The organism is Micromonospora sp. SD12, assembly GCF_052068495.1.
GTDB lineage: Bacteria > Actinomycetota > Actinomycetes > Mycobacteriales > Micromonosporaceae > Micromonospora > Micromonospora echinofusca.
Genome location: NZ_JBQHDF010000007.1, coordinates 1 through 55,970 on the forward strand (window position 1 = coordinate 1; position 55,970 = coordinate 55,970).

Annotated in this window: 52 protein-coding genes and 1 tRNA gene; 21 read left to right on the top strand and 32 right to left on the bottom strand. The window is 74.3% G+C overall.

All coding sequences use genetic code 11. The features are described 5' to 3' along the window. Positions 1-150 precede the first annotated feature (150 nt). Positions 151-504 (top strand): hypothetical protein, encoded by a 354-nt coding sequence (locus ACTMS2_RS15665; protein WP_441176257.1) that lies wholly within the window; start codon positions 151-153, stop codon positions 502-504. 313 nt (positions 505-817) lie between these two features. Here the strand turns inward: ACTMS2_RS15665 and ACTMS2_RS15670 are convergent, their stop codons facing one another. Together ACTMS2_RS15670 and ACTMS2_RS15675 are read right to left on the bottom strand one after the other, a co-directional pair. Continuing rightward, a complete protein-coding gene (locus tag ACTMS2_RS15670; RefSeq protein ID WP_441176027.1) occupies positions 818-3,550 on the bottom strand; it encodes a hypothetical protein in 2,733 nt (910 codons plus the stop codon). 348 nt (positions 3,551-3,898) lie between these two features. Then, positions 3,899-3,982: transfer RNA gene (locus ACTMS2_RS15675), tRNA-Tyr, on the bottom strand. 148 nt (positions 3,983-4,130) lie between these two features. On the opposite strand from ACTMS2_RS15675, the gene ACTMS2_RS15680 reads away from it, so the two are divergent. Continuing rightward, positions 4,131-4,625: a YajQ family cyclic di-GMP-binding protein gene (locus ACTMS2_RS15680; RefSeq protein ID WP_089003198.1), complete on the top strand. Its 495-nt coding sequence runs from the start codon at positions 4,131-4,133 to the stop codon at positions 4,623-4,625. A gap of 239 nt (positions 4,626-4,864) precedes the next feature. On the opposite strand, the gene ACTMS2_RS15685 is transcribed toward ACTMS2_RS15680, so the two are convergent. The 8 genes from ACTMS2_RS15685 to ACTMS2_RS15720 all read right to left on the bottom strand — a co-directional run bounded on the left by ACTMS2_RS15685 (position 4,865) and on the right by ACTMS2_RS15720 (position 14,093). Next, on the bottom strand, positions 4,865-6,124 hold the full coding sequence (locus ACTMS2_RS15685) for an MFS transporter (protein ID WP_441176028.1): 1,260 nt from the start codon (positions 6,122-6,124) through the stop codon (positions 4,865-4,867). A 142-nt stretch (positions 6,125-6,266) separates the two neighbouring features. Beyond that, positions 6,267-7,142 carry a zinc metalloprotease HtpX gene (htpX, locus tag ACTMS2_RS15690; protein ID WP_441176029.1) on the bottom strand — a complete coding sequence of 292 codons (876 nt, stop codon included), beginning with the start codon at positions 7,140-7,142 and terminating at the stop codon, positions 6,267-6,269. A gap of 169 nt (positions 7,143-7,311) precedes the next feature. Further along, positions 7,312-8,877, bottom strand: a complete 1,566-nt coding sequence (locus tag ACTMS2_RS15695) for an NADH-quinone oxidoreductase subunit N (RefSeq protein WP_441176030.1) — start codon at positions 8,875-8,877, stop codon at positions 7,312-7,314. Between the two features lie 43 nt (positions 8,878-8,920). After that, positions 8,921-10,435: a complex I subunit 4 family protein gene (locus tag ACTMS2_RS15700; protein WP_441176031.1), complete on the bottom strand. Its 1,515-nt coding sequence runs from the start codon at positions 10,433-10,435 to the stop codon at positions 8,921-8,923. Positions 10,436-10,490: 55 nt separating this feature from the next. Beyond that, positions 10,491-12,431: an NADH-quinone oxidoreductase subunit 5 family protein gene (locus tag ACTMS2_RS15705; protein ID WP_441176032.1), complete on the bottom strand. Its 1,941-nt coding sequence runs from the start codon at positions 12,429-12,431 to the stop codon at positions 10,491-10,493. Next, positions 12,428-12,892, bottom strand: coding sequence for an NADH-quinone oxidoreductase subunit NuoK (gene nuoK / locus ACTMS2_RS15710; RefSeq protein WP_441176033.1), 465 nt, complete (start codon positions 12,890-12,892; stop codon positions 12,428-12,430). Before nuoK ends, ACTMS2_RS15705 begins: the two co-directional genes overlap by 4 nt. Beyond that, positions 12,889-13,470 carry an NADH-quinone oxidoreductase subunit J family protein gene (locus tag ACTMS2_RS15715; protein WP_441176034.1) on the bottom strand — a complete coding sequence of 194 codons (582 nt, stop codon included), beginning with the start codon at positions 13,468-13,470 and terminating at the stop codon, positions 12,889-12,891. Before ACTMS2_RS15715 ends, nuoK begins: the two co-directional genes overlap by 4 nt. Continuing rightward, a complete protein-coding gene (locus tag ACTMS2_RS15720; protein ID WP_334607456.1) occupies positions 13,467-14,093 on the bottom strand; it encodes a NuoI/complex I 23 kDa subunit family protein in 627 nt (208 codons plus the stop codon). Before ACTMS2_RS15720 ends, ACTMS2_RS15715 begins: the two co-directional genes overlap by 4 nt. Positions 14,094-14,186: 93 nt before the next feature. Between ACTMS2_RS15720 and ACTMS2_RS15725 the strand changes: the two genes are divergently transcribed. Next, complete coding sequence (locus ACTMS2_RS15725) at positions 14,187-14,762, top strand: Uma2 family endonuclease (protein ID WP_441176035.1); 576 nt, start codon at positions 14,187-14,189, stop codon at positions 14,760-14,762. Here ACTMS2_RS15725 and ACTMS2_RS15730 read toward each other — a convergent pair. Next, a complete protein-coding gene (locus ACTMS2_RS15730) occupies positions 14,743-15,177 on the bottom strand; it encodes an ester cyclase (RefSeq protein ID WP_357972676.1) in 435 nt (144 codons plus the stop codon). The genes ACTMS2_RS15725 and ACTMS2_RS15730 overlap by 20 nt on opposite strands. A gap of 135 nt (positions 15,178-15,312) precedes the next feature. Here ACTMS2_RS15730 and ACTMS2_RS15735 point away from each other — a divergent pair, with 135 nt between their 5' ends. Next, on the top strand, positions 15,313-16,404 hold the full coding sequence (locus tag ACTMS2_RS15735) for a glutathione S-transferase family protein (RefSeq protein WP_441176036.1): 1,092 nt from the start codon (positions 15,313-15,315) through the stop codon (positions 16,402-16,404). A gap of 90 nt (positions 16,405-16,494) precedes the next feature. Here ACTMS2_RS15735 and ACTMS2_RS15740 read toward each other — a convergent pair whose 3' ends face one another. Together ACTMS2_RS15740 and ACTMS2_RS15745 are read right to left on the bottom strand one after the other, a co-directional pair. Next, the gene (locus ACTMS2_RS15740; protein WP_357883232.1) at positions 16,495-17,457 is read right to left on the bottom strand and encodes a complex I subunit 1/NuoH family protein; all 963 of its coding nucleotides are present in this window, start codon (positions 17,455-17,457) and stop codon (positions 16,495-16,497) included. Then, positions 17,457-18,272 carry an NADH-quinone oxidoreductase subunit C gene (locus tag ACTMS2_RS15745; protein ID WP_441176037.1) on the bottom strand — a complete coding sequence of 272 codons (816 nt, stop codon included), beginning with the start codon at positions 18,270-18,272 and terminating at the stop codon, positions 17,457-17,459. The genes ACTMS2_RS15740 and ACTMS2_RS15745 overlap by 1 nt, the downstream gene beginning before the upstream one ends. Positions 18,273-18,454: 182 nt before the next feature. Here ACTMS2_RS15745 and ACTMS2_RS15750 point away from each other — a divergent pair, with 182 nt between their 5' ends. After that, complete coding sequence (locus ACTMS2_RS15750; RefSeq protein WP_441176038.1) at positions 18,455-19,501, top strand: glucose 1-dehydrogenase; 1,047 nt, start codon at positions 18,455-18,457, stop codon at positions 19,499-19,501. Between the two features lie 5 nt (positions 19,502-19,506). Here ACTMS2_RS15750 and ACTMS2_RS15755 read toward each other — a convergent pair whose 3' ends face one another. Then, positions 19,507-20,823, bottom strand: coding sequence for a DUF2252 domain-containing protein (locus ACTMS2_RS15755; RefSeq protein ID WP_363896811.1), 1,317 nt, complete (start codon positions 20,821-20,823; stop codon positions 19,507-19,509). Between the two features lie 59 nt (positions 20,824-20,882). Further along, positions 20,883-21,464: an NADH-quinone oxidoreductase subunit B gene (locus ACTMS2_RS15760; protein WP_357714716.1), complete on the bottom strand. Its 582-nt coding sequence runs from the start codon at positions 21,462-21,464 to the stop codon at positions 20,883-20,885. Positions 21,465-21,653: 189 nt separating this feature from the next. On the opposite strand from ACTMS2_RS15760, the gene ACTMS2_RS15765 reads away from it, so the two are divergent. Together ACTMS2_RS15765 and ACTMS2_RS15770 are read left to right on the top strand one after the other, a co-directional pair. After that, complete coding sequence (locus ACTMS2_RS15765; RefSeq protein ID WP_441176258.1) at positions 21,654-22,208, top strand: SigE family RNA polymerase sigma factor; 555 nt, start codon at positions 21,654-21,656, stop codon at positions 22,206-22,208. Further along, a complete protein-coding gene (locus ACTMS2_RS15770) occupies positions 22,201-23,397 on the top strand; it encodes a hypothetical protein (RefSeq protein WP_441176039.1) in 1,197 nt (398 codons plus the stop codon). The genes ACTMS2_RS15765 and ACTMS2_RS15770 overlap by 8 nt, the downstream gene beginning before the upstream one ends. Before the next feature lie 40 nt (positions 23,398-23,437). Here ACTMS2_RS15770 and ACTMS2_RS15775 read toward each other — a convergent pair whose 3' ends face one another. From ACTMS2_RS15775 to ACTMS2_RS15785, 3 genes are read right to left on the bottom strand one after another with little or no spacing between them, the layout of a single operon-like run. After that, complete coding sequence (locus tag ACTMS2_RS15775; RefSeq protein ID WP_441176040.1) at positions 23,438-25,018, bottom strand: pyridoxal phosphate-dependent decarboxylase family protein; 1,581 nt, start codon at positions 25,016-25,018, stop codon at positions 23,438-23,440. Then, positions 25,015-26,442, bottom strand: coding sequence for an MFS transporter (locus ACTMS2_RS15780; RefSeq protein ID WP_441176041.1), 1,428 nt, complete (start codon positions 26,440-26,442; stop codon positions 25,015-25,017). Before ACTMS2_RS15780 ends, ACTMS2_RS15775 begins: the two co-directional genes overlap by 4 nt. Positions 26,443-26,474: 32 nt before the next feature. After that, positions 26,475-26,786, bottom strand: a complete 312-nt coding sequence (locus ACTMS2_RS15785) for an MGMT family protein (protein WP_101412829.1) — start codon at positions 26,784-26,786, stop codon at positions 26,475-26,477. Positions 26,787-26,847: 61 nt separating this feature from the next. Here ACTMS2_RS15785 and proB point away from each other — a divergent pair, with 61 nt between their 5' ends. From proB to ACTMS2_RS15825, 8 genes are all read left to right on the top strand, one after another. Next, the gene (gene proB / locus ACTMS2_RS15790; protein ID WP_441176043.1) at positions 26,848-27,957 is read left to right on the top strand and encodes a glutamate 5-kinase; all 1,110 of its coding nucleotides are present in this window, start codon (positions 26,848-26,850) and stop codon (positions 27,955-27,957) included. Between the two features lie 11 nt (positions 27,958-27,968). Continuing rightward, positions 27,969-29,213: a glutamate-5-semialdehyde dehydrogenase gene (locus tag ACTMS2_RS15795; RefSeq protein ID WP_441176044.1), complete on the top strand. Its 1,245-nt coding sequence runs from the start codon at positions 27,969-27,971 to the stop codon at positions 29,211-29,213. A gap of 86 nt (positions 29,214-29,299) precedes the next feature. Further along, complete coding sequence (locus ACTMS2_RS15800) at positions 29,300-29,698, top strand: YbaB/EbfC family nucleoid-associated protein (RefSeq protein WP_441176045.1); 399 nt, start codon at positions 29,300-29,302, stop codon at positions 29,696-29,698. Positions 29,699-29,700: 2 nt separating this feature from the next. Further along, positions 29,701-30,027 carry a WXG100 family type VII secretion target gene (locus ACTMS2_RS15805; protein WP_101412833.1) on the top strand — a complete coding sequence of 109 codons (327 nt, stop codon included), beginning with the start codon at positions 29,701-29,703 and terminating at the stop codon, positions 30,025-30,027. A 27-nt stretch (positions 30,028-30,054) separates the two neighbouring features. Next, complete coding sequence (locus ACTMS2_RS15810; protein ID WP_441176046.1) at positions 30,055-30,549, top strand: hypothetical protein; 495 nt, start codon at positions 30,055-30,057, stop codon at positions 30,547-30,549. Then, positions 30,542-31,159, top strand: a complete 618-nt coding sequence (locus ACTMS2_RS15815) for a hypothetical protein (RefSeq protein ID WP_441176047.1) — start codon at positions 30,542-30,544, stop codon at positions 31,157-31,159. The genes ACTMS2_RS15810 and ACTMS2_RS15815 overlap by 8 nt, the downstream gene beginning before the upstream one ends. Continuing rightward, entirely contained in the window at positions 31,156-31,776 is a 621-nt protein-coding gene (locus ACTMS2_RS15820) for a hypothetical protein (protein ID WP_441176048.1), read from the top strand. The genes ACTMS2_RS15815 and ACTMS2_RS15820 overlap by 4 nt, the downstream gene beginning before the upstream one ends. Before the next feature lie 80 nt (positions 31,777-31,856). After that, positions 31,857-32,372 (top strand): SUKH-4 family immunity protein, encoded by a 516-nt coding sequence (locus ACTMS2_RS15825; RefSeq protein ID WP_441176049.1) that lies wholly within the window; start codon positions 31,857-31,859, stop codon positions 32,370-32,372. Positions 32,373-32,457: 85 nt separating this feature from the next. On the opposite strand, the gene ACTMS2_RS15830 is transcribed toward ACTMS2_RS15825, so the two are convergent. The 6 genes from ACTMS2_RS15830 to ACTMS2_RS15855 form a co-directional block, all read right to left on the bottom strand. Further along, positions 32,458-33,342 (bottom strand): squalene--hopene cyclase, encoded by an 885-nt coding sequence (locus ACTMS2_RS15830; RefSeq protein WP_441176259.1) that lies wholly within the window; start codon positions 33,340-33,342, stop codon positions 32,458-32,460. A gap of 34 nt (positions 33,343-33,376) precedes the next feature. Next, positions 33,377-34,558, bottom strand: coding sequence for an adenylyltransferase/sulfurtransferase MoeZ (moeZ, locus tag ACTMS2_RS15835; RefSeq protein ID WP_088998301.1), 1,182 nt, complete (start codon positions 34,556-34,558; stop codon positions 33,377-33,379). A gap of 110 nt (positions 34,559-34,668) precedes the next feature. After that, positions 34,669-35,394: a DUF3152 domain-containing protein gene (locus tag ACTMS2_RS15840; RefSeq protein WP_441176050.1), complete on the bottom strand. Its 726-nt coding sequence runs from the start codon at positions 35,392-35,394 to the stop codon at positions 34,669-34,671. Positions 35,395-35,662: 268 nt separating this feature from the next. After that, the gene (locus ACTMS2_RS15845) at positions 35,663-36,610 is read right to left on the bottom strand and encodes a DUF3152 domain-containing protein (protein WP_441176051.1); all 948 of its coding nucleotides are present in this window, start codon (positions 36,608-36,610) and stop codon (positions 35,663-35,665) included. A gap of 5 nt (positions 36,611-36,615) precedes the next feature. Further along, on the bottom strand, positions 36,616-37,590 hold the full coding sequence (locus ACTMS2_RS15850) for an alpha/beta fold hydrolase (protein WP_441176052.1): 975 nt from the start codon (positions 37,588-37,590) through the stop codon (positions 36,616-36,618). A gap of 34 nt (positions 37,591-37,624) precedes the next feature. Then, positions 37,625-40,729 (bottom strand): hypothetical protein, encoded by a 3,105-nt coding sequence (locus ACTMS2_RS15855; RefSeq protein WP_441176053.1) that lies wholly within the window; start codon positions 40,727-40,729, stop codon positions 37,625-37,627. Between the two features lie 145 nt (positions 40,730-40,874). Between ACTMS2_RS15855 and ACTMS2_RS15860 the strand changes: the two genes are divergently transcribed. Continuing rightward, positions 40,875-41,513, top strand: a complete 639-nt coding sequence (locus ACTMS2_RS15860) for a TetR/AcrR family transcriptional regulator (protein ID WP_088998297.1) — start codon at positions 40,875-40,877, stop codon at positions 41,511-41,513. Positions 41,514-41,578: 65 nt separating this feature from the next. Next, complete coding sequence (locus ACTMS2_RS15865) at positions 41,579-41,806, top strand: DUF3107 domain-containing protein (protein ID WP_441176055.1); 228 nt, start codon at positions 41,579-41,581, stop codon at positions 41,804-41,806. Positions 41,807-41,867: 61 nt separating this feature from the next. Here the strand turns inward: ACTMS2_RS15865 and ACTMS2_RS15870 are convergent, their stop codons facing one another. Beyond that, on the bottom strand, positions 41,868-42,521 hold the full coding sequence (locus tag ACTMS2_RS15870; protein ID WP_441176056.1) for a ferritin-like fold-containing protein: 654 nt from the start codon (positions 42,519-42,521) through the stop codon (positions 41,868-41,870). A 314-nt stretch (positions 42,522-42,835) separates the two neighbouring features. On the opposite strand from ACTMS2_RS15870, the gene ACTMS2_RS15875 reads away from it, so the two are divergent. The 3 genes from ACTMS2_RS15875 (at position 42,836) to ACTMS2_RS15885 (ending at position 46,597) form a co-directional block, all read left to right on the top strand. Beyond that, positions 42,836-44,485: a DEAD/DEAH box helicase gene (locus ACTMS2_RS15875; RefSeq protein ID WP_441176057.1), complete on the top strand. Its 1,650-nt coding sequence runs from the start codon at positions 42,836-42,838 to the stop codon at positions 44,483-44,485. A 291-nt stretch (positions 44,486-44,776) separates the two neighbouring features. Beyond that, on the top strand, positions 44,777-45,994 hold the full coding sequence (locus ACTMS2_RS15880; RefSeq protein ID WP_441176058.1) for a class I SAM-dependent methyltransferase: 1,218 nt from the start codon (positions 44,777-44,779) through the stop codon (positions 45,992-45,994). Positions 45,995-46,180: 186 nt separating this feature from the next. Further along, positions 46,181-46,597 (top strand): helix-turn-helix domain-containing protein, encoded by a 417-nt coding sequence (locus ACTMS2_RS15885; RefSeq protein WP_101412845.1) that lies wholly within the window; start codon positions 46,181-46,183, stop codon positions 46,595-46,597. A gap of 123 nt (positions 46,598-46,720) precedes the next feature. Here ACTMS2_RS15885 and ACTMS2_RS15890 read toward each other — a convergent pair whose 3' ends face one another. Together ACTMS2_RS15890 and ACTMS2_RS15895 are read right to left on the bottom strand one after the other, a co-directional pair. After that, entirely contained in the window at positions 46,721-47,737 is a 1,017-nt protein-coding gene (locus tag ACTMS2_RS15890; protein ID WP_441176059.1) for a hypothetical protein, read from the bottom strand. 165 nt (positions 47,738-47,902) lie between these two features. Continuing rightward, positions 47,903-50,038, bottom strand: coding sequence for a DEAD/DEAH box helicase (locus ACTMS2_RS15895; RefSeq protein WP_441176060.1), 2,136 nt, complete (start codon positions 50,036-50,038; stop codon positions 47,903-47,905). A gap of 141 nt (positions 50,039-50,179) precedes the next feature. Here ACTMS2_RS15895 and ACTMS2_RS15900 point away from each other — a divergent pair, with 141 nt between their 5' ends. Continuing rightward, positions 50,180-51,031 (top strand): hypothetical protein, encoded by an 852-nt coding sequence (locus ACTMS2_RS15900; RefSeq protein WP_441176061.1) that lies wholly within the window; start codon positions 50,180-50,182, stop codon positions 51,029-51,031. A 131-nt stretch (positions 51,032-51,162) separates the two neighbouring features. Here ACTMS2_RS15900 and ACTMS2_RS15905 read toward each other — a convergent pair whose 3' ends face one another. From ACTMS2_RS15905 to ACTMS2_RS15925, 5 genes are read right to left on the bottom strand one after another with little or no spacing between them, the layout of a single operon-like run. Then, positions 51,163-52,290: a branched-chain amino acid ABC transporter permease gene (locus ACTMS2_RS15905; protein ID WP_441176062.1), complete on the bottom strand. Its 1,128-nt coding sequence runs from the start codon at positions 52,288-52,290 to the stop codon at positions 51,163-51,165. After that, complete coding sequence (locus ACTMS2_RS15910) at positions 52,287-53,177, bottom strand: branched-chain amino acid ABC transporter permease (RefSeq protein ID WP_441176063.1); 891 nt, start codon at positions 53,175-53,177, stop codon at positions 52,287-52,289. Before ACTMS2_RS15910 ends, ACTMS2_RS15905 begins: the two co-directional genes overlap by 4 nt. Continuing rightward, the gene (locus ACTMS2_RS15915) at positions 53,177-53,941 is read right to left on the bottom strand and encodes an ABC transporter ATP-binding protein (RefSeq protein ID WP_088998287.1); all 765 of its coding nucleotides are present in this window, start codon (positions 53,939-53,941) and stop codon (positions 53,177-53,179) included. Before ACTMS2_RS15915 ends, ACTMS2_RS15910 begins: the two co-directional genes overlap by 1 nt. Next, positions 53,941-54,684 carry an ABC transporter ATP-binding protein gene (locus ACTMS2_RS15920; protein ID WP_088998286.1) on the bottom strand — a complete coding sequence of 248 codons (744 nt, stop codon included), beginning with the start codon at positions 54,682-54,684 and terminating at the stop codon, positions 53,941-53,943. The genes ACTMS2_RS15915 and ACTMS2_RS15920 overlap by 1 nt, the downstream gene beginning before the upstream one ends. 5 nt (positions 54,685-54,689) lie before the next feature. Further along, complete coding sequence (locus ACTMS2_RS15925; RefSeq protein WP_441176064.1) at positions 54,690-55,889, bottom strand: substrate-binding domain-containing protein; 1,200 nt, start codon at positions 55,887-55,889, stop codon at positions 54,690-54,692. Positions 55,890-55,970: the final 81 nt, after the last annotated feature.

Here is a 55,970-nt window from a genome sequence, read left to right on the forward strand (position 1 = left end):
GGTGGCCAGCAGCAGCGGATAGGCGTCGGCGAAGCTGACCCGGTCGCCGGTGTCGTGCTCCCGGTCCCCCGGGAGCCGAATGCGGTGGTGTTCCTCGGTGGCCCGCCGGTACTGTCCGGAGCCACCATGACAGCGAGCGGTGAGGTCGAGATGGGCAGCGGTGGCGGAACGACGGTGCTGTGGCGCCCGACCGGACCGGAAGAACTCGACCTCGTTCGCGAATCGGGATGGCGGAAGTGGCCACCGCGCCTGCCGGACCAGCCGATCTTCTATCCGGTCCTCAACGAGGACTACGCGATCATGATCGCCCGCGACTGGAACGTGCCCGCCTCCGGCGTGGGATACGTGACCCGCTTCCACGTCGAGACTGACTTCCTCAGCCGCTACCCCGTACGGCAGGCCGGTGGCGACACGATCCTGGAGCTATGGGTGCCAGCCGAGGAACTCGACGAGTTCAACGCCCACCTCGTCGGCACGATCGAGGTTGTGCACGAGTTCCGGTAGCCGAGCGGCGGCGAGGCCGCACGCATCCACTGACGGGGCCGTAGCGCCCGCAACTCGCCGCGCTGCGAGCTGCCAGGCGGCCCCGTCGCGCACCCGTGGCCACAGCCGCTTCTGGTGAGCTGACCCGGGCAGCTCGACCGGCCCGAGCCGCTGCGCTACCACCAGGTGGAGCCGACCGCAGTGGCGGAGATCGACGTCGACACCGCGTACGAGCACCACCGCTGGCGGCACCGGGTGAGGTACTTGCGCCAACGCCTGGACCTGTCGGCCTGCCCCGCTGCTTCGTTGAAGCAGCGGGGCCACGCAGGTCGGGTCAGTGGACCTCGAAGCTGCGGGTGTCGCTGTAGCTGGCCAGGTGGTCGAGGTCGGGCGGCATGTGAACCCGGTAGTGGTGGGTGCCCTTCGCGGAGGGCTGGATGGTGAACGAGTAGCCGCCGGTCCACGACAACGCCGTGCTGCTCACCGTGGACCAGCTTCCGTCCACGTAACGCTCCAGGCGCACCGTCCTGCCTGGGTGGGCCGGGGACACGCTGCCCGACAGGGTGACCGAGCCGCCGAGGGGCACGGACGTCTTCGACAGCGTGGCAGTGACGGTGGTCTTCACCCAGACCGTCGTGAGGCTGCTCTCCGAACCCAGGTGGGTCGTCGAGCCGCGGTGCTGCCACTTGTAGTCCAGCCCCCACGAGGGCTTGTGGCTGTAGCTCGCCTCGCCTGAGCTGTCAGTGGTCGACGTGGTGATCAACGTCCACTGGCTGGTGCCCTTACGCCTGCCGTAGAGCCGCATCGGAGCGTCCGCGATACCCGCACCGGTGTCCGCGCGGACTGCCGCGCCCGACACCGTCACCGCCGACCCGTGCGCCAGCGACGTGGCGCTGACCGCGATCGTGGTCGTGCTGCCGACCAGGGTCACACTCGGTGCGGCCGACAGCTTGCCGTTGCTGTCCTTGACCCACACCGCGAACGTGTACGTCGTACCCGGCGCCAACCCCGTCGCCGTGGCACTGTTGCCCGTGCCCTCGTACACCGCCGTGCCGGCGGTTGGTGACGACGGCGCCGTCGGGCCCGTGGCACTTCGCACGATCACCTGGTCCAGATCCGTGATCGACGGCAGCGTCCAGGACAGCGTGGCCGAGCCGACACCACCCGTCGCCTTGAGATTCGACACCGTCAGCGGGCCCTCGACGGTGAAGCTGTACGTGGTGACCATGGAGGCGGTGCGGTCGGCCGTGAAGCTGCGGACGCTCAGGACGTACCTGTCGGCGGCCGGCGGCGTCCAGGTCACCGCCGCGCTGCCATCGGCCTCGGCGGCAACGGTGCCGCTGCCCGCGGCAGACCCGTTGCTGACCCACCATTGGTACGAGGTCGAGCCGGGCATGCGCGGTGTGAAGCTGAAGGTGCCCGGGGCGAGGTGACCGCTGCCGGTCGCCGGGAAGTCGGTCGAGGCGACCCGGGGCCCGTCCGTCACGGTCCAGGTCACGCCGTCCGACTCCGTCTGCACGCCGGCGGCGTTGCGGGCGATGACGGTGACGGCCTTGTAGCCACTTCTGGTCGGGGTGAAGCTGAAGGTGGCGGTGCCGTCGGCGGCCGGCTTGACGACCTGGTTGCTGGCCTCGTCGTAGTGGAGCGTCGCCACGTAGTCGACCACGTCGGCCATTCCGCTGCGGGCCGTGAAGGTCGCCGGCGTGCCCAGGTCGGTGCCGCCGGTGCGGGTCACCGTCGGTGCCGCTCCGTCCACGGAGATCGGTTGCCAGCGCGGATGGGAGAGGGTGCCGTCGGCGCTCCGGCTCTGGATCCGCAGGCCGGCGACGCCGGTCTCGGTGGCCGTCCAGGTCACGTCGGCAGTGCCGTCCGGCCGGGCCGGAACGGTGATCTTCTCGATCGGCCGCTGCTCCAGGCTCGAGTATTCCGCCCAGTAGACGTACGCCTCGACGTTCGGCATCCGGGGCGCGAGGCGGAAGGCGAGCGACGACCCGATGACCACGTCGCCGCGCGTGTCCCCGGTGAGCGTCGGGCCGTTGTCGACGATGAACCGGTAGGCGCGGTCCGCGTGCGCCGTGCCGTCGTGCGCGACGCTGTGCACGTAGAGGGTCTGCCAGCCGCCGCGCGTCGGAGCGATCATGACCGTCGCCTTTCCGGTGGCGTCCGCCGGCACGGTTCCCGATGGTCCGCCCTCGTCGATCCGCCATGCGAACGACGCTGTGCCAACGAGCCTGGCGGCGGTGAACTCAAACGCGCCGGGCACGCCGACGTTGTAGTCGAGGTCCGGAGCCAAGTCCTGGTACGCGGCGGAGAAGACCGACGGTCGGGTCTCCTTGACGTAGAACTCGTAGTGGGCCGGCTTTGACCGGTTGCCAGCCCGGTCGATGGCGTAGACGATGAGCGAGTGGTGGCCGGCAGCTCGCGGGCTCCAGCGGACGGTCGCCGGACCGCCGAGCCCTTCGGCGTTCACCGTGCTCTCCACGGGGTCTTCCGCGAGCTCGGCCGAGCCGAACCGGTAAAGGTAGCTGACGGTGTCGGCGGAGACCGGGGCCAGCGCGAACACGCCGGGGACGCCGATCGCGCCGCTGGCGTCGTCCCAGCTGCCTGCGGGATATTCGGCAGAGGTGACGGTCGGTGCCGGGCCACCGCTGCGGTCGACGGTGAAATGGCACGTGTCGCTCCACGCCGACGCTGCCGCGCCATCGAGGACCCGCACCCGCCAGGCGTACGTGACGCCGTCGAGCTGCTTCGCCGCGTCTTCGAGCTGGACGTAGACCTCGCCCTGCTCGCCGACGGTGCGGAGCCACTGCTGCGGATGCTCCGGGTCGGCCACGTCCCACACCTGGAAGTCGGCCTCGAGATGGGGACCCGCACCCGTACGGTCGAAGGTGCCCCGCAGCACGACGGCCTGAGCGTCGTTGAGCCTGGCCGGGCTCAGGTACGGCCCCGGTGCGGCGGTGGCGCACGACTGGCCGGCGGTCTTGAGGTCAGTGGGTGCGCCCGCGGCCGCGGTGGCCGGGGCCGCGGTGAGCCCCACGATCGTTCCGCAGCCAAGTGTCGAGGCCATGATCAGCGCCATGGCACGCTGACGAGCGCGCGGAGCGTTACGCACGTGGTCTCCCAGATTGACGGGTAGCGTTTATCAGCCGCGAAGAGGATCGCATGCCACCGCGACGGAGGACGCCCCGGAACCGTTGCATTGAACGTCAGGTCGCCGCGTCTGGCGGCGGCGTTGTCCAGTGTGGTGACCGGCAAGCGCCGCCAACACCAACAGGCGCAGCCCCAGAGGAGCGCTCAGAGGAAGATCGATCCGCCCATGACCAGTCGTCGACGGCTGGACGCAGCCGGACTCCGCCGGACGAACGACAACGGCCCCCGATCAGCATTCCTGCTGGTCGGGGGCCGTTGGTGCTCCTGGTGGCGGGTAGAGGATTCGAACCTCTGTAGCTTTCGCGACGGATTTACAGTCCGCTCCCATTGGCCGCTCGGGCAACCCGCCAGGGCACCCCACCGCGCCGTAACGCGGCAGCGGAAGCAAGGATAGCGGCTCCCCCCGGCACCGGCGCAACCGGGTACCGTCAGGGGGTCGTACCGCTGGTCAGCGGGGGACGAAGGACCACAGACCGCCGGACAGCAGGAGCATGAGCATGGCAGCGAACCCGTCGTTCGACATCGTGAGCAAGGTCGACCGCCAGGAGGTCGACAACGCTCTCCGCCAGGCGGAGAAGGAGCTCGCGACGCGGTTCGACTTCCGGGGCACCGGCGCCGAGATCTCCTGGTCGGGTGAGGAGGCCATCAGCCTCCAGGCGGAGACCGAGGAGCGGGTGCGGGCGGCGCTGGAGGTCTTCAAGGAGAAGGTGATCAAGCGGAACATCTCGCTGAAGTCGCTGGACGCCGGCGACCCCCGCTCGTCGGGAAAGATCTTCAAGATCGACTGCAAGGTGATCCAGGGCATCGACTCGGACAAGGCGAAGGCCATCAGCAAGAAGATCCGCGACGAGGGCCCGAAGGGCGTCCAGGCCCAGATCCAGGGCGACCAGCTGCGCGTCACCGGCAAGAAGAGGGACGACCTCCAGGCCGTCATCGCGCTGCTCAAGGGCGAGGACTTCGGCGTCGCCCTCCAGTTCACCAACTACCGCTGACACGCGTCCGGTCGGTCCTGCCGCGGCGGGACCGACCGGGCGGCGGCCGGCCGACCCTGACAACCCCGGGTCGAGAGGACCGCGCCGGTTCAGCGGGAGAAGACGAGCAGCAGCACGACCGTCAGGATCGCGCTGATCAGCAGGGATCCGAGGCAGCCCACCCGGTTCGAGAAGAAGACGAACATGCCCGGGTGGTACCCCTCCAACGCGACGGAAATCCCGGGAGCCCGGCCGGAACGTCAGGCGGGGAGCAACTCCTCGCTGCGTACCGCCGTGGCCTCCGCGCGGGCGATGGGCCCGGCGGGCAGGGCCGCGACCCCGGCCCCGACGGCGACCGCCGCCCCGGCGAAGACGAACGCCCAGGGCACCCCGCCGCCGTGGTCGACGATCAGGCCGGCCACCGCGCCGCCGGCGGCGCTGGCGCCCACCGACATGGTCACCACCCAGGTGTACGCCTCGTTCAGCATGCTGGTGGGCGCGACCCGGCCGACCAGGGTGTTCTCCAGGGTGAGCGCGGGCGCGATCGTGGCGCCCCCGATCACCAGGGCGGTGCCCAGCGCCACCGGGGTGGGCATCACCGCGAAGACGGCAAAGCTGGCCGCCACCGCGCCGAGCAGCAGCGAGAACTGCCGGGTCATGTTCCGGGCGGGCTTGCGGACACCGAACCAGAAGCCACCCACGGCGCTGCCGACGCCCCAGACGGCCAGCAGCACCCCGGCGAGGCTGTCGGGGTCGTCGGACGTGTAGGCGGAGGCGAACGCCGGCACGGTCACGCCGGCCGCGCCGAAGGCGATGCCGAGGGTGGCCACGCAGAGCAGCAGCGCCGGGAAGCCGGACACGCGCAGCGGGCCGAGCCCCGTGGTGCGGTGCTCGCGCGGGTGCGGCTGCCAGCCGCGCATCACGCGGCCGAGGGCCACCGCCATCGTGCCCACCAGGGTCACCACGGCGGCGCCGATCAGGGCGGCCCCGGCGTCGGCGAACAGGATGAAGCCGGCGACCAGCAGCGGGCCGAGCACGAAGACGATCTCGAAGAGCGTGGTCTCGGCGGCGAGGGCGGTGTTACGCAGGTGCCACCGGCCGGACGCCGGCGAGGTCAGGTCGTTCCAGGCGCCGCGGATCGCGGCGGTCAGCGGCGGGTAGGTGGCCCCGGCGACGCCGGATGCCACGAAGACCAGCACCAGGCTGCCGGCGTCGGAGCGGGCGGACCAGAGCAGGCCGAGCAGGGCGAACGGGTGGGCGACGGCGGTGCCGACGAGCACCGGGGTGGGGCCGATCCGGTCGGCGATCCGGCCCGCCACGGGGCTGAGCGCGGCGCCGGAGAGGGCGTAGATGGCCCCGGCGACGGCGGCCAATGAGTAGCGGCCGGTGACCTGCTCGACGACCAGCAGCAGCGCCAGCGGCGTCATGCCGATCCCGAGCCTGCCGAGGATGCCGGTGAGCAGCAGCATCGGCGCTCCGGGGATCCGCCAGACGCCCAGGTACTGGCGCAGTGCGGCCACGGTCGACCTCCAGGGGATGTAACGAGTGGGGAACCTTTCGACCCTAACGCCGCCGACGGCGCGAGAGGAACGGTTAACGCGCTCACACGCCTTTCCGCCCGTGTCCGGCGGACCGGACACGGGCGGAAAGGTGATCAGCGCCTCAGCGCTGGAACTGCACGGGGCCGCTGTTGGCGGCCATCCGCTCCAGCCGGGCGACCCGCTCTTCCATCTTGGGGTGGGTGGAGAAGAGCGCCGCCACGGCGCCGCCCTTGAACGGGTTGGCGATCATCAGGTGGGCGGTGCTGGTGAGCTGCCCCTGGGCCGGCAGCGGCCGGCGCTGGGCACCCATGTGGATCTTCCGCAGGGCGCTCGCCAGGGCCAGCGGGTCCCGGGTGAGCTGGGCGCCGGAGGCGTCCGCCTGGAACTCCCGGCTGCGGCTGATCGCCAGCTGGATCACGGTGGCCGCGATCGGGCCGAGGATGATGGTGAGCAGCAGCACGGCCGGGTTCGGGGAGTCCTCGTCGTCGCCACCGCCCAGCGGGATGAACCAGGCGATGTTCGCCAGCATGGTGATGATGCCGGCCAGACCGGCCGCCACGCTGGAGATGAGGATGTCCCGGTTGTAGACGTGCGACAGCTCGTGCCCGATCACGCCGCGCAGCTCGCGGTAGTCGAGGATCTCCGTGATCCCCTGGGTGACGCAGACGGCCGCGTGCTGCGGGTTCCGTCCGGTGGCGAACGCGTTGGGTTGCGACGTCGGGCTCACGTACAGGCGGGGCATGGGCTGCCCGGCCTCGGTGGCCAGCTCGCGGACCATCCGGTACAGCTCAGGGAACTGTGCCTCGCTGACCGGTTGCGCCCGCATCGAGCGCAGCGCGAGCTTGTCGGAGTAGAAGTAGGTGACGCCGTTCATGAGCAGCGAGACGACGACGGCGATGACCAGGCCGCCACTGCCGCCGAACCAGTAGCCCACCGCCAGGATCAGCGACGTGAGCAGGCCGAGCAGCGCGGCGGTCTTCAGACGGTTGTGGTGCACGATCACTCCTTCGGTGCAGCACGGATCGCGCGGGATCCGCTGACCGGTCCAACAACCCGGTACCCGCCAACCATCCGTCTCATGGCTGAGAGTTGCCTGAGATGTCCGGAGTGCCCGCAGGGACTACCGCCCCGCAAGGCGGGTAGGCCGCCCCTACGGGACCGCCGCGTCAGCGGGCGGCGACGTCCAGCACGAGCTGCGGGGCGAGGCCCAGCACCAGCGCCGCCACCGTCGCCACGGCCAGCACCACGCCGACCGTCCGGGCCCGTACGGGCGCCCCCGCGGAGGCGTCAGCGCCTGCGGGGACGGCCCCGACCAGCCTGGCGTCCGCCCCCGCCGCGGCGACCGGGCCGTCGGCCGTGCGGGCCGGGGCATCCGCCCCGGAGGCCGGCGCGGCCCACAGGGTGGCGGTGAGGCGCAGGTAGTAGGCGAGGCCGATCACCGCGTTCACGGCCACCACCACGGCGAGCCAGCCCGCGCCCCCGTCCAGCAGCGAACGGACCACGGTCACCTTGGCGAAGAGGCCGGCCAGGCCCGGCGGCAGGCCGGCGAGCCCGACCAGCGCCAGTCCGAGCGCCGCCGCCCGCCACGGGTGCCGCCGGGCCGCCCCGCGCAGGTCGTCGAGGGTGCCGCCGTCCGCGCCCGCCGGGCGCAGCGCCACCACGGCCGCGAAGGCCGCCAGCTCCAGCACCACGAAGAAGACGGCGTACGCGACGGCGGCCGCGTACGCGGCGGTGCGGGCGTCGGCGGTGCGCCCGGCGGCCAGCGCCAGCGCGCCGAGCGGGGCGAGGATGTAGCCGGCCTGGGCGACCGAGGACCAGGCGAGCAGCCGGACCGTACGCCGCTGGCGCAGCGCCACCAGGTTGCCGACGGTCATCGTCAGCACCGCGAGCAGGGCGAGCACCGGGCCGGTCACGTCGGCCGGCAGCGCGTACTGGACGACGGCGAGCAGGGCCACCACGCCGCCCAGCTTCGAGGCGGTGGACAGGTACGCCGCCACCGGCAGCGGCGCGCCGTCGTAGGTGGTCGGCGCCCAGGCGTGGAACGGCACCGCCGCCACCTTGAACGCCAGCCCCAGCACCACCAGCGCCACGGCGGCGGTGGTGAGCGGCAGGTCCAGCAGGTCGGGCCGGTCGGTGAGGATCGCGCCGATCCGGCCCAGGTGCAGCCCGCCGGTGGCCGCGTAGAGCAGCGCCGCCCCGAGCAGCGTCAGCGTGGTGGCGACCACGCTGACGACGAAGAAGGTGACGGCCGCCTCGGCGCTGGCCAGGCTGTCGCGGCGCAACCCGACGAGGACGTACAGCGGGAGGGTGAGCGTCTCCAGCGCCACGATCAGGGTGATCAGGTCGCCGGCCGCGCCGAGCACGACGCCGCCCGTCATCGAGCAGGCGAGCAGGAAGCAGTACTCCCCCGTCGGCGACTGCCCCGCCCGCAGCAACGGGCCGGACAGGGCCAGCACGCCGAGGGTGAGCAGCGCGACGACGACGGCGACCAGGGCGGCCCGGCCGCCGAAGACGTACGAGCAGTCGGCGCCGACGCAGAACGTCCGGCGCTCGCCCCCGGCGCCGACCAGGACCGTGCCCAGCGCCGTGGCCGCCGCACCGACGGCGGCCGTCGCCAGCGTGACCCGGCCCCGGGCCACCAGCAGGTCGGCCAGCAGCACCAGCACGGCCGTGCCGGCGGCCAGGTACGCCGGGAGCAGCGCCACGTTGTCGACGCTCTGCACCACGCTCACCGCGGCACCTCCCCGTCCCGTCCGTCCCGCCGGCCCGGATCCCTCACCGCAGCACCTCCACCAGGGCGTCGACGGGTGCCTCCGCGACGCCGAGCACCAGGGTCGGGGCCAGGCCGACCGCGAGGGCGAGCAGCACCAGCGGCACCCACGCGACCAGTTCCACGCCGGCCAGGCCGGGGGTCAGCCGCCCGACCGCCGGGCTGGGCCGCCCGTGCGTCACCCGGCGCAGCAGCCGCAGCAGGTACGCGGCGGTGAGCGCCCCGCCGATCGCCGCCAGCACGCCCAGGGTGGTCCAGAGCGCCCCGCCGACCTCGACGGCGGCGACCACGGCGAACGCCTCGCCCCAGAAGCCGGCCAGCCCGGGCAGGCCGAGCGAGGCGACGGCGGCGAAGCCGAGCAGCCCGGCGAGCCGGGGGGCGGTCTCCCGCAGCCCGGACAGCTCGTCCAGCGATCCGGTGTGCGTACGGTCCTTGACCGCCCCGGCGAGGAAGAAGAGCAGGCCTGTGATCACCCCGTGCGCGACGTTGCCGATCAGGGCCGCCTGGATGCCGGTGGCGGTGAGCGTGGCGACCCCGAGCAGCACGAAGCCCATGTGCCCGACGCTGGAGTACGCGATCAGCCGCTTCAGCTCCCGCTGCGCGAGGCAGACCAGCGACCCGACCAGGATCGCCGCCACGGCCAGCACGCCGAGCACCGGGGCGGCCCAGCGGGCGCCCTCCGGGGCCACCCCGACCGCGATCCGGATCAGTCCGTACGTGCCCATCTTGAGCAGCACCCCGGCGAGGACCACGCTGCCGACGGTGGGTGCCTGGGTGTGCGCGTCGGGCAGCCAGGAGTGCAGCGGCCACAGCGGGCTCTTCACCGCGAAGGCCAGCGCGAGCAGCGTGAACGCCGCGAGCTGGGTGCCCCGGGACAACCCCGTCCCGCCGGTGAGCGCCACGACGTCGGCCGTGCCGGCAGCGGACACCACCACGTAGACGCCGACCAGCAGGAGCACCGAGCCGAACAGCGTGTAGAGGGCGAACTTCGCCGCCGCCCGCCGCCGGTCCGCGCCACCCCAGCCGGCGATGATCGCGTACATCGGGAGCAGGACGACCTCGAAGAAGACGAAGAAGAGCACGAGGTCGAGGGCGAGGAAGGTGCCGAGGATGCCGACCTCGACGACCAGCAGCAGGGCCACCAGGGCCCGCCCGCTGCCGCCGTCGGGGACCTTCCACAACGTGTACGCGCAGCACAGCAGCGTGAGCAGCGCGGTCAGCACCACCAACGGCCAGGAGATGCCGTCCACGCCGAGGTGGAAGCGCAGGTCGAGGCCGGGCACCCAGGGCAGGTCGAGCCGGTGCCAGGGGCGCACGGCGGGGGTGCCGGCCGCGTAGGTGGCCCAGGAGCGGTCGCCGAGGAAGAGCAGCGCGGCGGCCACCAGGGTCAGCGCGGCGACGGCCGTGCCGAGGGCCCGGGCCGCCCGGTCCCGGGGCGTCGCCGCCACCGCGAGCGCGCCCAGCGCCGGCAGCGCCAGCACCGCCACCAGCAGGAACTCCCCAAAGCGGACGCCACTCACGGCGCCACCTCAGTTCGCGACTGCCGGGCTCGCAGACCTGGTCCTCTGCTCGCGTTCATGCGGATACTCCGATCAGGACGGCCGCGAGGCCGATCAGCAGCGCCCCGGCCAGCACGCCGACCGCCGCACGCGGCAGCGCCGCGCGGTGCAGCGCCGCCAGGCCGCCGCCGAGGCCGAGCGCGGCCCGGCCGCTGCCCTCGACCGCGCCGTCCACCACCACCTCGTCGGCCGTACGCGCCGCGCGCGCCAGCGCCTTCGTCGGGCGTACGACCAGGGCGCGCTGGACGTCGTCGAGCCGGAACGCGGCGGCGAAGACCGGCCGCAGCGGACCCAGCGCGGTCGCCGGGTCGGCGGCCGGGTCCCGCCGCCAGCGCAGCCAGGCGAGCCCCGCCCCGACGACCAGCAGCGCCAGCGGCAGCAGCAGCTCCGGGCCGCCGTGGATCAGGACCTGCTCGCCGGCCGGCTCGCTGGCGGTGGGCGTGAGCAGCAGTCGACGCGCGAAGGCCCAGTCGAAGCCGGCGAGACCCAGCAGTGCGGCCGGTACGGCGAGCAGCAGCAGCGGCCAACGCATCACGGCGGGCGGGTCGTGCGGGTGGGCCAGCGGCATCCGCGCCTCACCGAGGAAGGTGCGCAGCAGCAGGCGGGTGGCGTACCAGGCGGTGACCGCGACGCCGGCCAGCCCGGCCAGCCACACCAGCCAGCCGACCCAGGACGGGGCCGGGCCGGTGCCGTGCAGGGCGGCCTCCTGGGCGACGGTCAGCACGCCGTCCTTGCTCCAGAAGCCCGACAACGGCGGCACCCCGGCGAGCGCCCCGAGCCCGATCACCGTGCACCAGAAGGTGACCGGCATGCGGCGGCGCAGCCCGCCCATGCGGGACATCAGCGTGGTGCCGACTGCGTGGATGACCGCGCCGGCGGCGAGGAAGAGCAACGCCTTGAACGCGGCGTGGGTGAGCAGGTGGAACAGCGCGGCCGGGGTGGAGCCGACCGCCAGCGCGCCGGTCATGTAGCCGATCTGGGAGACCGTCGACCAGGCCAGTACGCGCTTGAGGTCGTCCTGGGCGGTGGCGGCGAACGCGCCGAGCAGCAGGGTGACCGAGGCCATCACGCCCAGCACCGCCAGCGCCACGGGGGTCGCCGCGAACAGCGGGTAGAGCCGGGTGACGGCGTACACGCCGGCGGCGACCATGGTGGCGGCGTGGATCAGCGCCGAGATCGGCGTCGGGCCGGCCATCGCGTCGGGCAGCCAGGTGTGCAGCGGGAACTGGGCGCTCTTGCCGGCCACCCCGGCGAGCAGCAGCAGGCAGGCGGCGGTCAGCGTGCCGGTGGCGTGGTCGTGGGCGAGCACGTCGGCGATCCGGAAACTGCCCGCCGAGACGCCGAGCAGCGCGATGCCGAGCAGGAAACCGACGTCGCCGACCCGGGTCACCAGGAACGCCTTCATCGCGGCGGCCGGGGCCTCCGGCAGCCGGCGGTCGTGGGCGATGAGCAGGTATGAGCAGATGCCCATCACCTCCCAGCCGACCAGCAGCAGGATCAGGTCGCCGGCGACCACCACCAGCAGCATGGCGGCGGTGAAGAGGCTGATCTGCGCCGCGTACGGCGGGTAGCGGTGGTCGGTGTCGACGTCGTCGTGCGGGCCCCGGCGCAGGTAGCCGATCGAGTAGACCTGCACGGCCAGCGCCACCGCGGTCACCGCGACGGCGACCAGCGCGGCGGCGGAGTCCAGCCGCACCCCGAGGCTGACCGTCAGCCCGCCCAGGTCCACCCAGGTCGTGGACGCCTCGGCGGGCCGGTCGAGGGTGACCAGCAGGGCGACGGCGAGCGCCAGCGCACCGGTCGCCCCCGCCACGCCGAGCGCGATCGCCACCCGCCGCGCCCGGTCGCCGGCGGTCTGGTCGGCGGCGCGCGGCGCCGGCGGCAGCAGCAGGCCGAGCAGGCCCGCCACCAGCGGTACGGCCGGCAGCAGCGCGCCGAGCAGCGTGGTCGTGCTCACCGCTCCCCCTCCGGGCGGTCGGCGGACCCGGGCCGGGTGTCCGGCCCGCCGGTGCTCCCGAGCTCGCCCCCGGCGCCGGCCCCGGCGCCGGCCCCGGCGGTGGCTCCGGCGGTGGCTCCGGCGGTGGCCGGCTCGGCCGCACGTCCGAGCGGCGGGCGCTCGGCCAGCGGCACCTCGTCGACGGCGACGGTGGCCCGCAGCCGGTAGAGCTGGAGCACGATGGCCAGGCCGACCCCGATCTCGGCGGCGGCCAGCACGATCACGAAGAGCGCGAAGACCTGCCCGCCGTGCGGCAGTTGCGCGCGGACGGTGGTGTCGGCGGTGACCAGGATCAGGTTGACCGCGTTGAGCATCAGCTCGACGGCCATCAGCACCAGCACCGCGTTGCGCCGGCGCAGCACGCCGTAGACGCCGAGGCCGAACAGCAGGGCGGCCGTGACGTACGGGATGACGGGCCTCACCGCGACCGCCCGCCGTCGTCGCCCGGACGTCCGCCGCCGACCGCCGTGCCGGAGCCCCCGGGGCCCGGCTCCCCGGCCTTCGGCCGGCCGATGTCGGGGCGGGAGATCACGATGGCGCCGACCAGGGCGGCCAGCAGCAGCACCGAGAGCACCTCGAAGGGCAGCACCCAGCTGCGGAAGATCTGGTCGCCCAGGCGTTCCGCGGTGCCCGCCTCGGGCAGCTCCACGGCCGTCCAGCGGTACGCGTCGACCAGCAGGGCGGCCAGCCCGAGCCCGGTGCCGCCGCCGACCAACGCCGCCGCCCAGCCGGGCCGGTCCAGGTCGTCGGAGGCCCCGATCGGGGCGCGGGTGAGCATCACCGCGAAGAGCAGCAGCACCACGACCGCACCCACGTAGATCAACACCTGCACCCACGCCACCAGCTCGGCGGTGAGCACCAGGTACATCCCGGCCAGCGCGCCGAGGCAGAGCACCAGGTAGAGGCCGGCCCGGACCAGGTGGCGGGTGGCCACCACCAGCACCCCCGAACCGACCGCCAGCGCGCCGAGGGCGAGCAGCAGCACGTCCGCACCCGTCATGCGCCGGCCTCGGGCTCGGGGCGTACGGGCGGGGCGGCGGGACGGGCGGCGGGCGCGGCCGGAACCGCGGCCTTGCGCGCGGCGGCGGTCTCCTCCTTCGCCGGCTCGCCGTTCGGGTCGTGCGCGGGCGGCGGCGGCACGGTGCCCATCCACTGCCCGAGGTGGTCCTTGTCGTGCAGCAGGTCCTTGATGTCGTACTCGGAGTACTCGAACTCCGGCGACCAGTAGAGGGCGTCGAAGGGGCAGACCTCCACGCAGATGCCGCAGTACATGCAGAGTGAGAAGTCGATGTCGAACTTGTCGAGCACGTTGCGTTGGCGGGGGCGGGCGGCGCCGGGCACCGCCACCTCCTCCTTGTGCGAGTCGATGTAGATGCACCAGTCCGGACACTCCCGGGCGCACAGCATGCAGACCGTGCAGTTCTCCTCCAGCAGCGCGATCACCCCGCGCGAGCGGGGCGGCAGCTCGGGGGCGACGTCCGGGTACTGCTGGGTGGTCGAGCGACGCGTCATCGTCTTCAACGTGACCGCGAGCCCCTTCACCAGGCCCGCGCCCGGCAGGCCACGGTCTCCGCCGGCGCCGCCCGGCTCGCTGCGCTCGCTGCGGTCGGTCATGCCGACCATCCTGCCCTGTGGCCGCGGCGCGCGCGACCACCACCCGGGGTCTGCCGGCGGTACGGTGAGGCGGGGAGAACGACGCACCGGAAAGGCCTCGCCATGACCGCCGCGCTGCAGGGCGACCATCCGCCACCGGGCGGGTGGACGGTCGACGACCTCGACCGCCTGCCCGACGACGGCCGCCGCCGCCACGAACTCCTGCGCGGGAACCTCATCGTGTCGCCCTCCCTCACGCGACTCCACCAGTCGATCGCACTGATGCTCGGTGCGGCTCTCCAGGAGAGCTGCCCCGCCGACCTCGACGTCACGCAGGGCGTCGAGGTGCGGCTCTCCCGCACCCGGGCCTTCATCCCCGACGTGCTGGTCACGGAGCTGGACGCGGCCTCGCGCAACCCGTCGCACTACCGCCCCCACGAGGTCATGCTGGTGGTCGAGATCGTCTCCGAGGGGTCGCGGAGCATCGACCGGGTGCTCAAGCCCGCGCTCTACGCCGAGGCCGAGATCCCCTACTTCTGGCGGATCGAGACCGAGTCCGGGATCGTCGTGCACGCCCACAAGCTCGACCCGGCGAAGCGCGTCTACGTCGAGCAGGCCCGGATGACGGACGGCATCCTCGTCCCGGAGCCGTGGGAGATCGACATCCCGCTAAGCAGGATCACGCCCCGGTCCCGCTGATCCCGCCGGGCGCGGGCGGGAGCATCTCCACGCCCAACTGCTGGAGGAGCTGGAACAGCTCGTTGCAGCTCCACACGTCGACGATCCGGCCCGCGTCGTCGAAGCGCAGGAAGCTCGCCCCCGAATAGCTGACCACCTGCCCGGTCGGCGGCACCGGCCCGAACGGCCCGGCCTGGGTGCCCGCGGCCCGCCAGTGCACCGCCACCCGGTCCCCGGCAGCCACCACGTCCACGAGCTTGTAGCGCAGGTCCGGGAAGGCGGCGCGGCGTTCCCGGTGCCACGCCAGCGTCGCCTCCGGGCCGGCCCCGCCCAGCCCCGGGCACTCCGGCGACACCAGCTCGTACGCGGACTCCTCCCGCGCGCCGTTCCACACGTCGGCGATGAAGCGTCGGGCCGCCGCCTCCACATCGATCATCGCGGCAGCCTAACCGCCGGCCGCGGCCCGCCACCGTCGGACGGCGCGACGGCCCAGGTCGGCACTCGGCGCGCCTGAGGTCCGCGCAGCCGCCATGATGGGACGAGCGACGGGCGACGGCGGAGGGGTGGGGGCATGGGCGGCACGACCGAGGGCGGCACGACGGCTGACGCGGGGGGCACCGCCACCAGCGGCGACGAGGTGCTGATGCGGACCGGCGGCAGGTACGTCGAGCCGGGCGGCGAGTTCACCCGCGACCAGCGCTACATCGCCACCCGGATCACCGCCGACGCCCGCGACGGCTGGCCGGTGGAGCCCGGCCGGTACCGGCTGGCGGTCAGCCGCGCCTGCCCCTGGGCGAACCGGCTGATCATCGTACGGCGGCTGCTCGGGCTGGAGGACGCGATCTCGATGGCGGTGGCCGGCCCCACCCACGACAAGCGGAGCTGGACGTTCGACCTCGACCCGGGCGGGCGCGACCCGGTGCTCGGCATCGAGCGGCTGGCCGAGGCGTACTTCGCCCGCTTTCCCGGCTACGAACGGGGCATCACCGTGCCGGCGATCGTGGACGTGCCGACCGGGCAGGTGGTCACCAACGACTTCGGGCAGATGAGCCTCGACCTGTCCACCCAGTGGACGGCGTACCACCGCGAGGGGGCGCCCGACCTCTACCCGGAGCGGCTGCGCGACGAGATCGACGAGGTGAGCGCCGTGCTGTTCCGGGACGTCAACAACGGCGTCTACCGGAGCGGCTTCGCCGGCGACCAGGCCGCGTACGAGAAGGCGTACCACCGGCTGTTCGACCGGCTGGACTGGCTGGGCGAGCGGCTGGCCGGGCAGCGCTACCTGGTCGGGGACACCATCACCGAGGCGGACATCCGGCTGTTCACCACCCTGGTCCGCTTCGACCCGGTCTACCACGGCCACTTCAAGTGCAACCGGAGCAAGCTGACCGAGATGCCGGTGCTCTGGGCGTACGCCCGGGACCTGTTCCAGACGCCGGGCTTCGGCGACACGATCGACTTCGACCACATCAAGCGGCACTACTACGAGGTGCACCGCGACATCAACCCGACCGGGGTGGTGCCGCTCGGCCCGGACCTGGCGAACTGGCTCACCCCGCACGGCCGGGAGGCCCTCGGTGGCCGCCCCTTCGGCGACGGCACCCCGCCCCCGCCTCCCCCGCCCGCCGAGCGCGTCGACCCCGCCCACACCCCGCTGCCCTGACGGGCGGCACGCACCTCCGGCTGCCGCCACGGCCCGTACGCGGTGCCGTGGCGGCCCGGGTGGCACCTTCCGTCGCGGCGGCGGCCCGTCCTACAGCGCGACGCGGACGGCGGCCGTGAGGACGAGCTGCCCCAGGGAGACGGGGACCAGGACGAGCCAGCAGAGGCGCTGGAGCTGGTCCTCGCGCAACCGGGGGTAGGACACCCGGAGCCAGATGATCAGGAACGAGACGGCGAAGACCTTCAGCAGGGTCCACAGCCAGCCGAGCTGCGCGTCGGCGAACGGGCCCTGCCAGCCGCCGAGGAAGAGCACGGTGGTGAGCGCGGCGATCACCACGATGCCGACGTACTCGGCGAGCAGGAAGAACGCGAACCGCAGGCCCGTGTACTCCGTCATGTAGCCGAAGACCAGCTCCGAGTCGGCGACCGGCATGTCGAACGGCGGGCGGCGGATCTCCGCGAGCCCGGCGAGGAAGAAGACGACCATGGCGGGGGCCTGCCAGAGCAGCCACCACGGCTGCCACGCCTCGACGATGCCGGAGAGGCTGAGCGTGCCGGCCGCCATCGCCACCGAGGCGGCGGCCAGCACCAGCGGCAGCTCGTAGCCGAGCAGCTGCGCCGCCCCGCGCAGGCCGCCGAGGAGGCTGTACTTGTTGGCCGACGCCCACGCCGACATCAGCACCGCCACGACGCCCACGCCCACGACGGCCAACACGAAGAACAGGCCGATGTCCAGCGGCTGCCCGACCAGGTCGTCCGGGCCGAGCGGGATCACCAGCAGGACCAGCAGGTAGGGCACGAGCGCGACCGCCGGGGCGAGCCGGAACACCGCCCGGTCCGCCTCGCGGGGCGTGACGTCCTCCTTCTGCACGAACTTCACGCCGTCGGCGACCAGCTGGGCCCAGCCGTGGAAGCCGCCCGCGTACATCGGGCCGAGCCGGCCCTGCATGTGCGCCATCACCTTGTGCTCGGCCTGCCCGACCAGCAGCGGCAGGGTGAGGAAGGCGACCAGCACGCCCCCCACGCGGATGACCAGCTCCAGCCACAGTGGCATCAGGGCGTACCTCCGTCGTCGCCGGACCGCTCCGACGCGGCCGGCCCCTCCGGTGACGGCCGGGCCGCCGGACCTGCGGCGGCCGGGCCGGGCGGCGCCGGGCCGTCGGTGGTGGGGGCGGGCCGGGCGGTACGGGGTGGACGGGCCCCCGGGGCCGGCCGGGCGGGCCGCTCCCGGGCCGGGCGGGCCGGGGTGCCGCCGCGCGGCCCCTCCCCGACCCCGCCCGCGCCGGCCGGCGTCGGCGTCGTACCCCACTCCCCCGGCGCGGGCACGCCCGGCGGGCGGATCGGCCGGCGCCCGCCGCCGGCCTCGGACTCGCCCGGTTCCTTGGCGCCCGGCCACGGCTTCGCCACCCGGGAGGCGAGCACGAACTCCTTGCGCAGCGGGTGCCCCTCGAACTCGGGCGGCAGCAGCAGCGGCGCCAGCCCGCCGTGGCCGGGGAAGTCGATGCCGAACATCTCGTGCGTCTCCCGCTCGTGCCACGCGGCACCCGGGTAGACGCCGACCACCGAGGCGACGGCCGGGGACTCCCGGGGCACCCGGGTACGCAGCAGGAGGCCGTGCCGGCGGGTGGTGGACCAGAGGTGCGCCACCACGTCGAAGCCTTCGGCGAGCTCGTCGACCGCAGAGAGCCAGTCGAAGTAGTCGCAGGCCAGCTCGGCGTCGTCGCGGGCCGCGCGGAGAGCGTCCGGCCAGTTCACCGGCGGTACGTCGACGGTGGCGCGGGCGTGCGCCTGGCCACCGGAGACCGAGGGGGTCACCTCGACGGGCGCGAGCAGCGCGACCATCCGCTGGCCGACCTCTTCCGGAGTCATGCCGCTGATCCTAGGTCCTCCCCCGCACCCCCCACCCAACCGAACGCCCCACCCACCTTCCTTCCCCCGCGCCTCGCTCCGCGCCCCGGGCGGGGCGGGGAGGCGCGGGGCGCGGGGTGAACCCGGGGTGGTCTTGTGGGGCTTTGGCGGCGGGGGGACGGGCGAGGGGGAAGGATGGGGGCGTGCGCGCTGTGACTGTCAACCCGGGGGTCGCCGACTCACTGCGGCTGGTCGAGGACCATCCGGAACCGCTGCCCGAGGAGGGCGCGATCCTGGTCGAGGCGCTGGCGGTGGGGATCTGCGGCACCGACCACGAGATCATCGCCGGCGAGTACGGCGAGGCACCGCCCGGCGCGGACCGGCTGGTGCTGGGGCACGAGTCGCTGGGCCGGGTGCTGGAGGACCCGTCGGGCACCCTGCAACCCGGCGACCTGGTGGCGGGCGTCGTCCGGCACCCCGACCCGGTCCCCTGCCCGAACTGCGCGGTCGACGAGTGGGACATGTGCCGCAACGGCCAGTTCACCGAGCACGGCATCAAGGCCCTGCCCGGTTTCGCCCGGGACCGTTGGCGGCTGCAACCCCGCTTCGCCGTGGGGCTGGACCCGTCCCTCGCCCCGGTCGGCATGCTGCTGGAGCCGACCAGCGTGGTGGCGAAGGCGTGGGAGCACATCGAGCGCATCGGTGCCCGCGCCGAGTGGCAGCCGCGCACCGTACTGGTCACCGGGGCCGGGCCGATCGGCCTACTGGCCGCGCTGCTGGCCACGCAGCGCGGCCTCGCCGTACACGTACTGGACCGCAACACCACCGGGCCGAAGCCGGGTCTGGTACGCGCGCTCGGGGCGACCTACCACACCGAGTCCGTCTGCGAGTTGGACTTCGAGCCGGACGTGGTGCTGGAGTGCACCGGGGCGCCGGTCGTCGTCCTCGACGTGATGTACAAGATCGCGCCGACCGGCATCGTCTGCCTGACCGGCGTCTCCAGCGGTGGTCGGACCATCGACCTCGACGCCGGGGCGCTCAATCGCTCCCTGGTGCTGGAGAACAACGTGGTCTTCGGCTCGGTGAACGCCAACCGCCGGCACTGGGACCTCGCCGCCGCCGCGCTGGCCCGTGCCGACCCGTCCTGGCTCGACGCGCTGATCACCCGCCGGGTGCCCGTGGAGGCGTACGCCGAGGCGTACACCCCCGAGCCGGACGACATCAAGGTGGTGCTGGAGTTCGGCTCCTGACCCGCTCAGAGACCGGGCAGCCGGCCATTGCGGAACAGGTCGACGAAGAGCTGGTGGTCCTGCCGGGCGCGGACGCCGTACGCGTGGGCGAAGTCGACCAGATGCGCCACGAAGCCCGCCTCGTCGGCGTCCACGGCCGCCACGATCGCCTCCTCGGTGGAGTAGTCGACCAGGTCGTGACTGGACTCGTCGTCGGCCACCGAGTGCATCCGGGCGACCGCCCGGCCCAGGTCGGCCAGCACCCCGGCCAGTTCCTCCGGCTCGTTCACGTCGGCCCAGTCGAGGTCGGCCGCGTACGGGGAGACCTCGGCGACGAGCTGGCCGGCCCCGTCCAGCTCGGTGAAGCCCAGCCACGGGTCGGCGTGCGCCTGGAGTGCGCGCTGCGACTCGGCGGTGCGGTGCCCCTGGTGCTGGAAGTAGCCCGCGATCGACTCGTCGGCGATATGCCGGGCCACCGCCGGCACCTGGGCCTGCTTCATGTAGATGACGACGTCGTTCTCCAGCGCCTGGGTGTGCCCCTCCAGCAGCAGGTTGTACGACGGCAGCCCGGCCGAGCCGATGCCCACGCCCTTGCGCAGCACCACGTCCTTGATGTGCGTGGCGACCGGACGGGACTGGGCGGAGGAGGTGGGCAGGGTGCCGAGGTAGTCCTCGAACGCGGCGCAGACCCGCTCCCGGGTCTCGGCGTCGATCTCGAAGACGCCGTCGCCCAGCGAGAACCGGCGCTCGTAGTTGTCGATGGTGGTCTGCGTGGCGAGCAGATCGACCCGGGTGTTGAGCCGCGCCTGCTGGAGCACCCGGCGCAGCACGCCGTCGGCGTTGTCCAGGGTGATCGAGCCGATCGCGTCGTCGCCACCGGCGGCGATGGCCCGCAGCTCGGTCAGGTACGACTGCGCGAAGCCGGTGACCAGGTCGCTGATCGCCCGGTCGGAGAGCGCCTTGGCGTAGCCGAGCAGCGCCACGCTGGCCGCGAGCCGCTTGAGGTCCCAGCTGAACGGCCCCACGTACGCCTCGTCGAAGTCGTTGACGTTGAACACCAGCTGCCCGGAGGCGTTCATGTACGTGCCGAAGTTCTCCGCGTGCAGGTCGCCGTGGATCCACACCCGGCTGGTGCGGTCGTCGAGGAACCGGTCGTCGGCGAAGTCGCCGACCTGGTCGGCGTAGAAGAGCGAGGCGCTGCCCCGGTAGAAGGCGAACGGCGACGCGGCCATCTTGCGGAACTTGCGCCGGAAGGCGGCCGGGTCGAGAGCCATCGACGCGCCGAACTCCTCGGTGAGTACGTCGACGATGTGGGCGGAACGCTGGTCGGCGGAGTGGTTCATGGTGCGCAGGCTAGCCCCCGCCGGCCAACCCGGGCCCTCGTCCGACCGGACGGTACGGCTCAGGAGGCGGGCGGGCGCACCGGCGGGGCGGTCAGCGACTCCGCAGAGCGCGGTGGCACGCCGCCGTCGGACGGCGCGGCGTCGACCGGCGCGGCGAGCGCGTCGGGCCGGGGCACGCCGCCGATGCCGGACTGCTCGGCGGCGATCTTCTCCTGGAGACGCAGGATGCCGTGCAGCAGCGCCTCGGGCCGGGGCGGGCAGCCGGGCACGTAGACGTCGACCGGGATGAGCTGGTCGACGCCCTTGGTCACCGAGTACGAGTCCCAGTAGGGGCCGCCGCAGTTGGAGCACGCGCCGAACGAGATGACGTACTTCGGCTCGGGCATCTGGTCGTAGAGCCGCTTGATCGCCGGGGCCATCTTGTCGGTGACCGTCCCGGAGACGACCATGAGGTCGGCCTGCCGGGGCCCGTGCGCGAACGGGATCACGCCCAGCCGCATGAAGTCGTGCCGGCCCATGCTGGTGGCGATGAACTCGATCGCGCAGCAGGCCAGGCCGAAGTTGAAGACCCAGAGCGAGTAGCGGCGGCCCCAGTTCAGCACGAACCGGATCGGCTCACCGAGCACTCCCGGCACCTGCACGACCGCCCCCTTCCCGAGCACCGCCCCAAGTCAACCACAGCCCGTGGCGGCACCGGTCGACCCGTCGACCGCCGACCGTCGCCGTCGGATCCACGACCGCGCCGGCCGCAACCGGCCGGAGCCCGGTGGAGTGTTACCGCCGCCAGACAGCCACGGTGGCTCGAACGGGGAGGGACAGTGACAGTGACGATGGGAGCCCGCGCCAACGAACCACCCCCGACGGTCGACGCGCGGGCCGCCGAGGGCGGTGCGCCGATCACCTTCGACGACTTCTACCACGCGCACTTCCGGGGCGTCACCGCGCAGCTCTGCGCGTACACCGGCGACCTGGGCCAGGCCCAGGACCTGGCCCAGGAGGCGTTCTGCCGGGCGCTCGCCCGGTGGGACCGGCTGTCCCGCTACGACGACCCGGTGGCCTGGATCCGGCGGGTGGCCTGGAACCTCGCGCGCAGCCGGTGGCGCCGGCTGCGTACCGCCCGCGGCCACCTGCTGCGACAGCGGCGGGTGGAGACGCAGGTCGCGGGACCGACGCCGGACCGGGTGGACATCGAGAGGGCACTCGCGGCGCTGCCGGCGAACCACCGGCGGGCCGTCGTCCTGCACTACCTGGCCGACATGTCCGTCGCCCAGATCGCGGCGCAGGAGGGGGTCGCGGAGGGCACGGTCAAGTCGTGGCTGCACCGGGGCCGCGCCGCCCTGGCCACCCTGCTCGACGAGAACCCGGAGGGAGTCGGTCATGCCTGAGCAGGACCCGCTGCGGGCGCGCTTCGCCGCGTACCGCGGAGATCTGACGGACCGGATCGACGGTCCGGGTCCGGACGCGGCCCGGCGCACGCTGCGGCGTCGCCGCCGCGCCACCGTCGCGACCGGGGCCCTCGCCGTCGCGCTGGTGGTGGCCCCGATCGCCGCCGGCGCGGCGATGCGGGACGCCCCGCCCCCGGGACCGCCCGCGTCCACGCCGACGGCCGGGCCGACCTCGTCACCGTCGCCCGAGCCCTCGCCCGACGCGTCGCGGCCGCCGTCGTCGCCAACTGCGCCGACCGCGCCGGACGGCCGGATCACCGGCCGGCAGCTGCGCGCCGCCGCGCTCGACCTGCCGGCGTGGGCCGGCCGGAGCTGCGCCGACACCACGCGGGTCACCCTGCTTCCCGCCGCCACGACGGAGGTGGACCGGCCGTACCTGATCAGCATCACGCACGGCGACGTCGACGCCGACGGGGCCACCGAGACGCTGGCCCTGCTCGGCTGCCGCATCGGCGAGGCGTCGGCGAAGCAGGTGGTCGCCTTCGACCGGGACGCCGCCGGGCGGATCGTCGCGCTCGGGCGGGTGACCCGGACGCACGAGGAGGGTGACGGCGGCTTCGAGGACGTCCGCGCCGTCGCCGTGGCCGGCGGGAAGGTCCGCGTCCAGGTCGCCGACATCCAGCCCTGTTGCAGCATCCCGACGTACTGGGCGCGACAGCAGTGGCGGACGTACGGCTGGGACGGCGAGCGGTTCACCCAGACCGCCGGGTCGACCACCTGGGGCCGGGACTCCCGCCTCACCGACCTGGCGATCTCCGCCGGGCCACTCGTCCTCGAGCCGGCGGATCAGCTCGGCCGACGGCGGGGCACGGTGACGTTGACCGTGACCAACCGGGGATCCGTCGACGCGGACCGAGTCGCCTTCCACGAGCTGGAGCGCGTCGGCACGCCCGACGGCGGCGACTGGGACCGGTGCGAGCCGGCCCGGGAAAGGTCGGACTGGCCGCCGTGCCTGACCGACGGGGTGCCGGCCGGGGAGCGCCGGAGCTGGACCTTCCGTTTCCGCGTAGAGCCGGAGGGCCCGGGGGCGGACGTGTCGGCCCGGGTGGTCCACCACAGCGCCGACCACCGCTACTGGCCGGACCTGGCACCCGGGGACAACCAGGTCGACGTCCGCGTGGACGGGTGATCCGGCGGCGTCCACCCGACGGGGTGGACGCCGCCGCCGCTCACCAGGCGGGGCGTTGCAGCAGGCCGACGAACTCCACCAGCAGCCGTTCCCGTAGCGCCGGCGGCGCGGCGTCGAGCAGGGTGTTCACCACCGCCATCCGTCCGGGCGTCGGCCCTGCGGGCCCGGTGCCGTTCCCGGGGTCGGCGGGGTCGGCGGCCTCTTCGGGACCGGCGGGGCCCGGGGCCTGTCCGGCACCGGCGGTGTCGGCGGGTGCGGGGCCGGTCAGGCCCAGCCCGGCGGCCAGGCCGGCCACCAGGTCGGGGGTGAGCGCGTCGGGGGTCAGCGTGGTCGCGAGGGCCAGCAGCTCGGCGGGGAGCGCCACCGGCCCGGCGGCCCGGGTGGCGGCCACGGCGGCGGCGAGGTCCGGGCCGAACTCGGCCACCCGCGGCGCCACCGCGGCGGTCACCGTCAGGTGCACGCTCGGCGGCAGATCGGCGTACGACAGCTGGGGCTGGGTGTGCCAGCCGCGGGCGGCCAGCTCGTCGACCAGCACGAAGAGGTCGAGCCCCGCGTCGGTGGCGGTGAAGCAGACCACGGTCGACTCCGGCTCGGCCATCAGCCGCAGCCCGTCGGTCGCGCGCACGGCGTCGGCCAGGCCGGCGACGGCGTCCCGGGTGGCCGCCGCGAGCCGCAGGTACCCGTCGTCGCCGAGGTGCCGCAGGGTGGCGTACGCGGCGGCGATCGGGCCGCCGGAGCGGGTGGAGGCGATGACCGGGTTGACCATCGTGTAGCCGGGCCAGTCGGCGTACGCGAAGTACTGCGGGGCGCGCAGCGCCGCATCGCGGTGCAGCAGCACCGACACGCCCTTCGGGGCGTACGCGTACTTGTGCAGGTCCACGGAGATCGAGGTGACCCCCGCGACGGCGAAGTCGAACGGCGGCACGTCCACCCCGAGCCGGCGCAGGTACGGCAGGGTCCAGCCGCCGAAGCAGGCGTCCACGTGGCAGCGCACCCCGGCCGTGGCGGCGGCCTCGGCGATCCCGGCGACGGGGTCGACGACGCCGTGCGCGTACGAGGGGGCGGAGCAGGCCACCAGCACCGTGTCGGGGCCGATGGCGGCAGCCACGTCGGCGGCGGCCGGCCGCAGCGTCGACGCCGACACGGGCACCGTGTCCACGGCGACCCGCAGGTAGTGCGCCGCCTTGGCGAACGCGGCGTGGGCGCTGGCCGGCACCACGATCCGGGGCGCGGCGATCTCCGGGTGGGCGTCCCGGGCCGCCTTGACGGCCAGGATCAACGACTCCGTGCCGCCGCTGGTGACGCTGCCGACGACGTCCGGCGCGGCGCTGCCGGGGCCGCCGCCGAGCAGCCGCGCGGCCGCGCCGACCAACGCGTTCTCCATCGCCAGCAGCGACGGGAAGGCGGTCGGGTCCAGCCCGTTGACGTGGGCGCTGCCGGCGTACGCGGCGGCGGCCAGCTCGTCCAGGCCGGGCACCGCCGGGTCGTAGACGTACGCGAACAGCCGCCCCCCGTGCGTGGGCCGGTCGGCGGCCCGCAGCGCCCGTAGCTCCGCCAGCACCCGCTCGGCGGGCAGGCCGTTCCCGGGCAGCGCCCGCCGGTCAGCTTCGTCGTCGATCATGGAGTTGCGGTGCCCTTTCCGTGGTGTTCAGCGGCTTTCGTCCCCACCACGACTGCGCCGGCAGTGGGGGTGGGGTGGGGGTGACCGGGTGGGGTCAGGTTGTAGGGGCGGAGGAAGAGGACCGCCAGGCCCACCAGGAGGGCGGGGAGGACCGTGAAACCGATCAGGATGCCCAGTCGGGCGGTGTCGGACTGGGCGGCCGCCGTGCCGGTGTCGGAGGACACGTAGCCGGTGAGCTGGAGCACCAGGCCGAAGATGCCCGGCCCGAGGGCCAGCCCGAAGGTCTCCCCGGCCGTCCAGACCCCCGTGAAGACGCCCGCCTGCCGCCGGCCGGTGCGTGCCGTGTCGTACGCGATGCAGTCCGGGAGCATGGCGAGGGCGAACACCTGCTGCCCGGCGTAGCCGACGCCGATCAGCGCCACCAGCGGATAGACCGCGATGGCGGGCAGCACCGGGGCGGCGACCAGGGCCAGCGCGCCCGCCGCGAAGATCAGCGACGCCGCGACCAGGGCGGCGAGCTTGCCGACCCGCGCACCGACCCGGGTCCAGAGCGGCATCACCAGCAGCGCCGGCGCGACGAAGCAGGCGAACAGGATGGTCGGCCCGCCCTCGGGGTCGCGCAGGATCTGCTCGGCGAAGTAGTTGACCCCGGCGAGGACGGTGGCGACCCCGGCGGACTGCACCACGAAGCAGACCAGCAGCGCCCGGAACGGCCGGTTGCCGGCGACGACGGCGAGCTGGGCGCGCAGCGTCGGCTCGCTCTCCGCCACCGTGCCGCCGGGAGCGGACCGGGTGCCGAGGAACGCGCCGACCGCGCCGAGCACGATCAGCCCGGCGACGAAGAGGCCCATCCAGCGGTGCCCGGGCAGGCCACCGCCGCCGGCGTCGCGCACCAGCGGGGCCACCGCGCCGGAGACCAGGATGGCCAGCGCCAGCACCGCGATCCGCCAGCTCATCAGCCGGGTACGTTCGGCGTAGTCGTCGGTCAGCTCCGCCGGCATCGCCACGTACGGGACCTGGAAGAAGGCGAACGCGGTGGCCGTGGCGAGGAAGGCGACCGCCACGTACGCCCCGGCGGCCGGCCCGGCGTCGAAGGGCGCGGCGAAGATGGCGGCGAAGAGCAGGCCGAGGGCGAGCCCGGCGACCAGCAGGTACGGCCGACGGGCGCCCCAGCGCGACCGGGTGCGGTCGGAGATCCGGCCGGCGACCGGGTTGACCAGCACGTCCCACGCCTTCGGCAGGAGCACCAGCAGGGCGGCCGCGCCCGCCGCGACGCCGAGGGTGTCGGTCAGGTACGGCAGCAGGAGCAGGCCGGGCACGGTGCCGAAGGCGCCGGTGGCCAGCGATCCGAGCGCGTAACCGGCGTGTACCCGGCGCGGCAGCGCGCCAACGACCGGACCAGCTCCACCCGACGGCGCGTCCATGGCGCCGAATGTTACTCACGTTATGGCGCGGGTCACATCCCCTCCTCGGGGGACCAGCTCGCCGTCATGTCCACCCCGGTGCCGCGCAGCGGCGTGCCCTCGGCGCGCAGCCGCTCCCGCGCCTCCCGCTCGTGCCCGGGTGGCAGGCGGCCGGCCGAGTTCACGACCCGGTGCCAGGGCACTCCCCCGCCGTGCCGGGCCATGATCGAGCCGACCAGCCGCGCCGACGCCCGCCCCGAGCGTTCCGCCAGCGCGTCGGCGACCGCCCCGTACGACATCACCCGGCCGGGCGGGATCCGCTCGACGAGCTCCAGCACCGCCTCGACGTACTCGTCAGGTCTCACGACCGGCCACGATATGAGAAGGCGCCGGAGTACGCCGGGACCGACCACGCAGAATGGGCGGGTGCGCGACATGGTCACGGCGGCCCGGCGGGTCGTCGTCAAGATCGGATCCTCCTCGTTGACCACCGCCGGGGGCGGGCTGGACGACGGGCGGGTCGACGCGCTCGTCGGCACCCTGGGCGCGCTCGCCGCCGAGGGCCGGGAGGTCGTGCTGGTCAGCTCCGGCGCGATCGCGGCCGGCCTCGCGCCGCTGGGGCTGTCCCGGCGCCCGCGCGACCTGGCCACCCAGCAGGCCGCCGCCAGCGTCGGGCAGGGCCTGCTGATCGGCCGGTACGCGACCGCCTTCGCCCGGCACGGGCTGACCGTCGGGCAGGTCCTGCTGACCGTCGACGACGTGACCCGGCGGGCGCACTACCGCAACGCGTACCGCACCCTGCGCAAGCTGCTCGACCTGCGGGCGGTGCCGATCGTCAACGAGAACGACACGGTCGCCACCGAGGAGATCCGGTTCGGCGACAACGACCGGCTGGCGGCCCTCGTCGCCGCCCTGGTCCACGCCGACCTGCTGGTGCTCCTCTCCGACGTGGACGCCCTCTGGACCGGCGATCCCGCCCGCCCGGGCTCCAGCCGGATCAGCGAGGTGCACGACGAGCGGGACCTGACCGGGGTCACCATCGGCGGCGCCGGCCGGGCCGGCGTGGGCACCGGTGGCATGGTGACGAAGGTGGAGGCGGCCCGGATCGCCACCGGGTTCGGCATCCCGGTGGTACTGACCGCCGCGCCGCTGGCCGCCCCGGCGCTGGCCGGCGAGCCCGTCGGCACCCTGTTCCATCCCAGCCGCCGGCGCCCGACCGCCCGGCTCTTCTGGCTCGCCCACGCCACCTCGCCCCGGGGCCGGCTGCACCTCGACCCGGGCGCGGTCGCGGCGGTGGTGGGCCGGCGCAAGTCGCTGCTGCCCGCCGGCATCACGGCCGTGGACGGGGCGTTCACCGCCGGCGACCCGGTCGACCTGGTGGACGCCGGGGGCGCGCCGGTCGCCCGGGGACTGGTCAACTACGACGCGGTCGAGCTGCCGGGGCTGCTCGGCCGCTCCACCACGGAACTCGCCGCGGCGCTCGGCCCGGCGTACGAACGGGAGGTCGTCCACCGCGACGACCTCGTACTGCTGTGAGGAGTGCGGCGATGAGCGTGAGCGAGCAGGCCCGGCGGGCGCGTACGGCGGCGGAGGCGCTGGCCGTCGCCACGCGTACGGCGAAGGACGCCGCGCTGGTGGCGATGGCCGACGCGCTGGTGGCGCGTACGCCGGAGATCCTGGCCGCGAACTCGGCGGACCTGGCGGCCGGGCGCGAGGCCGGGCTGAGCGCGGCCGTGCTGGACCGGCTCGCCCTCGACGCGGGGCGGGTGGCGGGCATCGCCGACGCGCTGCGGCAGATGGCGGCGCTGCCGGACCCGGTGGGCGAGGTGGTCCGGGGCTCGACCCTGCCCAACGGGCTGGAGCTGCGCCAGATCCGGGTGCCGTTCGGCGTGGTGGGCATCATCTACGAGGCCCGCCCGAACGTGACCGTCGACGCCGCCGGCATCTGCCTGAAGTCGGGCAACGCGGCGCTGCTGCGCGGCTCGTCGTCGGCGGCCAGCTCCAACGCCGCCCTGGTCGCCGTGCTGCGCGACGCGGTGGGCGACGCCGGCCTGCCTGCGGACGCCGTGCAGCTGCTCGACGCCAGCAGCCGCGACTCGGTCATGGAGCTGATGCGCGCCCGGGGCCTGGTCGACGTGCTGATCCCGCGCGGCGGCGCGTCCCTGATCCGCACGGTGGTCGAGGAGTCCACCGTGCCGGTCATCGAGACCGGCGTGGGCAACTGCCACGTCTACGTGGACGCCGCCGCCGACCTGGCCAAGGCCGTCGCGATCGCGCTCAACGCGAAGACCCAGCGGCTGTCCACCTGCAACACCGCCGAGTCGCTGCTCGTGCACGCGGCGGTCGCCGACGCCTTCCTGCCGCCGATGCTGGCCGCCTTCGCCGAGGCCGGCGTCACCGTGCACGGCGACGAGCGGGTCGCCGCCCACTCGGCCGCCGTGCGGCCGGCCACCGACTCCGACTTCGCCACCGAGTACCTCTCGGCCGACATCGCGGTCGCCGTCGTCGACTCGCTCGACGCGGCGGTCGCGCACATCCGGCGGTACGGCACCGGGCACACCGAGGCGATCGTCACCGACTCGACCACCGCCGCCCGGGAGTTCGTGGCCCGGGTGGACGCGGCGGCCGTGATGGTCAACGCCTCGACCCGGTTCACCGACGGGGGCGAGTTCGGCTTCGGCGCCGAGATCGGCATCTCCACCCAGAAGCTGCACGCGCGCGGGCCGATGGGCCTGCCCGAGCTGACCTCCACCAAGTACGTGGTGACCGGGGACGGCCACCTGCGCGGCTGACCGCCGCCGGCTCCGGGGTCCCCGCCCGGGTGCGGGCGACCGCTAGTCTGGGTCGGGTTCGGCACGGCTTGTCTTGGGGAGGCGGCATGCTGGGCGAGAGTGCCCTGGAACAGCAACTGGCGCAGGCGCGGGCCGCGCTGCGCGAGGTGGGTGGCGCCGCCGCGCCCCGGGAGCGCACGGAGTCGATGGCCGAGGCCGCCGAGGGCCGCATCCGCGTCACGCTCGGCACCGACGGCCGGGTCAGCGCCGTCGACATCGACCCCCGGGTGCTCCGGGAGGGCTCGGAATACCTCGCGGCCGGGCTGCGCCAGGCGGTCAACGCGGCGCTCGACGGCCAGGACGACGGGGGCACGACGACCGAACCGATGCCCGACCTCGCCGCGATGACCGCCACCATCGAACGCCTCCAGGACCAGGGCCTGCGGCAGATGCGGGAGATCAGCCAGGCCGTCAGCGAGACAATGCGGAAACTGCACGGGAGCTGAGCGTGGAGAGCCTCGACGTCGACCTCGACGCGCTGGGTCGCGGCGCGAACGAGCTGGAGCAGGCCAAGGAGTCCGTCCGCCAGGTCTTCGAGGGCTTCCAGGCGGCGGTCGGCGGCTACGCCGCGGCCTTCGGCGGCGACGACATCGGCTCGCTGCTGGGGGTCGCCCACCAGGCGTGCGTGGACGCGCTGGCCGAGTGCCTGGGCACGAACATCACCGAGCTGGAGAGCTACGTCGACGGGCTGCGCGGGATGGCCGACGGCTACCGCGCCGCCGAGGAGAACGCGGCCGCGTCGTTCCGCTCGATCCTCGGCTCACTGGGCGCCTGAGCCGCCCGACCTAGGAAAGGAGTCGCGGTGGGTCTGACGCTCCCGGGCGAGCTCGCCTCCCTGCTCTCGATGCTCGGCTACGAGTGGCCCCAGTCGGACGAGACGGCGATCTTCCAGCTCGCCGGGGAGTGGACCGGCATGGCCGGCCAGATCTCCGGCTCGGTGGCGCAGCTGGAGTCGGCGGCGCGCACGGTGCTCGACAACAACCGGGGCGAGAGCTTCACCGCCTTCGCCGGCGAGTGGAACGACGGCGAGTCGGCCGCCCGCAACATCGCCGACGTCGCCCGCCCGGCCACCGTCATCGGCGTCGGGCTGATGGTCGCGGCGGGCGTGGTGCTGGCCCTGAAGATCCAGGTGATCATCCAGTTGGCCCTGCTGGCGATCCAGATCGCGCAGGCCATCGTGACGGCGGCGGTCACCTTCGGGGCGTCCCTGCTCCAGATCCCGATCTTCAAGATGATCACCGGGATGATCATCGACCAGCTCATCGGCATGGCCGTGGAGACGGTGCTCAATGGCTAGGAAGCGGACCAACCCGCCCCGGCAGACGCAGGCCAAGGGCGCCCGCGTCGTCTCGGCCTACCTGGAGAACGCCGACGTCTTCCGCACCGCCAAGTCGGCCGGCACGAAGCCGAAGGGCCCGGCGGTGCTGGTGCTGAAGAACCGGCCGGACTTCGACAGGCGGGACTTCGACCGCAAGGCCCGCGACCTGCAACGGCTCGGCCAGGACGGGGCCCTGAAGAAGGCCCCGTCGGACCGCGACAGCAACAAGGTCTACGACCCCTCCACGGGCAAGCGCCGCACCCGCACCAACGTCTACCGGGACCGGATGATCCGCAGCCTGACCAAGGACGGCCGCCTTACCCAGGACATGGGCACCCCGGAGACCAACAAGTACCTGGCCAACAAGAACGTGGTGGAGCGCCTCTACGCGGGCAAGGGGCCGATCACCGCCCGGGGCCAGGGCTACGACCCCGACCACATCCAGGAGCTACAACTGGACGGAACGGACACGTACGATAACCTCAGGCCGATGGACGCCTGGACGAATCGTCAGCTCGGCAGCGACATCTCCGTCGCGCTGCGGGACGTTCCCGAGGGCACCCCGGTCATCGTGAAGGTGATCCAGTGACCAGCCCGCAGGACCCGGCACGCCTGGAGCGCATCCGGGAGAAACTCGCGCTGCTGCGGCGCCTGGAGGCCGAGCGCGGCTTCGGTGTGGTGATCGGTGAGCCGACCCCGCTGGAGCCGATCCCCGACCTGCCCGGCGTGGCCGAGGTCTACGGCCTCTTCGGCCGGCTGGCCGGCGACAACTTCCGGTTCGCCCCGCCCGAGGAGATCCTCAGCCCGGCCGCCTGGGCGGCCCGCACGGTGGACGAGGACGACCCGATGGGCAGCCCGCTCGCGGTCGGCCACGAGGTGCACAGCATCCCGGAACGGCTGCGCGGCGAGATCGAGGCGGGGGCGCCCATCTACCTCGACCCCGAGGATCTCGACGTCTACTGGATGGAGCCGGACGACTACGTCTTCCAGTACGAGCACCCCGACGAGGACGTGGAGTTCACCGTCGTCGCGCCCGACGTGGCCACGTTCTTCGACGAGCACGTGCTCGGCCCCGCCTACCCGGAGCTGGTCGCCGTCGTCCTCGGGCCGGGCGTCCGGGACCAGCGGCTCCGCAAGGGCCGGCACGCCGGCGAGTACGCCGACAACTGGCGTCGCCTGCTGATCGCCGCCGACCTGGCGTCCTGACGCCACCCCGCACCCGGCGCACCCACGCCGCCTCCCGGCGCCCGACACGCCGTCCACACCCGAGACGCGAAGGACCAACGATGGCCGCTGACCCCCGGTTCCGCTCACTGTGGAACGAGGACGAGCTCATCCCGTACCCGCGCGAGGCGTGGCTGGAGGGGGGATTCGACCCCGACATGCTGCCCGCCGGCGACGAGATCCCGCTCGACGTGGCGGTCGTCTACACCGCCTTCCTCGAAGGCGACATCGAGCTGTTCGACACGATCCAGCTCAGCACCGAGGACGGCTCGCTGGACGTCCGGCTGATCGTGGTGGGCGCGGTCGCCGACAACCCCGACCTGCTCTACGTGCTCGACCCGAAGACCGGCGAGATCCTCCAGTTCGACCTGGAACAGCAGGACGTCCAGGCCGTCAACAGCAACTTCCGCACCTTCGTGGAGTTCCTCTACCAGTTCGCGCTCTTCGTGGAGGCCGACGAGGGCAAGCCGGGCCGGACCGAGCGGGCGGAGACGCTGCGCACCGTCCTGGAGAGCATCGACCGCGCCGCGTTCGCCCCGGACGCCTGGTGGCCGCTGGTGATCAGCCAGCTCAAGTAGGTCGGACGGGGGGGCGCCCGGGCGTCCGTGGCGGCGGCCCGGCAGACGACGCGCCCCGGCCCGGCGGCGGGCAGGTCAGTCGCGGTCAGCGGCAGGCGCGGATGGCGCTCAGCGTGGCGTGCACGTCGAACTGGCGCCCGTCGTCGCTCTCCCAGCCGCCGTCGCTGCGCTGGGTCTCGGCCAGCCGCCGCCGTGCCCGTGCCAGCAGCCACTCGTCGGAGACGATGCCGACGCGGCGCAGCGTCGCGGCCAGCCAGGCCACGTCGCCCGGGGACAGCTCCGGGATCCGCTCGGCGAGGATCACCTGGATCCGCGCCGCCTCGTGGAACATCTCCTGCCGGTGCAGGACGGCCGCGCTGAGCCAGCCGGCGGGCAGGAAGGACGGCCAACTGCCGTCCGGGCGCAGCCGGGCGACGAGCGACTGCGCGGCGGCGTGCACGACGCCCGCGTACGCGCCGCCGACGCGGTGGTCGAGCGGCCCGGCGGCCCGCGCGTCCAGGCCGGCGACGGTCAGCCAGAACCCGGCGTTCGCGGTCAGGTGGAACGCCGCCTCGGGGTCGCCCGGCCGGGCCCACTCGGGGGCGACCCCGGCCAGCGCCGGGTCCTCCTCCCAGCCGCCGTCGGGCAGCTGCCGCGCGGCCAGCCAGTCCAGCGCCCGGCGGGCGGCCGGACGGCCCAGCGCGCCCAGATCGTCCAACTCGGACAGGCGGAAGCAGGTGGCGTCCACGGAGGAGACCTCTCCGCCCAGCGTCGCCGGCCAGCCGCCGTCGGGCGCCTGACCGACCTCCGCGTCGTCGAGCAGCTCGGCGGGGGGCGGCGCGCCGGTGCGCAGCCGGGACAGCCGGGCGCGGTCCACCGCGTCCCCGTGCGCCACGACGAACCCCACCGCCGCATCAATGTCGACCACGGCGGCAACGCTACCTGCGTAAACGTGATCGCGCCTCGGCGAATCGGCCGAGGTCGCGGGGATCGGGACGGCCCGCCGCGACCTCGGCCGGCGCCGGTCAGTACGCCGGCAGCGACGGGTCGATCTGCTTGATCCAGGAGAGCACGCCGCCCTGCACGTGCACGGCGTCGCGGAAGCCGGCCGACTTGAGCGCGGCGAGCGCCTCCGCCGAGCGGACGCCGGACTTGCAGTGCAGCACGATCTGCCGGTCCTGCGGCAGCTTGGCCAGCGCCTCGCCCGAGATGATCTCGCCCTTGGGGATCAGGGTCGCGCCGGGGATCCGGACGATCTCGTACTCGGCCGGCTCGCGCACGTCGACGAGGAAGATGTCCTTGCCGGCGTCCTGCCACTCCTTGAGCTCCAGCGCGGTGATGGTCGCGTCGACCACCGCCTCCTGGGCCTCCACCGACACCGCGCCGCAGAAGTCCTCGTAGTCCTCCAGCAGGTCGGTGACGGTGGGGTTCTCGCCGCAGAGCACGCAGTCCGGGTCCTTGCGGACCTTGATCTTGCGGTAGCTCATCTCCAGGGCGTCGTAGACCATCAGCCGGCCGACCAACGGCTCCCCGATGCCGGCGAGCAGCTTGATCGCCTCGTTGACCTGGATGGAGCCGATCGACGCGCAGAGCACGCCGAGCACGCCGCCCTCGGCGCAGGAGGGAACCATGCCGGGCGGCGGGGGCTCCGGGTAGAGGCAGCGGTAGCAGGGGCCGTGCTCGGCCCAGAACACCGACGCCTGGCCGTCGAAGCGGTAGATCGACCCCCAGACGTACGGCTTGCCGAGCAGCACCGCCGCGTCGTTGACCATGTAACGGGTGGCGAAGTTGTCGGTGCCGTCGACGATCAGGTCGTAGCGGGAGAAGATGTCCCGCACGTTCTCCCGGTCCAGCGCCGTGTTGTGGATCTCCACGTGCACCAGCGGGTTGATCTCGCGGATCGAGGCGGCGGCCGACTCGGCCTTGGAGCGCCCGACGTCGGAGACGCCGTGGATGATCTGGCGCTGGAGGTTGGACTCGTCCACGGTGTCGAAGTCGATGATGCCGAGCGTGCCGACCCCGGCGGCGGCGAGGTACATCAGCGCCGGCGAGCCGAGACCGCCGGCGCCGACACAGAGCACCCGGGCGTTCTTCAGCCGCTTCTGCCCCTCCACCCCGACGTCCGGGATGATCAGGTGGCGCGAGTAGCGGCGGATCTCGTCAACGGTCAGCTCGGCGGCGGGCTCGACGAGCGGGGGCAACGACACGGTGGACTCCCCGGGATCGGCTGAAGGCGAACCGGGCCATTGTCGCTCGCACCAGGCTCGATCGGCCATGAGGAGCGACACGTCGCCCGAACTGCGGGAAGGGGAATAACTCAGGTGCCGGGAACGACCTCGCCGTCGTAGCGGGAGCCGTCCACGTACGGCCAGGCGTTGGCGGCGCAGCCGTCCAGGCCGTACGTCTGCTGCTGCATCACCGGCGCGGGCTCGCCGGGCCCCGGGCACGCCTGGTGCACCTCGCCCAGCTCGTGGCCCACCTCGTGGTTGACCACGTAGGCGCGGTAGATCGCCAGCGGCGCCCCGTAGTCGGGAACCGCCTCCAGCCAGCGCGCCAGGTTGATGATCACCTGGCCGGGGAGCCGGCACGAGGTGTAGCCCTCGGTGCTCAGCCCGCCCTCGGCGCACATCCGCTCGGAGGTCTCCGGGGTGGCGAGGTAGACGGTGAAGTCGGCGTCGTCGGCCTCCGCCACCCGCCGCAGCCGCAGCTCCTCCGAGGCGATCCAGCTCCGGGGGTCGCCCAGCACCTCGTCGACGGCCACGGCGAAGGAGTCGACGTCCTGACCGGTGCCCTGCTCCACGGCCACCCGGTAGTGCAGGAGCGGCCCGTCGGTGCCCCGCACCGGGGACTCGCCGGGCGCCGTGACGAAGTCGCCCGTACCCGCGCGGGGGTAGGCGGAGGGCCGGGGCCGCTCGTCCGTCCCCGCCGCGTACGACGTGCGACGCCCGTCGCCGGTGGCCGGCACGCTCGCGCGGTCGCCGGCCCGGGCCAGCGTCACGGTGGCCGTCGCCGCGAGCAGCAGGAGTACGCCGAGCCCCACCACGCGCCGCCCGTGGGGCGGAGCCGGCGCCCGGGACGGGGTCGGGCGGCGGGCCGGGCCAGGCGGGTCGCAAGGGGACGACGACGTCATGAGCCGAGCGTTGCACACCAATCGGGCATTCCGTCGCGTAAAACGCGAATCCCGCTCAACCCCCGACTGGGCGCACGTGCGGTCCTCTCCAGCCCGCTGACGCTGCCCGCCGGAGAGCGGGTGCGGGCGACGGTCGGCCTGTCCGTGCTCGTTCCTCGCGCCGTGCCCGACGGGGCCTGCGTCAGAGTTGGGGCCCCGCGTACCGGCGCCCGTCCCGGTACGGCCAGGGGTTGGCCACGCAGCCGTTGAGGAAGAGCGTCTGCTGCATCATGACCGGCGCCACCCGCCCCCTGCCGGGGCAGCGCTCGTGCCGGTGCCCCAACTGGTGCCCCACCTCGTGGTTCACCACGTACGTCCGGTAGACCGACAGCGGCACCTTCGCGCTCACGAAGTGCGGCACCGAGAGCCGCCAGCGCTCCAGGTTGATGATCACCTTGCCGGGTGCCCGGCAGGACGTGTAGGGCCGCCCGCCCACCCGGATGTCGACCCCTCCGGCCGCACACATCCGACCCGCCGTCCTCGCCGTGGCGAGGTAGACCGTGAAGTCGTGTCGGGCGGCGGCACCCACCTGCTGCAACCGCAGCTCGCCGTCGACCCAGCTCCCCGGCCCGGCGAGCGCCCGCTCGACGGCGGCGGCGAACTGGCCCGCGTCCTCGTCGGCGCCCGACTCCACGGCGACCCGGTAGCGGCGCAGCGTGCCCGCGTCGCCCAGCACCGGGCCCGTCCGGTCGTCGTAGCCGAAGCTGCCCCGGCCCGCCGACGGCACCGGCCCGGGCAGCCGGAGCACGGCCGGCGGGGGCGCGGCGGCCGAGGGCGACGCGGCGGGCGACGACGGCAGCGGCGAGGCCGCCGCCGGCGCGAGCACCGGCGCGGGGGCCAACTCCTCGGGCGTGAGCGCCTCCGCCCCGACGTCGGCACGCCGGTCGGCGATCACCGCCACCGCCGCGCCGACCGCGAGCACCAGCGCGACCAGCTCCACGAGCCGTCGCCGGCGCGCCGGCCGACGGTGCCGCGCGCGGGTCAGGTCCACGCCGGCGTCGCGCGGGGGTGCGCCGGCCGGGGCACGACGGCGGCCGTCGGCGGAAGCCGGGGCACGGCGGGTCGGGGTGGGGCGACGGGCAGGGGGCATCCCGGTCAGCCTGCCATGTCGGACCGCTCGGCGGTGTCCCCCGTTTCGGTGAGCAGGCCCAGCACGGCCCGGGCCACCAGGCGCGGCACCTCCAGCTGGGCCACGTGACCGACACCGTCGAGCATCAGCAGCCGGCTGTCCGGGACGACCCGCGCCGTCTGCGGCGCCACCCGCACGTCCACCAGCCGGTCGGCCCGGCCCCCGACGACCAGGGTGGGCGCCGCGACCGTCGCGGCGAGCCGCCACAGCGACCCGGACCCCGGCAGGTACGACCGCAGGAAGCTGGAGACCAGCCCACGGAACGTCCGCACGTACGCGGCGGCGTAGTGCGGGACCTCGTGGCGCACCCGGATCTCCTCCAGCGCCTCCTCCCGGCGCTGGTCGCAGATCCGGCTGAGGTCGGCGACGCACGACTCCATCACCTGCTGGGCCATCACCTCGGGCGCGATCTGGGCCAGCCGCCAGGCGGCCAGGCGCTCGCCCCGGGGGATCGCCAGCAGCGGCAGCATCCGGCCCTGCAACGAGCGCCGGAAGTCCAGGAACGGCAGGGCCGGCGAGATCAGCGTCAGGCTCCGGACCAGGTCCGGCCGCACCCCCGCCACCTGCACCGAGATCGCCCCGCCCAGCGAGTTGCCGAAGAGGTGCACCGGCCCGCGACCCGAGTGCTCGATCCAGCGGATCACCCGGTCGGCGAAGGCCGGGACGGTGTACCGGCGGCCCGGCTCGCTGCGGCCGAACCCGGGCAGGTCGATGGCCTGCCCGTCGAGGCGGTCGGCGAGCAGGTACGCCAGATCGGTCCAGTTCTGCGACGATCCGCCGAGCCCGTGCACGTAGAGCGCGGGCTCCGCACCGGGCGCGGTGGCCGGGGTGTCCCGCACGTACGTCACCGTGCCGTCGAGGCGTACCTCCCGCCCCGGCCAGGGCGGTGGCACGGAATGCCCGGGGAGCAGGTGGTCCGGCCGGAGGGTGGCGCGCTTCATGACTCCAGTCTGCCCGAGGTGCTGCCCGGGGCGCTCAGGCCAGCAGCGCCTCGATCCGGCGGTTGACCGCGGCCAGGGTGGCCCGGACGACCGCCTGCCGGGGATCCCCGGCGACCAGCGCGGAGCCGACCAGCTGCTCCACCCAGCCGTCGCAGACCAGCAGCACCACGACCGTCGCCACGTCGCAGTTGCCGAAGGGCACCACGGCGGCGTGCTCGACGAAGCAGCGGCCCCGGTCGGGGCCGGCGTCGGGGGCGCGCTCGCCGCCGCGCAGCAGCTCGTCGACCGCCGCCGCAGCGGCCACCGCGCACAGCCGCAGCACGTAGCCGTCGACGGCCGGCCCGGTCGAGTAGCCGGCGGCGTTCTCCCCGCCCGCGAGCAGGCGTACCTCCACCGTGGCGTCGAGCCCGAAGGTGCTCACCTGGACGTGGTCGATCACCACCCGGGGACCCACCACGCCGCCGGTGTCCAGCGGCCGCGACGGCGCGGTCTCCGTCGTCGTCACCTGCCCACCGGAGTACGACGTGCCGACGGTCGCCGGAACACCGGACGCCGCCCCGGCCGGGGCGGCCGAGACCGAGCCCGGCTCCTCCACGGTGGCCCGGCCCCGGTGCGGGGCCGCGGGCTGCCGGCGTCGACGCGGGCCCTCGGTTTCGGGGCGCGGTTCGGTGCGGGTCGGCGGGGCCTCCGGCGGGCTGCCGGCCACCCTGCCGCCGGGCACCCGGGGCTCGGCGGAGGACGGCTCGCCGGTGCGCGTCGCCGGGCCCGCTGACCTGGGGTCGGCGCCACGCGGCTCGGCCGAGCGGCGGCGTACCGGCGGGGCGGGCGCGGCCGGCATGCCGGGCAGGTTCTGCGGCGCGGCGGCCAGCCCCATCCGGTCCTGGAGCAGTCGGGCGACCTGCCGGCTCACCTCGGCCGGGTCGGCCCCGTCGGCGAGGTCGAGCCGCAGGCTGTGCGCGCCGGCCGGGGTGCGGCGCAGCGCCGCGTCGCGGACGCCGGCCACGCCGCGGACGGCGTCGAGGATGGCGTTGACGTCGAAGCCCTCCGGGCGCTCCCGCAGCGGGGCGGGCTCGTCGTCGCGGCGCAGATGGGTGGCGATGCGGGCGAGTTCGGGGGTTTCGGCGGGTGGCTCCACAGCTGGCGGCTCCGGCACGACGGGCACGTCCGGCTCAGCGGGGACGCGCTGCGGCAACACCGCCGACGCCGGCTCCGGCGCCTGGTCGGCGGCGGCCGGCGGGGCCGGCTCGGAGGCGGATCGACGGGCCGCGTAGGAGGGTGCGCCCGTCGGGGCGGGCGCGGACGGGTCGCGGTCACGCCGCCCGAACCCGCCGGTGGCGGCCTCGGCGCCGGGGGCCTGGGGGCCGACCGGAGCAGCGGCGGGCGGCTCGACGCTCTCCGGCCGGAGCCGGAACGGCCGGGTCACCCGCTCCGGGGCGTCCTCCGCGCGGGGCGCCGCCTCCGGGGCGTACGCGAGCGGGGGCGCGCCCGCCGGCGCGGGGACGGAACCGCCGGCGGCCCAGGCCGGCCGCTCGGTCGGAACCGCCGGCTCGGCGTCGGGCCCGGCCGGCCGCTCGTACGACGGTCGGGGCACCGACGCGGTCGGGGCGGCTTCGTAGGGGCGGCCGGGCTCGCGGGGCGGCTCGTACGGCCGGGCGGGCTCGGCGCGCAGCGGCTCGTACGGCCGGTGCGGCTCGCCGGCCCAGGCCGGGGGCTGTTCCTCGCGGGAGCGGCGCCCCGCCGGCTCGGGCTCCTCACGGGACCGCCGGCCGACGGACTCGGGCTCCTCCCGGGAACGGCGGCCGACGGGCGCGGCCTCCTCGCGGGAGCGCCGCCCTGTCGACTCGGGCTCCTCCCGGGACCAGGGCGGCGCCCACGCGGCGCCCCAGCTCGGGCGGTTCCAGTTCGGGCCGGTCCAGTCCGGCTCGGTCGTCGGCGGCCACTCGGCGGCCGACTGCCGCGGGGCGCCCGTCTCCGGGTCGGACGACGCTGCCCGGTCGGCGTGCTCGGCAGCGGCGGCCGGATCAGCGGCCGGCGACTGGCTCGGCTCCACGCCGACGCCACGGCCGGCGCGATCGTGCCCGGCGGCGCGCGACGCGCGCTCCTGCCCGGCCCCACCCGCCGCGCGGTCCTGGTCGTACGCGTCCGGCGCCCGGTCCTGGCCGGGGGCGCCTGGCGCCCGCTCGGCGCGGCGGCCGCCCTGGCCCGGCCCGCCGGGGGCGCGGTCCTGGCCGGGTTCCCCGGACGCGCCGTCCGAGCCGGCGGTGACCGGGTAGGGGCCCTGGTCCTCGCGGAAGGCGCGGTCCGCGCCCAGCGCGCGGTCGACGCCGGCGACCCGGTCGCCCCCGTGGTCGGCTGCGGCGGGTGCGGCGTCGACCCGCTCGCTGGACGAAGGCTCGGCTGGCGGCGGGAAGGGGCGCGGGTCGTGGGCCGGCGGCTCCGGCGGAAAGCGGTCGCTCCAACCGCGCGCCGGGCCAGCGGCAGACGGGGGCCCCTCGGCGGCGCGGTCGGCCATCGGCGCGTGGAAGCCGGGCGGCACCTCGAAGCCGCTGGCGGCGGTGCCGACGGGCGGGACCTGGACGGCCGGGGGCGCCGACGTCGGCAGCCCGGGCTCGGACCAGCGGGTCTGGCGGCCGGTCGACGGGTCGTCGGAGGAGCGCCGGACCGGGCCGGGCTCGGGGTCGGTGAACCCGTGCTGCGGTCCCGGCGGCTGCTCGGCCGCCGGCGCCGGGCGCTGCGCGGGCACCACCAGCCGGTCGTTGCCCGGATCGCGGCGCTGCTCGCCGTGGATGCCGGGCGGGGCGCTCACCGGGGCCTGGCGGTCGACCGGCGCGTCGTCGGCGGCGTGGTCGACGCCGTTGGCGCGGCGGCCGTTGACCCGGGCCGGCGGCTCGGTCGGCAGGCCGGGCAGCGGTGGCGGCAGGTCGCCGTGGCGCGGCGACGAGGCGGCCCAGCCGGGGCTCTGCTCGGGCGGACCCCACGGCGAAGCCGGCTCGCGGGTGCCGGAGATCTCCCCGCCCCGGGTCCAACCGGCCGCCGGGGGCGCCCATCCGCTGCCGGAACGGGCCAGGTCGTCCTGCGGACCCGTGCCGTCGCCGTGCTCTCCCGGGGTGGCGGCACCGGGTTGCCCTGTTTCACTCACCGCGCGCTCCTTGGTCGCCCCCGCTGAGGCTACCGTGTGGTGACAGTGGCGATAAGTTACGGCGGCGGGCCAATTCCGCGACGGGTCCCGGGCCCCGACCGGTTCGGGTGAAATGCCGGCTCGTACGAAGAACTCGGAGGTTCCCATGACCGCTGTGGGGAACGGTGCCCAGACCGCCGGCCGGCCCACCCGCCTGCCCCGTTCCGCGCGCCGCAAGCAGTTGCTCGCCGCAGCCCAGGAGGTGTTCGTCGCCCAGGGCTACCACGCGGCCGCGATGGACGACATCGCCGAGCGGGCGGGGGTCTCCAAGCCGGTGCTCTACCAGCACTTCCCCGGCAAGATGGAGCTCTACCTCGCCCTGCTGGACACGCACTGCGACGCGATCCTCGCGAAGGTGGACGACGCGATGCGCGGCACCAACGACAACAAGGAGCGCGTCGGCGCGTCGGTGCGCGCGTACTTCGACTTCGTCGACCACGAGAGCGAGGCGTTCCGTCTCGTCTTCGAGTCGGACCTGCGCAACGACCCGGCGGTGCGCCAGCGCGTCGAGCGGGTGGAGCAGGGCTGCATCGCGGCGATCACCGACACCATCATCTCCGACACGGGGATCAGCCGGGCGCACGCCGAGCTGCTCGCCTCCGGCCTGGTCGGCGCGGCCGAGACCGCCGCGCAGTTCTGGCTGGCCCGGGGCCGGCAACTACCCAAGGCCGAGGCGGAGGCACTGGTCGCGGCGCTCTCCTGGCGGGGCATCGCCAGCTTCCCGCTGCAAGGTGAGTCAGCCTGAACATCCGGCCCCGAGATCGGATAGCCTTCCCATCGGCGGCTCTTTCGCCCGAATGAGGAGGCACAGTGGAGGTCAAGATCGGCGTGCAGTACGCGCCCCGTGAGCTGGTCCTGGAGAGCGCGCAGTCGCCGGCCGAGATCGAGCAGATCGTGACCGACGCCTTCGGTAGGGACGAGGGCACCCTCTCCCTGACCGACGAGAAGGGCCGGCGGGTCATCGTGCCGGTCAACAAGGTCGCCTACGTCGAGATCGCCGAGGCGTCGCCGCGCGCGGTCGGGTTCACCGTCCGCTGAGTGGTCCGGTCGGCCGCGACGGGTGGCCGGACGATCGCCCGTCGCGGACCGCCGGTCGCGCTCAGTTGTTCAGCCCGGCGGCGGCCATCCGCGTGGTGTGTGCCGCGGTCAGCCGCCGGAACAGTTCCGGCACGTCCACCCGCCCGCCGCGCGTGACGAGCGCGGCGAACGCCCCGCCCTCGGCGGCGGCCACCCGACCGGCCTGCGACAGCGCCTCGCCGAGCAGTCGCCGCGCCCACATCGAGAGCCGGCCGGCCACCCTGGGGTCCGCCTCGACGGCCGCCCGGATCTCGGCGACGGCGAAGTCGGCGTACGACGAGTCGTGCAGCACGTCGAGGACGAGCTGACGGTCCGGCTCGGCCAGCGTCGCGGCGACCTCCCGGAGGAAGTCGTCGGTGATGGCGTCGCCCACGTACGCCTTCGTCACCGCCTCGGCCCAGTCCCGCGGCTCGGTCGAGTCGTGGTACGCCTGGAGCGGCGCCACGTAGGGCGCCATGGCGTCGTCGGGCAGTACGCCGAGCGCGGCGATCCGGTCGGCCAGCCGCCGGTAGTTGCCGATCTCGGCGGCGGCCATCTCGCCCAGCGCCGCCCGCCGGCGCAGGTCCGGGGCGAGCCGGGCGTCGACGGCCATCCGTTCGAAGGCGAGCAGCTCACCGAGGGCCACCAGGCCGAGCAGATCGACGACGGCACGGTCGGGCAGATCGGTCTCGGACACGAGCGCAGGCTACCGCCCGCCGACAACCCGGCCAGGAGTGACGCAAGTCACACCCATGGCCCCCGGCGTGGCGCGTGCGTACGGAATCAGGACGGCTCCGGGCCGGTTCAGGTAGCATGGAGCAGTTGCCGCGGGTGCCGACCTGGCCAGCCTGATCCGAGCGATCAGCCGGTTCGGTCGAGTGTGAGGCCCGCGGCGCGCGTGCGGCCCGGTCCGGCAAGGCAGTCTGCCGCCGACCGTGTGGCCCGCGCCACACCGAACGCGCCCTGAGGACATGACGGGGCGCACCCACGAGAGGGCACCCCCAAATCCACATGAGCGAGCTGACTCAAGACCTCATGGACGGCCAGGAACTGGCCGCCACCGCTCCGGTACGCCCGGAGGCACCCACCTTCGCCGAGCTGGGCGCGCGTCAGGAGACCGTCGACGCGCTGGCCGCGGCCGGCATCACCCGCGCCTTCGCCATCCAGGAGTACGCGATCCCGATCGCGATGCGCGGCATCGACATGATCGGCCAGGCGCCCACCGGCACCGGCAAGACCCTCGGCTTCGGCGTACCGCTGCTGGAGCGGGTCTTCGCGCCGGGCGAGGGCAGCGACGGCGTGCCGCAGGCGCTGGTCGTCGTACCCACCCGTGAGCTGGGCATCCAGGTGGCCAAGGACCTCGCCGCCGCGGGCCGGACCCGGGGCGTCCGGGTGCTGCCGATCTACGGTGGCGTGGCGTACGAGCCGCAGATCGACGCGCTGCGCAAGGGCGTCGAGATCCTGGTCGGCACCCCCGGCCGCCTGATGGACCTGCAGAAGCAGAAGCACCTGCGGCTGGACCGGGTCCGCGCGCTGGTGCTGGACGAGGCCGACCGGATGCTCGACCTGGGCTTCCTCGACGACGTCGAGAAGATCCTGGCGATGCTGCCGGAGGACCGGCAGACCATGCTCTTCTCGGCCACGATGCCGGACCCGATCGTCACCCTGTCCCGGCGCTTCCTGCGCCAGCCGATGACGATCCACGCCGGGCACACCGCCGAGACCGGCCCGTCGCCGCAGACCGAGCAGCTGGCCTACCGCACCCACTCGATGAACAAGATCGAGATCGTGGCCCGGATCCTCCAGGCCGAGGGGCGCGGGCTGACCATGATCTTCACCCGCACCAAGCGGGCCGCCGACCGGGTCGCCGAAGACCTCGACTTCCGGGGCTTCGCGGTCGCCGCCGTGCACGGTGACCTCGGGCAGGGCGCGCGGGAGCGGGCACTGCGGGCGTTCCGGGCCGGCAAGATCGACACCCTGGTCGCCACCGACGTGGCCGCGCGCGGCATCGACGTCAGCGGCGTCACCCACGTCATCAACTACGACTGCCCCGAGGACCAGGACACCTACACCCACCGGATCGGTCGTACCGGCCGGGCCGGGGCGACGGGCGTCGCGGTGACCTTCGTCGACTGGGACGACATGCCCCGCTGGCGGATCATCGACAAGACGCTGGGCCTGGACATGCCGGAGCCCCAGGAGACGTACCACACGTCCCCGCACCTCTACACCGAGCTGCACATCCCCACCGACGTCAGCGGCACCCTGCCGACCGCCGAGCGCACCCGCGCCGGGCTGTCGGCCGAGGTCGAGGAGGACCTCGGCGGCGGACGGTCCCGCCGGGGCGAGGGCGGCCGGGGCGCCCGACGCGGCGAGGGTCGCGGTCGCGGTGACCGCCGTCCGGGCCGCGCCGGTGGTGCGACCGACGCACCGGTGACCGACGCGCCCGCCGACGCCGCCGAGGAGGGCCCGCGCATCCCGCGTCGCCGTCGTCGTCGCCGTGCCGGCGAGACCGTCGCGGGCGAGCCGACCACGGTGATCGCCGCCGAGGCGGGCGAGGCCCCGGCCGCCGCCGAGGGCGAGGCCGCGAAGCCCCGCCGCCGCCGGCGCCGTCGTGGTGGCTCCGCCGCCGGTACGCCGGCCGAGGCGACCGCCGACTGACCGACGAACGTCACCCGAGATCCCCCGGACCGGTGTCCGGGGGATCTCCTCGTCCGGGCGGACACCTGCCCCGGCGGACACTGACCCCGGGCGGGCACCGGCCCTGGGCTGACGCTGACCCCGACGGGCACCGGCCCTGGGCGGACGCTGACCCCGGCCAAAGACACTCACCCCGGGCGGACACGCTGGCCCCGTGGGGCACCGGCCCCGGGCGGCTGCCCCACGGGGAAGAGCCCCCGGCGGACACCCCGTGTGCCGGGGAGGCCGCCGGTCGACGAGGAAGATGGAGCAATGCCCGAACCGCTGGACGCCGCCCTGACCGAGGTCCGGGCACTGCTGCTCGACCCGGCACTCACCCGCGCGGTCGCCGCCGGCCGACGCCGTGGTCACCGCCCCTCGATGGTCCGCGCCGAACTGCGGCCGGTCGCGCTCAAGGCCGGCGCCCGGTTGCAGATCTCCACCTCCGACGGCTCCCGCCCGTACACCCGCAACGTGGCCCCGGGCCCGGAGGCGGACGCGGCGGTGGACGCGCTGCTCGCCGAGCCGTTCGGCAACTGGCACGTGGAGACGGCCGACGCCACGCTCCAGTTGCGGGTCACCAAGTCCGGCGAGGCGCAGGTGCACCGGGCCGCCGCGAGCCGGCCGGCCGCCGAGCCGGGTGGGCACGACCGGGCGAAGGAGTACCTGCTCGATCCCGGCGACCCGATCTTCGCCGAGATCGGTGGCTCGGCGGCGAAGCGCCGCCAGGTCGACGCGTTCCTGCGGGCGCTGGCGGCGACCCTGCCGGACGACCTGACCGGGCCGCTGCGGGTGGTCGACCTGGGCTGCGGCAACGCCTACCTGACCTTCGCCGCGTACCGGTGGCTCGCGCAGCGCGGGCTCGACGTCGAGCTGGTCGGCGTGGACGTCCGGGAGGACCAGCGGCGACGCAACACCGAGCTGGCCGAGCGGCTGGGCTGGGCGGACCGGGTCAGCTTCGTGGCCGGCACGATCGCCGACGCCGTCGTGGAGCCGGCCCCCGACCTGGTGCTGGCCCTGCACGCCTGCGACACCGCCACCGACGAGGCGCTGGCCCGGGCGGTGCGCTGGAGGGCCCGCTGGGTGCTCGCCGCGCCCTGCTGCCACCACGACGTCGCGGCCCAGCTGCGTACGCGGCCGACCCCGGCGCCGTACGAGCTGCTGACCCGGCAGGGCATCCTCCGCGAGCGCTTCGCGGACGTCCTCACCGACGCGCTGCGGGCCGGGCTGCTCCGGCTGCACGGCTACCGGGCCGAGGTGGTGGAGTTCGTCGACTCCCGGCACACCCCGCGCAACCTGCTCATCCGCGCGCGACGCACGGGCACCGCGCCCACCGTCGCCCAGCGGGCGGAGTACCGGGAACTCATCGACCAGTGGGCGGTGACCCCACGGCTGGCGGCGCTGCTGCCACCGCTGCCCGCGCCGGACGCCGCCCCCGACGCCCCGGTGCCCGACGCCCCGGTGCCCGACGACGTCGCGGCCGCCCGCTGACGGGACGTCGCCCGTGCCGCCCGCCCGCCTGAGCGGCGGCCGTGGGGTGTGATCCGCGCCATTCCGGAGGGCGGAACATCCCGTACACGAGACGGTCTGGTCGGTCAGTCAATCGTTTCCTTACCTTTCCGTACTACCCTCAAGGGCGCACCGCCGGGTGCCGGCCGGGAGGGAAGACCCGCAGGGATGGGTTCCGTAGAGGTTTCGCCGCAGATGGCCTTCGCACGTTTCGTGCGGCGCGCCATCGACGACGCCCGCGAGGAACGCGGCTGGACCGTCACCGACCTGGCGTCCCACACGGGCGTCGGTCGGTCGACCGTGTTCCGTTGGCTCGCCGGGGACTGGCAGGACTACCCCGAGCTGGCGAAGGTGCGCGGCTTCTGCGCAGCGCTGGACCTGCCGGTCGCGGCGGCGTTCCGCGCGCTCGGTCTGCCCGACGCCGGTGCCGCACCCCGCCGCCGCGTCGACGACGGCCCGGTCGAGGCCGACGTCCGGGTGATCCTGCAACGGCTGGCCGACCCCACCGTGCCGGCCGAGGAGAAGCACCACATCCGCGACCTGCTGCGCTACCTGGCCCGCCGCCCCATCCGCCGCGCCGGCTGAGCACCCCACCCGCCACCCGGTGCGCGCCGGTGATCAGGACGCGTGGACGCTGTCGGGCGCTCTTGAGGTCCACGGTGTCCTGATCACCGTTGGAGGACGCAGCTTCGGGCGGCAGTCGCGAGGTCAGGCCACGATGAGCGTGAACTCGGCGGTCCGCACCACGCCGGCGACCTGGAAGTCCAGGTAGAGCCGGTAGCGGCCCGGGTCGGGCGCGGTCACCCAGAACGTCACCGCCCCGTCGACCGGCTGCGGTTCGGGGTGGACGTGCAGGTAGCCGAGATCCCCCTCGCGCAGGGCGACCAGGTGCCCGTACGCGCCGAGGTAGCGCTCCAGCGCCGGGCGCCCGCCCGCCGAGTCGACGCGGAACGTCAGCGGCACGGTCACGCCGGCCTGCGGTGTGCCCTGGTAGCTGACGGTGAACCCGTCGACGGTGGCCGAGGACGCCGCCGCCGGCAGCGGCCTCGGCTGGTAGCCGCCCGGCGCGGTCAGGTCGACCCCGAGGGTCACGGCGGTCTGCCGGCCGTCGTCGGCGAGCGCGGTGAAGTCGGCGTACGCCCGCCAGACCCCGGCCTGCGGCAGGGTCAGCGGCACCGACCAGGTGCCGTCGGCCGCCATCGTCGGATGCAGGTGCTGGTAGCCGGTCAGGTCGCGCCGCACCACGATCAGGTGCATCGGCTTGTCGTGCACGACCGCGAACCGGGTCACCGGCCGACGTTGCGCGTCCCGCACCTGGAAGCGCAGCTCGCCCGGACGGCCGGCGGTGAACGCGGCGGCCACCGGGGTGAGGGTGTAGCCCGCCGAGCTGACCGAGAGGCCGCCCGCCTGCGCCGCCGCGGCCTGGTCGGCGCCGTGCTCGTGGGCGCCGGTGCCCGGCGCGTGGCTGTGCCCGGTGAGGGCGCTGTCGGGTCCCACCGCCGCGGAGGGGCCGCCGCCGTCGAGCCGGCCGAGGCCGAAACCGAGCAGGACGGCGAGCACCAGCCCGCCGACGACCAGCGCCAGCCGGAGGGTGCTCCGGTCCGGCACGGCCGACACCTGCTCCGGGGCGGTGGTCACGCTGTCCGGCACGTCCGGTGCGTGGTCGGGCGCCGCCGACACCTGGTCAGGCACCGCCGCCGTCCCGGTCACGGCCGTGCTGCTCATGGGTCATGCCGCCCACGCTACCGCCCGTCGGCACGACGCCGGCCCGCCGGCGGTGCGGCGTGGCGACGGTCGCAGTCCGCTCCCGCCGGGAACTTTCCCGATCGCTGCATGACCGACGTCGCCGCAGCTCGGGCCCTGCCGGGAAGCATCGGCGGCGCGGGCGGCTCAGCCGGCCACGGCCAGCGCGAGGGGGAGCACGTCGGGGGCGCCGGCCCGGCGCAGCTCCCGGGCGGCCATCGTCATCGTCCAGCCCGAGTCGACCAGGTCGTCGACGAGGAGCACCGGCCCGTCGAGCCCGGCGAGGGCGTCGGCCAGCTCGTCCGGCACGGCGAAGGCGCCGTGCAGGGCGCGTACCCGCTGGGCGCTGTTGCCGCGCGGGCCCCCGGCGGGCGCGCCGGCCGGCGTCACCTGCCCGAGCAGCGGCAGCCGGCCCACGGCGGCGATCCGCTCGGCGAGCGAGCCGACCAGGCGGGGCCGGCGGCGCGAACCGACCGCGACCACGCCGACCGGGCGGCGCGGCCACCGCTCGTCGCCGTGCGCCCACGCCTTCAGCACCTCGACCACGGCGGCGGCCACGTCGTCGGGGACGGCGACGTCCGCCGCCTCCGGCCCGACCAGGTCGCGCAGCCGGCCGCCCCACCCCAGGTCGGACAGCCGCCCCACCGCGCGCCCCGGCAACGCCTGCTCCGCCGGGGCGATCCGCCCCTTCAGGGGTACGCCCACCGCCTCCAGCCCGGTCGGCCAGAGCTTCTTGGGCGCGATCTCCACCCCGGGCCGGCCGAGGAAGGTCTGCGCGGCGCTCAGCGCGGCGTCCGACACGTCGGCCGTGAAGAGCGGGCCGGCGCAGCGGTCGCACCGGCCGCAGTCGGCGGCGTCGGCGTCGTCCAGGCACTCGCGCAGGTAGCGCAGCCGGCAGTCGGCGGTGGCCGCGTACTCCCGCATGGCCTGCTGCTCGGCGGTGCGTGCCTCGGCGACGCGGCGCAACCGGGCCTCGTCGTAGACCCAGGGCTCCCCGGTGGCGAGCCAGCCGCCGCGCACCCGGCGGACCGCGCCGTCGACGTCGAGCACCTTGAGCATCAGCTCCAGCCGGGCCCGCCGCAGGTCGACGATCGGTTCGAGCGCCTGGGTGGAGAGCGGCCGGTCGGTGTGCAGGGCGGCCAGGACGGCACGGACCTGCTCCTCGGGCGGGAAGGCGAGCGAGGCGAAGTAGCGCCAGATGGCCGCGTCCTCGGCCCCGGGCAGCAGCAGCACCTCCGCGTGCGCGACGGCCCGGCCGGCGCGGCCGACCTGCTGGTAGTACGCGATCGGGGACGGCGGCGCGCCGAGGTGCACCACGAAGCCGAGGTCGGGCTTGTCGAAGCCCATGCCCAACGCGCTGGTGGCGACCAGCGCCTTGATCTTGTTGTCCAGCAGGTCCTGCTCGGCGGCCCGCCGGTCGGCGTCCTCGGCCTGGCCCGTGTAGGAGGCGACGGCGTAGCCCCGGGAACGCAGGAACTCGGCGGTCTCCCCCGCCGCGGCGACGGTCAGCGTGTAGACGATGCCCGAGCCGGGCAGCCGGTCCAGGTGGTCGGCGAGCCAGCCCAGCCGGTGCGCCGGGCTCGGCAGCTCGACCACGCCGAGGCGAAGCGACTCCCGGTCGAGGCTGCCGCGCAGCACGAGGGCGTCGCCCAACTGCTCCGCCACGTCGGCGGTGACCCGGGCGTTGGCGGTGGCCGTGGTGGCCAGCACCGGGGTGCGCTCGGGCAGGTTGCCCAGGAACGTACGCAGCCGGCGGTAGTCCGGCCGGAAGTCGTGCCCCCAGTCGGAGACGCAGTGCGCCTCGTCGACCACCAGCAGGCCGGTGGTGGCGGCCAGCTTCGGCAGCACGGTGTCCCGGAAGTCCGGGTTGTTGAGCCGTTCCGGGCTGATCAGCAGCACGTCCACCGCACCGGCGTGGATCTCGGCGGTGATCTCGTCCCACTCGTCGAGGTTGGCGGAGTTGATGGTGCGGGCCCGGATGCCGGCGCGGGCCGCCGACTCGACCTGGTTGCGCATGAGCGCCAGCAGCGGCGAGACGATCACGGTGGGGCCAGCGACCTCTTCTGCGCCGGTAGCCTCCCGGTCCCGCAGCAGGGCGGTGGCCACGAAGTAGACCGCCGACTTGCCCCACCCGGTGCGCTGCACGCAGAGCACCCGACGGCGGTCGACCACCAGCGCCTCGATCGCCCGCCACTGGTCCTCCCGGAGTCGGGCGTGCTCGCCGGCCAACCGCCGCAGCACCGCCTCGGCCCGCTCCCGTACCGCCGTCCGATCCTGGCTCATCCGGCATTTCTACCAGCTACGACGGACGTCCCGTTTCCGTGAGCACGGCGGACCGGTCCGGACGGCACCTCGGGGGCCACGCGGCGGCAGGGTGGCGTGCCAAGATCTGCGGCGGCAACAGTCCAGCCAGAAAAGAGAATCATGCGAATCACGCAGCAGGCCGGCCCCGCCGGAAGGGTCCGGCGGGTCGCGGCGGCCGCCGTCTCCCTGGTGGCCGCGACCTCGCTGGTCGCCGGGTGCGGGGACGACGACGCCCAGGACGCCCCGGCCGCCTCCTCCCCGACCCCGTCGGCTTCCCCGTCTGCCAACCCGAAGAGCACGCTCCTGGCAGCGGTACCCACCGAGGAGGACCCGACCTTCCGGTTCAGCGGCAGCGACCCGAGCGGCGCCGTCACCGGCGTGGTGGACCCGGCGGGCAAGGGCATGGACCTCACCGTCACCGAAAAGGACGAGGAACTCGACTTCACGATGAAGCTGTCCTTCCGCCTGATCGAACAGCGCTCCTGGATGAAGGTGAGCTTCGACGGCGCCGACCAGCTCAGCAGCATGCTGAAGCTGCCAAAGAAGTGGATGGAACTCGACCACGCGAAGCTGACCGACCCGGCCAGCGTGCCGTACTACGAGGGCGCCGACCCGGGCAACACCGGCGCGATCCTCCGGGCGGCGGGAGACACCGTGACGGACCAGGGCGGCGGGACCTACACCGGCACCGTGGACCTGACCCACGGCGAGCACGTACGCCAGGCCATGGCGGACGCCGTGGACGTCGACGCGCTCGGCGAGGCGGCGAAGACGGTCCCGTTCACGGCCGTCGTCGGGGCGGACGGGAACCTCACCTCGCTCACCCTGGAGATCCCGGCGGCCGGCAAGCGGAAGGCCACGAAGTACGTCGTCAAGTACTTCGACTTCGGCAAGGCCCCGAAGGTCACCGAGCCGACGGGCAGCCAGGCGCAGAAGGCGCCGGCCTCGGCGTACGAGCTGCTGAACGGCTGACGTACGAGGACACGGGGAGACGGGGTCGCGGTCGCACGAGGGGACCGCGACCCCACGCGGAAGCCCCGCCGATGGGGAGCCGTCGCCGGGCGGCGGCAACTCCACGTCGGCGGGGCCGGGGCCCGCGACCGTCAGGGGCGGCGGGACGGGGCGCGCAGGGAGTGCCGCAGGAGCGCCACGCGCGGGGCGAGGCTGGCCAGGCCGCCGGGGAAGAAGTAGACGGCCAGGATGAAGACCGTGCCGAGCACGAAGAGCGGCTGCGACAGCGGGTTACTCAGGAACGCCGGCAGGGCCTCCACCGCGTCGGACGTGCCGAACGCGACCAGCCGGTGGTCCAGGTACATGTAGAGGATGCCGCCGATCACCGGGCCCCACCGCGTGCCCGGCCCGCCGAGCACCACCATGACCAGCAGCGCCAGGGTCCACTCGGAGGAGGTGATGTGCGGCGAGGCACCGCCGACGATCAGGACGTAGACCACGCCCCCGGCCGCCGCCAGCCCACCCGCCAGGGTGAACGCCACCAGCTTGAACCGGTACGGGTCGAGCCCGAGCACCCCGATCCGCCGCTCGTCGTCGCGCAGGCCGGCGAGCACCCGCCCGGTCGGTGAGCCCGACACCCGGTGCACCACGAAGACCACCACGACCAGGTACGCCAGCGCCAGCCAGTAGAGGTTGACGGTGTTGGTGACCCCGACCAGCCCCTGCGGCAGCCCGGACACGTCCAGCGGCAGCCCCTCCTCGCCGCCGGTGAGCCCGCCGAAGTCGCGGGCCACCAGGATCGCCCCGACCTGGGCGAAGGCGAGCGTCACCATGGCGAACGCGATGCCGACGGTACGCAGCGCCACCGCGCCGAGCAGCGCGGCGAGGATCGTGCCGCCGGTGACGGCGAGCAGCCCGGCCTGCCACAGCGGCAGTCCCGCCTTGGTGACGAGGATGTCGGTGCCGTAGACGCCGGCGGCGAAGTAGAGGGCGTGCCCGAAGGAGAGCATCCCGGTGCGCCCGAACAGCAGGTCGTACCCGGCGGCCAGGCCCCCGAAGACCAGACAGACGGCGAGCAGTTGCAGGGTGCCCGGCGAGTTCAGCGCCCCCTCGAAGACGCCCGGCAGGTGCAGCGTGGAGTACGGCAGGATCAGCGCCACCACCAGCGCGACCAGCGGCAGGTACGGGCGCAGCCCGTGCCACCGCCGGTGCCCCGGCGTCAGCTCGTCGGGCACCGCCGCGGGCGGCGCCGGAACCTCGGGGCTCTTGACCTCGGTCATGCCGTTGCCACCTTTCCGGCGATGCCCTGCGGGCGCAGCAGCAGCACCACGGCCAGCAGCGCGACCACGCAGATGTCGCCCAGCCCGGAGGTGCCGTAGTAGTTGACGAACTGTTGGGTCAGGCCGACGGCGACCGCCGCGTACGCGGACCCGATGACCGAGCCCATCCCGCCGATGACCACCACGATGAACGCGAAGATCAGCAGTGAGCCGCCCTGGCCGGGCGAGACGGTGCCGAAGTAGACGCCGCCGAGCGCGCCGGCCAGCGCCGCCGCCGCCCCGCCGATGGCGAAGACCAGGGTGAACGCCTTGCGCACGTCGATGCCGAGCGCGGTGACCATCTCCCGGTTCTCCACGCCGGCCCGGATGATCAGGCCGTAGCGGGTCCAGCGGAGGAAGGCCAGGATCGCGCCGAGCACCAGCACCGCGGCGATGATCAGCAGCAGGCCGCCGTTGGGCACGTTGGCGCCGAGGATCGAGGTGACCTGCCGGGTCCACTCGGGGCGCGGGAACGGCCGGGCGTCCGCGCCCCAGGTGGCCTGGAGCAGCGCCACGCCGGCCAGCGAGAGGCCGACGGTGACCAGCACCTGCTCGATGGTGCGGGAGTAGAGCGGCCGGATCAGCACCAGCTCGACGAGCACCGCGACCAGCGTGCCGGCGGCCACCCCGAAGGCGACCGCGAGCACGAAGCCGAAGCCGTCCGACCCGGCGCCGGGCAGGTTGTGCGCCGCCCACCAGGTCCCGTACGCGCCGACGCCGAGGAAGACGCCGTGCGCGAAGTTGAGCACGTCGGCCAGGCCGAAGACCAGGGAGAGCCCGCTGGCGACCAGGAAGTAGAGCGCCGCCAGGCCGAGCCCGGTGAGCGTCAACAGGATGACGGTGTCCATCAGTGCTGGTCCTTCCGCGCGCCGGCCGGCGTACCGGCGGGGTGGTGTCCCTCCGCCGAGCCGACGCCCAGCAGCGACTTCGTCAGGGCGGTCTCCAGCAGCAGTTCCTGCGCGTCGCCGGTCCAGGCGACCCGACCGGCGGCCAGCACGACCGCGTCGCGGGCGAGCCGCCGCACCACGGCCAGGTTCTGCTCGACCAGCAGCACCGGCACGGACTCGGCGACCCGTTCCAGCACCTCGGCCACCTCGGTCACCACCTTCGGCGCGAGCCCCTTGGTGGGCTCGTCGACCAGCAGCAGCCGGTTGTCGTTGAGCAGCACCCGGCCGATCGCGAGCATCTGCTGCTGCCCGCCGGAGAGCGAGCCGGCCCGTTGCCGGCCGCGCCGGTCCAGCTCCGGGAAGAGCGCGAAGACCTTGTCGTACGCCGGGGTGCTGCCCCGCCGCTCGGCGAGCCGGAGGTTCTCCGCGACGGTGAGCCCGGCGAAGACGCAGCGGTCCTCCGGCACGTAGCCCAGCCCGCCGCGGACCAGCCGGTGGGTGGGCCGGGCCAGCAGGCTCTGGGCGCCCATCCGGACGGCGCCGCGCACCTCGCCGGCGGGCGGGGTGAGGCCGACGATCGCGCGCAGGGTGGTCGTCTTGCCGACGCCGTTGCGCCCGAGCAGGACGGTGACGCCGGTCGGGGCGACCGTGAAGGACACCCCCTGGAGGATGTGCAGCCCGGCGATGCGGACCGACAGGTTCTCCACGCTGAGAATGGGTTCCACTAGAGCGACTCCCCCAGGTAGGCCTCTTGCACGGTGGGGTTGGCCATCACCGTCTCCGGGGTGTCGCAGGCCAGCAGCGCGCCGTGGTGCATCACGGCGATCCGGTCGGCCAGCTCCAGGATGACGTCCATGTGGTGCTCGACCATCAGCACCGACCGGCCGCTGTCACCGGTGAGCGAGCGGATCACCGAGACCAGCTCGGGCACGTCCTCGGCGCTGACCCCGGCCATCGGCTCGTCGAGCAGCATGACCCGGGGCTCCCCGGCGAGCAGCAGGGCGATCTCCAGCTTCCGCTTCTCGCCGTGGGCGAGGGTGCCGGCCAGCGCCGTACCCCGGTGGGCGAGGCCGACGCGGTCGAGCGCCGCGTCGGCGGCGGCGGCGACCTCCCGGTCGGCCGCCGCCCGCCGCCACAGCTTCATCGAGCCCCCGCGGTGCGCCTGCACGGCGAGCCGGACGTTCTCCCGGACGCTGAGCGAACCGAAGACCGAGGATGCCTGGAAGGTACGGCCGAGGCCGAGACGGGCCCGCTTGTGCGGCGGCAGGGAGCCGATGTCCTGCCCGTCGAGGGTGATCCGACCTTCCGTGGCCCGGCGTACGCCGGTGATCAGGTTGAACAGTGAGGTCTTGCCGGCGCCGTTGGGCCCGATGACGCCGAGGAACTCCCCGGGCGCCAGGTCGAGGTAGACGCCGTCGACGATGGCGACCTCACCGATCCGCCAGGTCAGACCGCGGGTGGCGAGCATCTTTGTCAGCCCTTCATCGCCACGGCCGGCGGCGCGGACTCGTCCCCGGTCAGCGCCTTCTGGGCGGTGGCCGTGAACGCGGTGCCGCTGCCGGTCAGCTTGGCCTGGAACATCGGCTGGAGCAGCGCGTGGTCCTCGGCGCGGATGGTCATCTTGCCCTTGACCCCGTCGAAGCTCCACCCCTCCAGGGCCTTGACCATCTTCTCGACGTCGTCGCCGCCCTCTTCGATGGCGCGGACGACCATCTGCGCGGCCGCGAAGCCGTCCGGGTGGAACAGGTCGACGGTGCCGACCTTGGCCTTCAGCGCCTTCACGGCCTCGTTGTCGGAGGCCCCGTCGAAGTAGTGCGACAGGAACGAGATCTTGCTGCCGGCGGCGCCGAACGTCGGCCACGAGGCCCGGATGTCCAGGCCGGTGACGACCGTGGTGGAGGAGAGCACGCCCTGCTGGTCGAGCGTCTGCCACATCGCGGGGGCGGTGGTGCCGGCCCAGGCGACGAAGAGCAGGTCCGGCTTGGCGGACTTGATCTGGCTGGCGAACGGGGTGAACTCGGTGGCGCTGGCCGGCGCCCGTACGCTGCTGACGGCCGCGCCCGCACCGCCGATGACGGCCTTCACGGCCGCCTCGTTGGCGTCGCCGAACGCGCCGTCCTGGGCGAAGACCACGACCTTCTTGCCGGCCGGGTCGCCGATGAACGACTTGGCGGTGACCACGTCCTGGTACGACTGCCGGCCGGAGCGGAACGTGTACTTGTTCGCACCGGTCACCGCGTCGGTGGCGGCCGGGCCGGAGATGAAGAGGACCTTGTTCTGCGCGGCGATCGGGGCGACCTGGAGTGCCACGCCGGACGCCGTCGAGCCCGCGATGATCTTGCTGCCCTTGCCGATCAGGTCCTTGGCCGCGGAGACCGCCTTCGCCGGGTCACCCGCGTCGTCGACCTCGGTGACCTCGATGGCCCGGTCGCCCACCTTGTTGGTGCCCTTGGTGGCGAAGTCGAGGCCGGCCCTGAATCCCTCGATGTACTGCTTGCCGTAGCTGGCCAGGGCTCCCGACTGGGAGTAGACCAGGCCAACCTTCACCGGGGCGGCGCCGTCGCCGCCACCGGAGGCGGTGTCCTGCGGGCTGCCACAGGCCGTGGCGGCGAGCGCCGCGGCCATCATCGTGGCGGCGGAGAGGAACACCCGCCGCGTCGTCCGGACCGTCATTGCGACTCCACGTGAGGACTCGGAGGTAGGGAACTCATATGACGGCTCACGCTAGAAGTGACGTCACCCACGGGCTATGTG

What these genes read in the sequence shown, in the direction of transcription:
- ACTMS2_RS15680 (WP_089003198.1), top strand. Translation starts at nt 4,131, where the DNA reads ATGGCAGCGAACCCGTCGTTCGACATCGTGAGCAAGGTCGACCGCCAG.
- ACTMS2_RS15740 (WP_357883232.1), bottom strand. Translation starts at nt 17,457, where the DNA reads ATGCCACTGTGGCTGGAGCTGGTCATCCGCGTGGGGGGCGTGCTGGTC.
- ACTMS2_RS15725 (WP_441176035.1), top strand. Translation starts at nt 14,187, where the DNA reads ATGACCGCCGCGCTGCAGGGCGACCATCCGCCACCGGGCGGGTGGACG.
- ACTMS2_RS15885 (WP_101412845.1), top strand. Translation starts at nt 46,181, where the DNA reads ATGGGTTCCGTAGAGGTTTCGCCGCAGATGGCCTTCGCACGTTTCGTG.
- ACTMS2_RS15755 (WP_363896811.1), bottom strand. Translation starts at nt 20,823, where the DNA reads ATGAACCACTCCGCCGACCAGCGTTCCGCCCACATCGTCGACGTACTC.
- ACTMS2_RS15905 (WP_441176062.1), bottom strand. Translation starts at nt 52,290, where the DNA reads ATGACCGAGGTCAAGAGCCCCGAGGTTCCGGCGCCGCCCGCGGCGGTG.
- ACTMS2_RS15815 (WP_441176047.1), top strand. Translation starts at nt 30,542, where the DNA reads ATGGCTAGGAAGCGGACCAACCCGCCCCGGCAGACGCAGGCCAAGGGC.
- ACTMS2_RS15900 (WP_441176061.1), top strand. Translation starts at nt 50,180, where the DNA reads ATGCGAATCACGCAGCAGGCCGGCCCCGCCGGAAGGGTCCGGCGGGTC.
- ACTMS2_RS15850 (WP_441176052.1), bottom strand. Translation starts at nt 37,590, where the DNA reads ATGAAGCGCGCCACCCTCCGGCCGGACCACCTGCTCCCCGGGCATTCC.
- ACTMS2_RS15860 (WP_088998297.1), top strand. Translation starts at nt 40,875, where the DNA reads ATGACCGCTGTGGGGAACGGTGCCCAGACCGCCGGCCGGCCCACCCGC.
- ACTMS2_RS15665 (WP_441176257.1), top strand. Translation starts at nt 151, where the DNA reads ATGGGCAGCGGTGGCGGAACGACGGTGCTGTGGCGCCCGACCGGACCG.
- ACTMS2_RS15720 (WP_334607456.1), bottom strand. Translation starts at nt 14,093, where the DNA reads ATGGTCGGCATGACCGACCGCAGCGAGCGCAGCGAGCCGGGCGGCGCC.
- ACTMS2_RS15780 (WP_441176041.1), bottom strand. Translation starts at nt 26,442, where the DNA reads ATGGACGCGCCGTCGGGTGGAGCTGGTCCGGTCGTTGGCGCGCTGCCG.
- ACTMS2_RS15800 (WP_441176045.1), top strand. Translation starts at nt 29,300, where the DNA reads ATGCTGGGCGAGAGTGCCCTGGAACAGCAACTGGCGCAGGCGCGGGCC.
- ACTMS2_RS15775 (WP_441176040.1), bottom strand. Translation starts at nt 25,018, where the DNA reads ATGATCGACGACGAAGCTGACCGGCGGGCGCTGCCCGGGAACGGCCTG.
- ACTMS2_RS15895 (WP_441176060.1), bottom strand. Translation starts at nt 50,038, where the DNA reads ATGAGCCAGGATCGGACGGCGGTACGGGAGCGGGCCGAGGCGGTGCTG.
- ACTMS2_RS15715 (WP_441176034.1), bottom strand. Translation starts at nt 13,470, where the DNA reads ATGACGGGTGCGGACGTGCTGCTGCTCGCCCTCGGCGCGCTGGCGGTC.
- ACTMS2_RS15845 (WP_441176051.1), bottom strand. Translation starts at nt 36,610, where the DNA reads ATGCCCCCTGCCCGTCGCCCCACCCCGACCCGCCGTGCCCCGGCTTCC.
- ACTMS2_RS15920 (WP_088998286.1), bottom strand. Translation starts at nt 54,684, where the DNA reads ATGCTCGCCACCCGCGGTCTGACCTGGCGGATCGGTGAGGTCGCCATC.
- ACTMS2_RS15795 (WP_441176044.1), top strand. Translation starts at nt 27,969, where the DNA reads ATGAGCGTGAGCGAGCAGGCCCGGCGGGCGCGTACGGCGGCGGAGGCG.
- ACTMS2_RS15875 (WP_441176057.1), top strand. Translation starts at nt 42,836, where the DNA reads ATGAGCGAGCTGACTCAAGACCTCATGGACGGCCAGGAACTGGCCGCC.
- ACTMS2_RS15825 (WP_441176049.1), top strand. Translation starts at nt 31,857, where the DNA reads ATGGCCGCTGACCCCCGGTTCCGCTCACTGTGGAACGAGGACGAGCTC.
- ACTMS2_RS15745 (WP_441176037.1), bottom strand. Translation starts at nt 18,272, where the DNA reads ATGACTCCGGAAGAGGTCGGCCAGCGGATGGTCGCGCTGCTCGCGCCC.
- ACTMS2_RS15670 (WP_441176027.1), bottom strand. Translation starts at nt 3,550, where the DNA reads ATGGCCTCGACACTTGGCTGCGGAACGATCGTGGGGCTCACCGCGGCC.
- ACTMS2_RS15910 (WP_441176063.1), bottom strand. Translation starts at nt 53,177, where the DNA reads ATGGACACCGTCATCCTGTTGACGCTCACCGGGCTCGGCCTGGCGGCG.
- ACTMS2_RS15880 (WP_441176058.1), top strand. Translation starts at nt 44,777, where the DNA reads ATGCCCGAACCGCTGGACGCCGCCCTGACCGAGGTCCGGGCACTGCTG.
- ACTMS2_RS15770 (WP_441176039.1), top strand. Translation starts at nt 22,201, where the DNA reads ATGCCTGAGCAGGACCCGCTGCGGGCGCGCTTCGCCGCGTACCGCGGA.
- ACTMS2_RS15925 (WP_441176064.1), bottom strand. Translation starts at nt 55,889, where the DNA reads ATGACGGTCCGGACGACGCGGCGGGTGTTCCTCTCCGCCGCCACGATG.
- ACTMS2_RS15765 (WP_441176258.1), top strand. Translation starts at nt 21,654, where the DNA reads ATGGGAGCCCGCGCCAACGAACCACCCCCGACGGTCGACGCGCGGGCC.
- ACTMS2_RS15890 (WP_441176059.1), bottom strand. Translation starts at nt 47,737, where the DNA reads ATGAGCAGCACGGCCGTGACCGGGACGGCGGCGGTGCCTGACCAGGTG.
- ACTMS2_RS15735 (WP_441176036.1), top strand. Translation starts at nt 15,313, where the DNA reads ATGGGCGGCACGACCGAGGGCGGCACGACGGCTGACGCGGGGGGCACC.
- ACTMS2_RS15730 (WP_357972676.1), bottom strand. Translation starts at nt 15,177, where the DNA reads ATGATCGATGTGGAGGCGGCGGCCCGACGCTTCATCGCCGACGTGTGG.